The sequence below is a fragment of the Georgenia sp. X1117 genome, from assembly GCF_057784635.1.
Map to the genome: position 1 here is coordinate 2448222 of NZ_CM173492.1, position 55415 is coordinate 2503636.

The following is a 55415-nucleotide window of genomic DNA, read 5'->3' on the forward strand; positions in this document are numbered from 1 at the left end:
CCTCAACCTGACCCCCGCCGCCGTCGCGGGCGCGACCGACCTGGCCCCCCTCGCCGTCGGGCGGACCTTCCCGGCCCACCGACCGGCCCGCCAGATCGACCACGTCCTCGGCTCCGCCGGCCTCGCCGCGCACGGAGCCGGCGAGGTGCACCGGCTGCCGGTCGCCGACCACCTCACGCTCGTCGCCGAGGTCACCGACCTGCGCGTCCCTGCCGACGCCGCCCGCGCCACCGCCGCCGGAGTCCACGCGCCGGACGCCACCGCGCCCGGCGCGACCGGCGCCGCGACCACCGGCACCGCTACCACCACCGGGCCCGCCTCGTGACCGCCGTCCTGGGCGGTTTCGCCGCGCTCGGCCTCATCGTCGTCGTCGGGTACGTGCTTGCCCGCACCCAGGTGGTGGGCCGCGGCGCCGCCGACACCGTCAGCCGCGTCGTCTTCCACGCGGGCGTGCCCGCGCTGATGGTCACCACGCTCGCCGGGGCCGACGTCGCACACGTGTTCTCCACCGCCGCCGTCGTCACGGTCTCGACCGCGGTGCTCATGGCGCTGACCTACGCCGTCCTGGGCCGCACCCTCCTGCGCTCCTCGCCCGCCGGCAGCATCCTGGGCGCCCTGAGCTCGAGCTACGTCAACGCCGGCAACCTCGGCCTGCCGATCCTCGTGCTCACCGTCGGCACCGCGGCGCCCGTCGTCCCCGCCATGCTGCTTCAGCTCCTGGTCATGGTGCCGGTGAGCTTCGCGCTGCTCGACCGGGCGACCGGACGGGCCGGGGCGGGCTGGCGGGTGTTCGCGCCCGTCCTCTCCCCGCCGGTGCTCGGCGTCCTCGCCGGCATCGTGCTCTCCCTGACCGGCTGGCAGCTCCCCGACGTCGTCGCCACGCCCGTCGGCATGCTCTCCGACATGACGGTGCCCGCCCTGCTGCTCGCCTTCGGCATGTCGATCCACGGCGGCGGCGAGGCCGGCGACCGGGCGCCCGTGCGCGAGGTGGCGACCGCCGTCGTGCTCAAGTCCTTCGTCGCGCCGCTCGTGGCCTGGGTGATCGGCGGGCCGGTCGCGGGCCTTGAGGGCGACGCCCTGCTCGGCGTCGTCGCCGTCGCGGCCCTGCCGACCGCCCAGAACGTGTTCGTCTACGCGATGCGCTACCGGACGCAGGTCGACCTCGTGCGCCGGAGCATCCTCGCCTCCTCGGCGCTGTGCGTCCCGGTCATCGTCGCCGCCACGGGGTTGCTGCAGTGAGCCGGCTCCGCGAGATCGTCGGCAAGGTCCCCCCGCCGGTCTACTTCCTCACCGCCGGCACGTCGTCCTACGTGGGCTCCGGCCTCGCCGTCGGGCTCTTCGCCTCCGCCCCGGCGCTCGCCGTCGGCTGGGCGCGCATGGGCATCGCCGCGCTCATCCTCCTCGCCTGGCGGCGGCCGTGGCGGCGCTGGCCGCGCGAGCGACCCTGGGTGGCGCTGGGCTGGACCGCGCTGTTCGGGCTCGCGCTCGGCGGGACGAACCTGCTGTTCTACGAGGGGATCGCGCGCCTCCCGCTGGGCACGGTCGTCTCCCTGGAGTACCTCGGGCCGGTGCTGCTCGCCGCGGTCGGCGGCAGGGGGTGGCTCAACCGGTTCGCCGTGCTGCTCGCCTTCGCCGGCGTGGCGACGATCGGCGGCCTCGGCGTCGACCTCACCGACCGCGACCAGCTGATCGGCACGCTCTACTCCCTGGGCGCGGGGGCGACCTGGGCGGCGTACATGGTCGTCGGCCGGCGCCAGTCCGGTCGCGTGGCGGGGCCGGACACGCTCGGCGTCGGGCTGGCGATCGCCGCCCTCGCCTACCTCCCGCTGGGTGCCCCCGGCTCGGCCCCGCTGATCGGGTGGGACCTGCTGCCCTTCGTCGTGGGGGTGGCCGTGCTCTCCTCGGTCGTGCCCTACGTCATCGACCAGCTGGCCTTCCGCCGCCTCACCGCGGCGACCTTCGCGCTGCTCACCTCGCTGCTGCCGGTGACCTCCCTGGTCGTCGGGCTCGTCCTGCTCGGGCAGGTGCCGAACGCCGCGGAGATCGCGGGGCTCGTCATGGTCTCGGTCGCCGTCGGCCTGGCGAGCCGGCCGACGCCGCCCCCCGTCCGCCTGCCGGAGCCGGACCCGCCCGGGCCGGGTGACACGCCGCACCGGGGCTGAGGGCCGCTGCTGAGGACCGGGGGCGCGGGTGGCGCCGGCCGACCGGCCCGCCACCGGCACCCGCCTCGCCTACGCCCGACCGGTGCGCCTGGCGTGACGCCACTCGACGACCGCGCAGCCGGCGGTGAGCGCCAGCCAGAGCGCGCCCCAGACCGACGCCGTTCCCTCCAGGTACGCCACGACGTTGTAGACGAGCACGCCGCCGGCGAGACCGGAGGCGAACCAGGCCCGCCACCGGGCGCGGGCCCCGCGCTCCTCCGGGAACCGGTCCGCGTACGCGGCGGGGGCGCCGAACTCACGGGCGAGCGAGGTCCCGGCGTCGCGAGCGTGGTCTCGGGCCTCGGCCTGGATCTCCGCCACGCGGGCGTCGCCCATGTCGTCCCGCCCGCGCAGCGCCCGGCCGAGGGCCACGAGCCAGGCCCCGTCGTCGAGCGGCTCCGCGCCGAGCGCGGCGTCGTCGGCCGCCGCGTCGCCCACCGCCGCGTCGCCCAGCGCCGCGTCGCCCAGCGCTGTGCCGTCCGACTCCGGGCCGTCCGGCGCCGCGTCGTCGGGGCCCGGCCCGACCGGGCCCCTCGCCCCACGAGCCGGCCCGGGGCCGGCGGCCGGCTCCGGAGGCGCCGACCAGGCACGCGCGACGAGCCAGGCCAGCACGCCGTAGGCGAGCGTCGCCCCCACGAAACCGAGCAGCGCGTTCGAGCCGACGACCACGTCGTTCCCGACGGCGAACAGCGTCACCGTCAGGGCGACGGACACCGCGAGCACGGCTCCGGCTGCGATCATCCCCGCCCGGTGGGAGCGACGCACCCGCACGACGGACCACGTCGCGCCGACCGCGCGGGACGCGACCGCCAGCGCGAGCGGGGCCAGCTGCCGGGAGAGGGTGAAGGGCTCGTGCACGGACCAGTCGAGGAGGTTGACGAACGAGAAGAGCGCGCCGAACCCGCAGGCGATCGCCAGGGTCTCGACGCTCAGGTCGCGGGCCGTGAGCCGCTCCGGGGCGTGCTGCTCGACGCCGGTCTCGCGCCACCGCGCGCGCACGTCACGCACGAAGTCCTCGGGCGTGCCGAACAGCTCCTGCGGCGTCTCGCCCGAGCGCTCGACCTCGTCGGCCACCTCGGTGACCGCCTCGACGATGCGCTCGCCGCGGACGTCGGCCAGCAGCAGCATGCCCGCGGCCCGTCGGGCCCAGTCCGCCCCCGGCCCTGCGGCTCCCGCGGCGGCGATCCGATCGATCGCGGTGTCGACCTTCTCCTGTCCGGCACTCATCGATCCCCCTGTCCGGTCGGCGCGTCCGTCGCCAGCGTGTCGACGAGCGCTCGCCAGCCCTCGAGCTCGCGGGCCAGCCGGGCGCGGCCGGCCGGCGTGATCGCGTAGGTGCGCCTGCCCGGGCCCCGTTCGCCCGCGGCCCAGGTGGCCACGACGGCGCCGGAGTCCTCGAGCGCGGACAGCAGCGGGTACAGCGACCCACCCTTCGGGCGGCCCAGGCCGCGCGCGGCCAGCCGCTCGGCGATCGCGTAGCCGTGCAGGTCCTCGACCGCCAGGCACGCCAGCACGCCGGTACCGAGGGCCGCGCGCACCCACTGCGGGGGCCACGGCATCTCCTCGTCGTTCACGTATCTAAGTATGGCAGGTATCTAGATAGGGCGTCGATCTCGTTGGCGGAGGGAGGGGAGGGGGCGACCCAGGGCCCGACGCCCCCGGGTGGGACGACGCTGGGCGCGACCTCCCCGGTCACGCCGACGCCCCGCGCCCCGGACCATGGACGGGTCCGGGAGGCGGGGCGTCGGGCAGGTGCTGCCGGCGGGCGCGGGGGCGGCCGGCGCCCGCCGGCAGCGGTCGGTGTCCTCTGCTCAGGTCGTGGCCGGGCGCCCGCCGAGGTAGAGGTCGGAGAGCTTGGGGTCGGCGAGGAGCTCGCGGGCCGGCCCGGTGGCGAAGACCCGGCCCAGGTCGAGGACGCAGCCGATGTCCGCCATCTCCAGGGCCCGGCGGGCGTTCTGCTCGACGAGCAGGACGGCCACCCCGGCGTCGCGCATCCGGGCGACCTGCTCGAAGACGACGGTGGTGCGCTTGGGGTCCAGGCCCATCGACGGCTCGTCGAGGAGCACGACGTCCGGGCTGACCATGAGCGCGCGGGCGAACTCGACCTGCTTCTGCTGCCCGCCGGAGAGCAGGCCCGCCGCGGCGGACCACTTCTCGGCGACGACAGGGAAGATGTCACGCACGACGTCGGCCCGCTCGGCCAGCGAGGACTGGTCCTTGACCGAGAACCCGCCGAGCAGGACGTTCTCCTCGACCGTCATCTCGGGGAAGACGCTGTGCCCCTGCAGGACGTGGGACAGGCCCAGCCGCAGCAGCGCCTGCGGTCCCTTGCCGGTGACGTCGGTGCCGTTGAGCGAGATCGAGCCGGCCCGCGGCTTGAGCAGCCCCGAGGCGACCTTGAGGACGGTGGACTTGCCCGCCCCGTTGGGCCCCACGAGGCACACCACCGTGCCGCGCCGGACCTCGACCGACAGGCCGCGCAGCACGAGCGCCGCCTTGCCGTAGCCGGCCTCGATGCCGTCGAGGGAGAGGATGACGTCCGGGTCAGACACCAAGGTAGGCCTCCAGCACGCGCGGGTCGGACTTGACGACGTCGGGCGTCCCCGTGGCGATGGGGGCGCCCCGGTCGAACACGACGATGTGGTCGCATAGCTTCATGATGAGCTCCATGTTGTGCTCGACGATGAGGAAGGTCGTGCCCTCGTCGTTGAGCTCGCGCACGAGCACGGCGATGCGCTCGATGAGCGAGGGGTTCACGCCGCCGGCGGGCTCGTCGAGCATGACGAACGACGGGTCCGACATGAGCGTCGAGCCCAGCTCGAGCAGCTTCTGCTGCCCGTAGGACAGGTCGCGGGCCTCGGAGCGCTCGAGGTGGTCGATGCCCACCCGGGCGAGCATGGCCCGCGCCCGCTCGACGGTCTCCGGCGAGCGTGCGCCGCCCAGGTACTCGCCCAGGGAGCGGGGCTGGACCGCGACGAGCATGTTCTCCAGCACGGTCATCCGCGGGAAGGTCCGGCACAGCTGGAAGCTGCGCCCGAGGCCGGCCCGGGCGATCCGGTGCGGCGCCCACCGGGTGATCTCCTTGCCGCGCAGGTGGACCGAGCCCGAGTCGGGCTTGATCATCCCGGTCACGCAGTTGAAGAACGTGGTCTTGCCGGAGCCGTTGGGCCCGATGAGCCCGTTGATCTTCCCGTCGAGGAAGGACACGCTCGCCTCCTGGACGGCGTGCACGCCGCCGAAGGACTTCGACAGGGCGTCGGTGCGCAGGACGGCGGTGCCCACCGCCACCTCCGTGCGGTCATCGGTCATCGTCATGGTCCCTGCCCTCCGTGCTGGTCGTGGTGGCGCCGGCGGAGCCGCCCGCCGGGGCGGAGGCTCCTGCCCGCTCGGAGCCGCCCGCCGGGTCGGTCGCTCCCGCCGTCTTGGAGCCGCCCGCCGGTTCGGCACCGGCCGTCGTCGCCCCGCTGCGCGCGGTCTGCTCCGCGCGCAGCTCCTCGGCGCTGACCTCGCGGATCGAGGTGGCGCCCTGGTGGCGAAGCCGGCGCCAGAGCTGCTGCACCCCGGTGAGCACGCCGTCGGGCAGGAAGAGCACGACGACGCCGAGGAGGATGCCGGTGGCGACGAGGTGGAACTGCGTCTCGCCGAAGTTGAGGACGAAGTACTCCAGCGCGATCCCGACGACGACCGCCCCGATGAGCGGGCCGAACAGGAAGCGGCTCCCGCCGAGCAGAGCCATGAGGACGATCTGCGAGCTGAGCACGACGTCGAACTGGAAGATCGGGTCCAGGTCGCCGAACCACAGGCCGTACAGGCCCCCGGCCAGCGCGACGACGAAGGCCGAGACGACGAAGGCGATCAGCTTGAGCGTCGCGGTGGGGATGCCCAGGGACTCGGCCTTGTCCTCGTCCTCGCGCACGCCCTTGAGACCGGCCCCGAACCGGGACAGGTCGATGAACAACCACACGAGCAGCGCGAGTGCGAGCAGCCCGAGGAAGATGAAGTAGAACGTCTGGTGGTGCTCGGGCCGCAGCATGTCCGGGAACGGCCGGGGGACCACGAGCCCCTCCGAGCCGCCGGTGATCGCGCGCCAGCTCTGGAAGACGAGCTGGAGCACGAGGACCAGGGCGATGGTGACGATCACGAAGGACGCCCCGCGCACCCGCAGGGCCGCGAAGCCCACCGGGATCGCGATGGCCACGGTGCCCAGCGAGGCGACGAGGGCCGCCACGAAGGGGGAGAGGCCGCCCTCGATGACCAGCAGGGCGGTGCCGTAGGAGCCCAGGCCGAAGAAGGCGACGTGGCCCAGCGAGATGTAGCCGGTGAAGCCGCCCATGATGTTCCAGCCCGTGGCCAGCACCGCGAAGTTGAGCACGATGACGCCGGCGCTGAGCATGTAGGCGTTCGGCGAGAGCGCCGGCCACAGGGCGAGCACGGCGACGACGACGGCGATCGAGATCAGTCCGCGCACCCGCTTGCCACGGTCGCCGGCCTCGGCGGAGGCGGCCTGCCGCGGGCGGGTCAGGGTGTCAGAAGCGTTGGGCAAGACGTCCTCCGAAGAATCCTTGGGGGCGGACCATGAGGGTGGCGAACAGGGCGAGGTAGAAGATCGTCTGCGCCCAGGTGGACCCCACCGGGATCTCCAGCAGCACCCGGCCGATGCCGAGCACCATCGCCGCCAGGGCGGCGCCGGGGATCGATCCCAGGCCCCCGACGACGATGATCGCCATGAGCGGGCCGATCCAGTGCCAGTGCAGCGAGGGGTAGATCGTGGCCTGCAGGGACAGGGCCGCGCCGCCCACCGCCGCGGTGGCCAGGCCCAGTCCGAAGCCCAGGCCGGCGGTGCGGTTGGTGTCGATGCCGACGAGCTTGGCCGCCTCGGGGTGCTGGATCGTGGCCCGCAGCGACCGGCCGAAGCGGGTCTTCTTCAGCACGACGTAGAGCACGACGAGGCTGACCGCGGCCAGGCCGAACGAGATGACCTGGACGACCGGGATGCGCGCGCTGAGCAGCTCGATGCTCGAGGCGCCGTACGGCAGGTTGATGCGCCGCTGCGTGCCGGAGTACGCCATGCCGAGCAGGCCCTCGATGATGAGCGCGATGGCGAAGGTCAGCAGGACCGACATCATCGTCATCGTGGACGGCTTGAGCCGGGTGAGCAGGTAGCGCTGGATGACGAACCCGATGAGGAAGAACGCCGGGACGGTGATGACCAGGGAGAGCATCGGGTCCAGGCCCGTCACGCCCGCGAAGCGCCAGGCGATGTAGGCCGAGAGCACGATGAACGCGGCGTGGGCGAGCATGACCACGCGCATGATCCCGAAGTACAGGGTCAGCCCCGCGGCGAGCAGCGCGTACAGCCCGCCGACGAGGACCCCCAACACGAGGGTCTGGAACAGGAGGGTGCCGGAGATCACCGATCACCACTCCGGCTTGGGGTAGACCAGCTCGGCCTCGGCGGCGTCCTCGGGCAGGACGATGGCGATCTCGCCGTCGATGTACTGCTGGATGAGGTGGGCGCCGTCCGGGCGGCCGGCCTCGTCCCAGGACAGGGTGCCGACGATGGTGTCGACCGAGTTGCCGTGCAGCCAGTCGATGAGCTCCTGCTGGCAGTCGCCCTGCTCGGCGCAGCCCACGGCCTCGACGGCGGCGGCGACGACCTGGCCGGTGGTGTAGGCGTTGGCCTCGTCCTCGCCGGGGGCGTGGTCGTGGATCTCGGTGTGCGCCTCGACGAACTCCTCGTTGGTCGGGTACGGCGCCTCGGGCGTGTAGCCGGTCGGGGCGATGATGCCGTCGACGTCGCCGCCGATGGCCTCGACGAACTCGGGGTTCGTCGGGGCGGTGCTGAAGGCGGCCAGACGCGGCTGGTAGTTCAGCTGCTGCAGCGCGAGGATGAGGTTGACCGCGTCCTGGTACTGGGTGCCGCCGATGACGATGTCCGGGTCGGCGTCGGCGATCCGCGCCGCGATGCTGGAGAAGTCCGTGGCGTTGGGCGGGTAGACCTCGTCGACGACGATCTCCACGCCGAGCTCGTCGAGCCCGTCGCGCAGGCCGTAGGCGGTGCCCTGGGCGAAGGGGTCGTCCATCGCCGCGACGGCGGCCGTCTCGGGGCGCTCGCCCTCGGGCATGGCCTCGATGTACTCGACCAGGTAGTTGTAGTGGTCCGGGGCGATGGCGGGGGCCGCGTAGAAGATGTTCTCGAAGCCGTTCTCGAAGACCTCGGCGGCCGCGGCGGCGGGCTCGACGAAGAGCATCCCGTACTCGGAGGCCACGCGGGAGGCGGGCACGACCAGGCGGGTGGAGAACGGGCCGAACAGCAGGTCCACCTCGTCCTGGGCGATGAGCGACTCGTAGTCGGAGACCACCCGGGAGGCGTCCGAGGCGTCGTCGAGGATGCGCAGCTCGACCTGGCGGCCGAGCAGACCGCCGTTCTCGTTGACGACCTCCGCCCAGGTCTCGTAGCCGCGCTGGACGCCGAGACCGGGCTCGGCGAAGTCGCCGGTCAGGGGGAGGGAGACGCCGATGACGATCGGGTCGTCGGAGTCCCCGCCGTCCCCGCCGTCGTCGGAACCGGAACCGCAGGCGGCCACCAGGGCCAGGGCTGCGGCGGTGGCGGCCACCGTCGACAGCCGGGTCAACCTCGTCGTTGACATTCGAGCCTCCTTGTTCGAACGTGACTGCGCGAAAGCGCTTTCCGCACAGTAGGGGATGTGTGTCCCGGTGCACAAGACCCGGCTTGGGCCCGCCGCGGACCCGCCTCGGACCCGCCGGGATGAGGACCGTGCCCGCCGGGTCGCCGGCGCGGGCCGCGTCGTCGGGGACCGTCCCGGCGGGCGGCGGCGCAGGCGCCGTGGTTCCCGCTGCGGGGCGCCCGGGGTGCTGATAACGTCCCGGCGATGCGGGCCCTGCCCGGTGCCCGTCGGGCCCGGGGCCCGACCGGGAGGTGCGAGATGGCGGCAGGGAGGTCCGGTTCCGGCAGGCGGTCCGGGAGCCCCGGCGAGGTCACCCTGTCCGACGTCGCGCGGGCGGCCGAGGTCTCCCTGGCCACGGCCTCGCGGGTGATCAACGGGAGCAAGGACCGCTCCGTGCGCCCCGAGCTGCGCGAGCGCGTCCTCGCCGCCACCGAGCGGCTCGGCTACTCCCCGAACGCCCACGCGCAGGCGATGGCCCGCGGCCGCACCGCCATCATCGGCCTCATCGTCCGCGACATCTCCGACCCGTACTTCTCCGCGATCGCCGCGGGCGTGTCCGACGCTGCCGACGCCGCCGACCTCCTCGTCACCCTGGCCAACACGCACAACGACGCGGACCGCGAGCTGCAGTACGTCCAGGCGCTGCAGATGCAGCGGGCGCGGGCGATCATCATCGTCGGCGCCCGCCAGCGCGACGGCGAGGCGAACCTGCGCCTGCGCCGCGCGCTGGACGTCTACCAGGCCCGCGGCGGCACGGTGGCGATCGTCAGCCAGCCCATCCTCGGCGTCAACGCTGTGCACGCGGACAACGAGCGCGGCGGCGCCGACCTCGCCCGCGCGCTGCACGGCATCGGCCGGCGCCGCTTCGCCCTGCTGTGCGGACCGACCGTCAACCTCACCGCCCAGGAGCGGGCCCGAGGGTTCCGGGACGCGGCCGCCGAGCTCGGCAGCCCGGTGCCCGAGGACCTCGTGGTGCCCGGAGACTTCACCCGCGACGGCGGGCACGCCGCGATGGCCGAGCTGCTCGCGCAGGTCGGCGACGCGGACCGCTTCGACACCGTGTTCGCCGTCAACGACGTCATGGCCCTCGGCGCCCTGACCGCGGCCCGCGAGTCGGGCCGCTCCGTGCCCGGCGACCTCGGCCTGGCCGGCTTCGACGACATCGCCACCCTCCAGGACGTCACCCCGGCGCTGACCACCGTCCGCGTGCCGCTGCGGGAGATGGGTCGCCAGGTCACCGGGCTCGCCCTGGCCCCGCCGGAGGACGGACCGATGGAGGTCGTCGTCGAGGGTGAGGTCGTCCTGCGCGAGTCGACCCCGCCGCTCGACTGACCGGCCCGCGGCCCGCCCCGCCGTCGAGCAGGTCGAGCCCCCCGACCAGCTGGTCGCTCCCCTCCGCCCGGCCGGACCGGCCCCACCGCAGCCGCTCGTCTTGACATGCCCGATCGCGCACCCCTACCTTTCGGGAAAGCGCATTCCAAGCGTCCCGGCGTCGATGGAGATCTCGAGATGAGCACCCGCACCCTGCGACTGGCCATGAACGGCGTGACCGGACGGATGGGGTACCGACAGCACCTCGTCCGCTCGATCCTCGCCATCCGCGACGCCGGCGGCGTCGAGCTCGAGGACGGCACGCGCGTCCAGGTCGAGCCCGTCCTGCTCGGCCGCAACGAGAACCGGCTGCGCGAGATCGCCGAGCAGCACGGCATCGCGGGGTGGAGCACCGACGTCGACGCCGCGATCGCCGACCCGGCCACCGACATCTACTTCGACGCCCAGGTCACCTCCCGGCGCCGGGCGGCGCTGACCGCGGCGATGGAGGCCGGCAAGCACGTCTTCACCGAGAAGCCCACCGCCGAGACCCTGGGGGAGGCGCTCGAGCTGGCCCGCCTGGCCGACCGCACCGGCGTCGTCGCCGGCGTCGTGCACGACAAGCTCTACCTGCCCGGCCTCGTCAAGCTCCGCCGCCTGGTCGAGGAGGGCTTCTTCGGCCGCATCCTGTCCATGCGCGGGGAGTTCGGCTACTGGGTCTTCGAGGGCGACCACCAGCCCGCCCAGCGCCCCTCGTGGAACTACCGCACCGAGGACGGCGGCGGCATCACCACCGACATGTTCTGCCACTGGAACTACGTCCTCGAGGGCATCCTCGGCCAGGTCGAGACCGTCACCGCCCAGACCGCCACCCACATCCCCACCCGCTGGGACGAGCGTGGCGAGCCCTACGACGCCACCGCCGACGACGCCGCCTACGGCATCTTCGGCATCCGCACCCCCGACGGCGACCCCGTCGTCGCCCAGATCAACTCCTCGTGGGCGGTGCGCGTCTTCCGCGACGAGCTCGTCGAGTTCCAGGTCGACGGCACGCACGGCTCCGCCGTCGCCGGTCTGCGCAGGTGCGTGGCCCAACAGCGCGCCCACACCCCCAAGCCGGTGTGGAACCCCGACCTGCCGGTCACCGAGCCCTTCCGCGACCAGTGGCTCGAGGTCCCCGCCAACGGCGACCTCGACAACGGCTTCAAGCTCCAGTGGGAGGAGTTCCTGCGCGACGTCATCGCCGGGCGTGAGCACCGCTACGGGCTGCTCTCGGCCGCCCGCGGCGTCCAGCTCGCCGAGCTCGGCCTGCGCTCCTCGGCCGAGGGCCGCCGCCTCGACGTGCCCGTGCTCAGCCTCGACGGGGGAGGGAACTGATGGGCGCTGCCACCCTCCTCCTGCCCACGCCCGACGGCGGACGGGCCGAGCACACGCTTCGCGCCCCCGGCCCGTGGACCCGCCCCGAGGGGCCGGCCGCCGCGCGCGTGGCCTACGCCGCCGCGCACGTCGTGCCCACGCTCGGCTCCGACTTCGCCCCCGGCAGCCCCGCCGTCCTCGACTGGGACGCGACCCTCGCCTTCCGCCACCACCTGTGGTCCTGGGGGCTGGGGGTCGCCGAGGCGATGGACACCTCCCAGCGGGGGATGGGCCTGGACTGGCCGGCCGCCGCCGAGCTCATCCGCCGCTCCTCGGCCGAGGCCCGCTCCGTCGGGGGCCTCATCGCCTGCGGAGCGGGCACCGACCAGCTGGGCGCCGCCGCGGTCACCGGCCTCGAGCCGGGCGCCGCGCTCGAGGCGGTGCTGGCCGCCTACCGCGAGCAGCTCGAGGTCGTCTCCGCCGCCGGCTCGCGCCCGATCCTCATGGCCTCCCGGGCGCTGGCCGCCGTCGCCCGCGACGCCGAGGACTACCTCGCCATCTACGCCACCCTCCTGGCCGAGGTCGACCGGCCCGCGATCCTGCACTGGCTCGGCGAGGCCTTCGACCCCGCCCTGCGCGGCTACTGGGGCTCGACCGACCCCTACCGGGCAGCCGAGACCGTGCTCGGTCTCATCCGCGAGCACGCCGGGAAGGTCGACGGCATCAAGATCTCCCTGCTCGACGCCGAGCTGGAGATCTGGCTGCGCGAGCGCCTGCCCGAGGGCGTGCGGATGTACACCGGCGACGACTACAACTACCCCGACCTGGTCGTCGGCGACGAGCGCGGGCACTCCGACGCCCTCCTGGGCATCTTCGCCGCCATCGCCCCGGCCGCCTCGACCGCGCTGCAGGCCCTCGACGCCGGGGACGACCGCCGCGCGCACGAGATCCTCGCCTCGACGCAGGCGCTCGGGCGGCACATCTTCGCCGCCCCGACGATGTACTACAAGACCGGCGTCGCCTTCCTCGCCTGGCTCGACGGCCACCAGAGCGGCTTCCGCATGGTCGGTGGCCTGCACGGCGGGCGCTCGACGGCGCACCTCGTCGAGCTCTTCCGCCTCGCCGACGCCGCCGGCCTGCTCGCCGACCCCGAGCTCGCCGCCGGGCGCATGCGGTCCTTCCTCGCGGTGAGCGGGCTGGAGGACGGGCGATGAGCGCGGGGCGGGCCGCGCCGTCGGGCGGGACGACGGACGCCGGGAGCCGGGACCTGTCCCGGCTCTCCCTCAACACCGCGACCACCAAGGCGTGGACGCTCGAGGAGGCCGTGCGCGGCGCCGAGCGGGCCGGCCTGCCGGCACTGGGGCTGTGGCGCGACCGCGTGGCCGAGGCCGGCCTCGAGCAGGCCGCGGCCCTCGTGCGATCGGCCGGCCTGCGGGTCTCCTCCCTGTGCCGCGGCGGGTTCCTCACGGCCCCCGACGACGACGGGCGCCGCGCGGCGGTGGAGGACAACCGCGCCGCGATCGTCGAGGCGGCGACGCTGGGTACCGACGCGCTGGTCATGGTCGTCGGCGGCCTGCCCGCGGCGACGGGCCCCAACCTGCCGCCCCGCGACGGCGGCGGCGACCGGGACCTCGTCGCGGCCCGCCGGCGTGTGGCCGACCGGGTGGCCGAGCTCGTGCCCTTCGCCCGCGAGCACGGCGTGCGGATCGTCCTCGAGGCGCTGCACCCGATCTTCGCCGCCGACCGGGCGGTGCTCTCCACGCTCGGGCAGTGCCTCGACCTCGCCGAGCAGTTCGACGCGGCGGAGGTCGCCGTCGTCGTGGACACCTACCACGTGTGGTGGGACCCGCAGCTGCGCGAGCAGATCGCCCGCGCGGGGGCCGGCGGGCGGATCGCCGGCTACCAGGTGTGCGACTGGAACCTGCCGATCGCGGCGGACCCGCTGCTCTCGCGCGGCTACATGGGCGACGGCTTCGTCGACTTCGCCACGATCACCCGCTGGGTGGCCGAGGCGGGGTACACCGGCGACGTCGAGGTGGAGATCTTCAACCAGGCGATCTGGGACACCCCCGGCGACGAGGTCGTCGCGACGATCGCGGACCGCTACACCCGCCTCGTCCACCCCCACCTCTGACCACCCCCGACCCGGCGAGTGAGCAGTTTTCTGCCTGACGAGTGAGCACGTGCCTGCCCGCCGGGACGGGACCGGCGGGCCTCGATGACGACCGGCCGGGTTACCCCTGCGAGGGGATGGGCGTCTGCTGGTAGAGCGCGAGCCGCCAGCCGTCCCCGGCGCGGGTGTAGACGCTGGACATGAGCGCCTCGAAGGCGGGCTCCTCGCCGTCGCGCCAGGCGCGCCCGGTATAGACGAGGACGGCATGGTCGTCGCCGAAGGGGATGAGGCGGGCGTCCGCGATGGCGTACGTCCGCCACGGCGGTGCGGCGTCGAGCGAGTCGACGACGCCCTGCCGGTCGAGGACCGCGCCGTGGGCCAGGACCATGACGCCGTCGTCGGTCATGGTCCGGCCGTAGAAGTCGGCCCCCGTGCCGTCGCAGAGGGACTGCCACCCCTGCCGCTCGAGGTCCAGCAGCTGATCCAGCACGTGCGCCTCCCGAGATCGTGGGACGGCCCGCCACCTCGGACGGGGCGGGACGGGGCGGCCACCGTAGCGCCGGTGAAGTGCCACGGCGCCCCGGCCGGGCACCTGGCGGGGCTCTCCAGCTGACGAACGGCGCCATCACCGGGTTCTGCTCCTTCGAGCAGCCCGGGTTCACCCCGCGGACCCCTCCCGCTCGCAGGCCGTTCAGCCCGTGGTGGTTCCGTGCCGGAGGGCGCTCGGCCGATGCGCCCTCCCACCCCCCATCGACTGGAGACACGTGAGCCCTCGCCCACGACGGACCACCCTCGCGTCCGCCGGAGTCCTCGCCGCCGTCATGGCGGCCGGGCTGGCCGCCCCCGCGGCCTCAGCCCCCGCCGACGCCGCTCGGACCAGCCCCGCGACCACGGACGACGCCGCCCCCGACCAGGTGGAGACCGGCTCGCGCTGGACCCTGGCCAACCTGCCGGACACGCAGTTCTACTCCCGCTACGCCGCCGACCAGTTCGAGCCCCGCTACGGCACCAACCCCTACCAGGCGCAGACCGACTGGCTCGCCGAGGTGCACGAGGAGCTCAACATCCCCTTCGTCACGCACGTCGGCGACGTCGTCGACCGCGCGGGCGTGGAGAACGAGTGGATCGCCGCCGACGCCGCCCACCAGGCGCTCGAGGACGCCGAGCTCCCGTACTCGGTCCTGCCCGGCAACCACGACCTGACGAACTCGGGGGTCGATGACACCGAGCTCGGCGCGGACGAGCCGTTCCTCCAGTGGTTCTCGCCGGAGCGCTCCGCCGGCCAGTCGCCCACCTCCGGGCGCGACGCCACCGGCTTCAGCGAGTACCACGTGTTCGAGGCCGAGGGGCAGGAGTACCTCGTGCTCGCCCTGGCCTGGCGCACCTCCGACGCCACCCTCGAGTGGGCCGAGCAGGTCATGGCCGACCACCCCACGCTGCCCACGATCCTCACCTCGCACGAGATCCTCGGCGTCGACTCCGACGGCGTCACCGCCGTCACCGGCGGCAACGGTGAGCGCCTGTGGGAGGGGCTGATCCGCGACAACGACCAGATCTTCCTCACCATCTCGGGCCACAACCACGGCTCGACCCACCGGACCGTGCAGAACGACCACGGCAACGACGTCATCCAGGTCCTGCAGGACTGGCAGATGCACTACGAGGGCGGCAACGGCTACCTCGGCCTGTTCGAGTTCGACCTCGAGAACGACGCCATCCACGTCTCCGCGCCCTCGCCCTGGGTGGTCGGCAAGCCCGAGGACATGCTCACGGTCCACGACCGACCCATGCTCGACGCGGCCAACGAGGAGTACACGGTCGACATCGACTTCGCCGAGCGCTTCGCCGGGTTCAACCCCGACTGGGAGCCGGGCGACGGGCAGCTCACCTCGCTGACCGATCAGGCCCGCGAGATCATCCTCGACGGCTTCGAGGGCGTCCCGCCGGTCGACCGCGCCGTCCCCGGCTCCACCGAGGACTACGTCCGCACCGAGGGCACCGTCGCGCACTGGCGCCCCAACCTCGTCGACGCCGAGGTCGGTGACGTCCTGCCCGAGGGGGCGGTCCTGCCCGACGCCGTGCTCGAGGCGCAGGCGATGACCCGCGGCCCGATCGACACCTCGCCGACCGCCCTCGAGGAGGACGTCACCCTCTGCGAGGGGCACGCCTTCTCGTCGGCCGCGAGCGGCATCTGCTTCGCGAACTCGTCGAACTCCGACGACCGCTTCAGCTACTTCGCCACCGAGCACGACGTGCCCGTCACCAACGTCGAGCTCGACGACGGCTACACCATCGAGGCCTTCATCAACATCGCCGAGGGCTGGACCGCGGACGAGAACGCGTGGACCCGCGCGCTCGCCCGCTCCGGCAACCGCTCGCGCATCCCCGGCATGGCGCAGATCTGGGACTACACCCAGGCGCCGGCGTCGATCGGCTTCTCCAACCTGCGTGAGTTCCAGTGGACCGTCGTCCCCGAGGACCCCACCACGGGCGACCGCACCGCCTGGTCGGGCGAGATCACGTCCGACGACTGGTACCACCTCGCCATGGTCAACGACCCCGCGGACGGGTCGGTGACGATGTACGTCGACGGCATGCCCATCCTGCGCAACATCACCGACGGCAACGGCATGTCCTTCGAGGAGGGCTACCCGTGGATGATCGGCGCGGGCACGAACGACGACGAGATCGGCTCCGGCTGGCACGGCGGCGTCGGCGAGGTCCGCGTCATCGACCGCGCCACCGAGCCGGGTGAGTGGCTCATCGACCGTCCCGACGTCGAGGCCTTCGAGGCCGAGGCCACCGAGGTCGAGATCGCTGCGGGCGAGGAGTCCGCGACTCTGAGCGGCACCGGCCGGCCCGGCGCGACCGTCGAGGTGACCGGCGCCCTCACGGGCGAGGCCACGGTCGACGACGAGGGCACCTGGAGCCTCGAGGGCGCCGTCACCCCCGCCGACGCCGCAGCCGGCACCTACGATCTCGCCCTCACCCACGGGTTCGGCGAGCGTCGCTCGCAGGCCGTGGCCGGCACGCTTACCGTCGTCGGTGAGGAGCCGGGGCCCGACCCGGAGCCGGAGCCGGAGCCCGAGCCGGAGCTGCCGGCGCCGGGTCGTGGGTTCTTCCTCAACGACGGGTGGGACGCGACCGCGGACCACGTGTTCGCCTACGGCCGCTCGCGTGATGCGGTGCTGGTGGGGGACTGGGACGGGGACGGTGCGGACACCCTGGTGGTGCGTCGGGGTAACCGGTACTTCCTCAACAACACCCTGGTCGGTGGGAACGCGGACGTGGAGCTCGGCTTCGGCCGCGCGAGCGACACCGTGCTCGTGGGTGACTGGGACGGTGACGGCGTCGACACCTTCGCCGTGCGCCGGGGCAACGCGTACTTCCTCGCCAACACCCACGAGGGTGGCAACGCGGAGATCGAGCTGAACTACGGCCGCTCCGGTGACGAGGTCCTCGTCGGTGACTTCGACGGCGACGGCTCGGACACCTTCACCGTCCGTCGCGGCAACCGGTACTACATCAACAACTCCGTGACCGGTGGGAACGCCGATTCTGAGCTGGGCTACGGCCGCGCCTCGGACGATGTCGTGGTCGGTGACTGGGACGGTGACGGGGCGGACTCCTTCGCGGTGCGTCGCGGGAACCTCTACCTGGTCTCCAACAGCCTGACCTCGACCCGTGCGGAGATCGAGCAGCGCTACGGCCGGGCCTCGGACGAGGTGTTCGTCGGCGACTGGAACGGCGACGGCACCGACACCCTCGGCATCCGCCGCTGACAGATCGGAGGGTGCCGACCCGCCACCGTCCCCGTGGCGAGTGAGCACTTTCCTGCCTGACCAATGAGCACGGCCCGGTCCACATGGACCGGGCCGTGCTCACTGGTCGGACCATTTTCCGCTCACTCGCCGGGCACAATTCCGCTCACTCGCGAGACTGACCTGCTCACTCACCGTGACTGGGGTGGGCGGGCGAACAGAGACGCAACAGTGACCTTCGACTCGCGCTCTCCGCGTGCACCTGTGCAGCAACGGTGCAAGAGTGGCCCCGCTGTCACACAGCGCGGAGGCCGCCCACCGGCCCCCGGCAGACAAGGAGGCAAGTCATGTGGTCGTTCATCTCGCTCGTCATCGTCGGCGCGATCATGGGCGCACTCGCCCGCCTGTTCATGAAGGGTGACCAGAACCTCGGCATCCTGTGGACCATCATCCTCGGCGCGCTCGGCGCCCTCGCGGGCGGCTGGGTCGCCGATCAGCTCTTCGACGGCTCCACCATCGTCACCTGGGTCGTCGGCATCCTGCTGGCGATCGTCTTCATCACCATCTTCATCGCGCTGCGCGGCCGATCGGCCCGCCGCTGACCCGCTGACCGGCAGGCGCCCCGGGCGCCCGCCACGACCGACACGACGGGGCCGACCGCATCTGCGGCCGGCCCCGTCGGCCGTCCGGGCTGCGTCGAGCCCGTCAGTGCTCGCGGAGCAGCTCGACCAGCTCGTCCTTGTTGAGGTCGGAGTACCCGGTCAGCCCGAGCTCCTTGGCGCGCGCCCGCAGCTCGTCGACCGTCCGGTCCTCGTAGCGTTCGGCCTCGCCGCCCCGCTGCGCGATCGTCTTCTCCCCCTCGGCGGCGGCCGCGTTGGAGATCCGGGCGGCCTTCTCCTGCGAGGCGCCCTCCTCCCGCAGCGCCTCGTACATCTCGGGCTTCTTCAGGCTGGGTGTCTCGTCGTCGGGCATGACGCCCCCCTCCGGCAGGGTACGGGCACCACATGGTGCCCGCCCTCGACGCTACCGAGTCCCAGGCCGGCGCCGCTCGCTAGCCTGCTGAGCATGCTCTCCCTCGCGGACCTCGCCCTGCCCGTCGTCGCCGCGCCCATGGCCGGCGGTCCCTCGACGCCGGAGCTGGTCGCCGCCGTCGATGCCGCCGGGGGAGCGGGCTTCCTCGGCGCCGGGTACCAGGACGCCGCGGCGCTGGCCCGGCAGATCGAGCGCACCCGTGAGCTCGGCGCCCGGCGGTTCGGCGTCAACGTCTTCGTCCCGGACGCCGTCCCCGCCGACCTGGGCGCCGCGCTGGCCTACCGCGACGCCCTCGCCCCGCTCGCGGCCGAGCTCGGCCTCGACGCGCTCGGCGAGCCCCGTCAGGACGACGCCGCCTACGCGGAGAAGCTCGACGCCCTGCTCCGTTCTCCCGTCCCGGCCGTGTCCTTCACCTTCGGGCTTCCCGACCCGACGGCGGTCCGCGCCCTGCACGAGGTCGGCACCGCGGTCTGGGTCACCGTCACCTCCGCGGATGACGCCTGTGCCGCGGCCCGGGCGGGGGCCGACGTCCTCGTGGTCCAGGGGCCGGAGGCCGGCGGGCACCGCTCGACCTTCACCGTCGCCGAGACCCCCGGCACCACCGGGCTGCTCGAGCTGCTCGGCGAGGTCCGCGCCGCCGCCGACCTCCCGCTGGTCGCCGCCGGCGCCCTGACGACCGGGGGATCGGTGGCCGCGGCCCTGCGTCGCGCCGACGCCGTCCAGGTCGGCACCGCCCTGCTCGACGCCGACGAGGCCGGCACCTCGCCCGCGCACCGCGCCGCCCTGCGCGACCCGGGCCTGACCGCGACCGCCCCGACCCGCGTGTTCACCGGCCGCCCGGCCCGCTCGCTCGTCAACGACATGGTGCGGCGCTTCGACGCCGTCGCCCCGGCCGCCTATCCCGCGGTCAACCACGTCACCTGGCCGATCCGCCAGGCCGGGGGCGCGGCCGGGGACCACCGCTACGTCCCGCTGTGGGCGGGGGAGCGGTGGCGCGAGGCGCCCTCCGGCCCGGCCGGCCGCATCGTCACCGACCTCATCGCCGCGGCCCGCAAACTGCCGGGCGGCGGTGCCGACGCAGGCTGACCGCGCCTACGCCAGCCGCAGCGTGGTCAGGCAGGTGGGGTCGTCGGGGCCGGTGGCGATGGGCAGCTCGCCGCTGAGGCCCTCATGGGTGACGCTCAGCGTGCCCTCGACGTCGCGCGGCAGCCACAGCCCGGCGAACCCGTTGTCCTCGGTGGTGACCTGCTCGTCCAGGAGGACCTGACCCGACCGGTCGACGACGCGTACGTCGAGCTCGGCGCCGGCCAGCTCGCCGCGACAGGTCGTCAGGCTGTGGAACCAGCAGTCGTGGGTCTCGTCCACGTAGGGCGCCACCGAGACGTAGAACAGGTCCTCGTCCAGCGCGAGCTCGACCGGAGCGGCGGAGGTCGGCGTGCTCAGCTGCACCGAGTCGTAGCGGACCGAGGCCATGAGCTCGTCCGGCCTCTCGGCGAGCGGTGTCGCCTCGAGCGCGTCGACGAGCTCGGCGCCGGAGGTCCCCGCGAGCCCGAGCCGGGCCAGGACGCCGTCGACCGTCCCGGTCCCCGTGCCGTCCACGCCGCTCGAGGTCGAGGGGGCGGTGTCGGCCACGCCGGCGGCAGGATCGGTGGCGACGGGGGTCGGGTCGTCAGCGTCGTCGGCGCAGGCGCCCAGCGTGAGCAGCGCGAGGGCGAGGACGGCGGGCAGGCGTCGTAGGCGGGTCACGACCACGGACCCTACGGCCGGGTCACCCGGCGCGACCGGGACCTTGGCCCCGACCACGAGCCCGCCCCCGACCACGAGCCCGCCCCCGACGACGACCCGGCCCCCGACGCCGTCGCCGCACCGGGCCGGACCGGTCAGGCCGCCGCCCAGCGCACCACGACGTCGCCGAGCATCGCTCGGGCGCGGCTCGCCATCGGCTCCTCGAGCAGCTGACGATCGAACAGATGGCCGAAGGTGTGCTGGTTCGCCACCTGGAACACGCAGTACGCGCTGATGAGCATGTGCAGGTCGAAGGCGTCGATGTCCTCGCGGAACACGCCCTCCAGGCGGCCGCGCGCCAGGATCTCCTCCAGCACGTCGACGGCCGGCTGCCCGAGCTCGCGCAGGCTGTCGATCCGTTTGAGGAACTCGGCGCGGTGGATGTTCTCGATCATCACGAGGCGGATGAAGTCGCTGTGCGCCACGTGGTGGTCGTAGGTGGCCTCGGCGATCGCCCGCAGCGCGCCCGCGGGGTCGAGCTCCGTCACCACGATCTCGCGCTCGGCGTCCCGGATGCCGCGGTAGGCCTGCTCGAGCACCGCGATGTACAGCTCCTCCTTGCTGCCGAAGTGGTAGTAGATCATCCGCTTCGTGGTGCGCGTGCGGGCCGCGATCTCGTCGACCCGGGCGCCGGAGAACCCGTCGGAGGCGAACACGGCGGTCGCCTCCTCGAGCAGCTCGCGCTTGGTGCGTTCGGCGTCGCGGTGCCGGACCGGGTCGCCGGTGGGTGGGATCGTCATCGAGAGCCTTCGGGTTCGGGTCCGGCCAGCACGTGGCGCGGATTGTCCACCATCATCGTACGGATCTCCTCCTCCGCGACCCCGGCGCGTCGCAGCCGGGGCAGCACCCGGTCGTGCAGGTGGCGCATGGTCCAGGTCGGGGTGTGCGTGCGCCGCCACGACGGCGGGGTCATCCGGCTGTGGACGGCGGCGTCGTGGGAGAGGACCACCTGCCCGGCGAGCCCGCGCCCGAGGAGCGCGAGGAGCATCTCGACCCGGCGGTCGTCGGGGGCGACGTGCTCCATCCCGAACCGGTCGAACCCGAGGTAGGACCCGCCCGCGGCGAGCTCGAGGAGGTAGTCCAGGTCGTCGGAGTCGCCCGCGTGACCGATGACCACCCGCTCGAGCGGTACGCCCGCCCGCTCGAGCACCCGCTGCTGCTCGAGCCCGCCGCGCGAGGGTGAGTGCGAGTGCGTGAACACCGGTGCGCCGGTGTGTGCGTGGGCCACGGCCGCCGCGGCGAACACACGGGCGACGTCCGCGGTCATCCCCTCGACGTCGGAGACCACCTTGACGGCACCCGCGCGCACGGCCGTGCCCGCGATGCCTCGCGTGAGGTCGCCGACGAACAGCTCGACCAGCGCGTCCGGCCCGTCGACGAGCCGGCCCGGCCCGTTGAGCCGGAAGAAGGTCGGGAGCGAGTCGTGGGTGTACCAGCCGGTGGCGGCGACGAGCCGCACGCGCGTGGCCGCCGCGACCTGAGCGACGAGCCGGGCGTCGCGACCGAGCCCGGGCACCGTCAGGTCGACCACCGTGCGCACGCCCCTCTCGTGCAGGGAGTCCAGGAGCCGGACGGCCTCGTCGACCGCGCGTCCCTCGTCCCACTCGTGGTCGGGCAGGGCGCGGTCGACCTCGGGCTGCCGCACGAACAGGTGCTCGTGCAGCAGCGTCTGACCGAGGTCGTCCGCCGCCACCGCGCCCGTGTAGGTGGCCACGGTGGCGGCCGCCACGGCCGTGGTCACTCGGCCGTGGCGCGGATCGCCTCGAACACCGCGAGGGAGTCCCCCTCGAGGTTCTCCTCGAACCAGGCGACCGCCTGGGACCGGAAGGCGTCGACGTCGACGTCGCGGTGCACCGTCCAGTCCTCCCCGGCGTCCCACTCGTCGATCGTGGCCTGCTCCTCCTCGGCCACGCAGGCGGTGACCTCCTCGACGGCGGTCGCGACGGCGTCGGAGATCACCTGCTGCTGGTCGGCGTCGAGCTCCTCCCACACCCCGCCGACGAGCACGAGGTTGGTGTTGAGCTGGTGCTCGGTCAGGCTGATGTCGCTCTGGACCTCCTGGAGGTTGAGCGAGGCGATGTTGGTGATCGGGTTCTCCTGGCCGTCCACGGTGCCCTGCTGCAGCGCGAGGTAGAGCTCTTCGTAGGCGACCTCCGTGGCACTGGCGCCGAGCGCCTGCGCGTTGAGGAGGAACTGCGGCGAGCCCGGGAACCGGACGCGCATCCCCGACAGGTCGTCGGGGGAGAGGACCGGGGAGTTGGCGGTGAAGTGGCGGGCGCCGGCCGACCACACGCCCAGGGCCGTCACCCCCGACTCCTCCGCGAAGGCGTCGAAGACCTCCTGGCCCTCGTCGCTGGCGGCGAACGCGGCGAGGTGCTCGGCCCCGTCGAACGCGTAGGCCGCGTCGAGCACGGCGATGGGCTCGTGGACGGCACCGAGCGCCGAGGCGCCCTGGATGTCCATGTCGATGTCCCCGGAGGCGACGGCGGAGATCCGGTCGGCGTCCCCGCCGAGCTGGCTGGAGGGGAAGATCTCGACCTGGAGCCCGACGTCGGCGCCCTCGACCTCCTCCTCGATGACCGCGGCGCCGCACTCGTGCTGCGGCTGGTCCTCGTTGTAGCTGGTGGCGAAGGTCAGCTCGATCTCGCCGCCCGCGCCCTCGTCGCCGCCGTCCGACGAGTCGCCACAGCCCGCCAGCGCCAGCGTGGGTGCCGCGACCAGAGCGACCAGCGTTGCTCGCTTGGTTCGTGGGTACATCAGTGTTCCTCTCCTTGGGTGCCCGTGCGGGCGGGGTGGGCGGCCGCCTCGGCGGCGACCAGCTCCATGAGGTCGTGCGACATGGCGGCCCGGTCGGCGGGCTCGCCCGTGAAGATCTCGAAGGCGTCCGCGGCCTGACCCATCGCCATGCCGAGGCCGGACATCGTGCGCAGGCCGCGCGCGCGGGCCGCGCCGAGCAGCGCCGTCTCGGTGGGCCGGTAGACGATGTCGCCCACCCACGCGTGGTCGGGCAGCAACGCCGGGTCGAACGCCGTCCCGGGGTGCGCGGCCATGCCCAGCGGCGTGGCGTTGACGGCGCCGTCGGCCACCGCCAGGGCGCCCGGCAGGGCGTCGGGACCCGCGCCCCGCACGGCTGCACCGTCGGCCGTGGAGGCCACCTGCTCCGCGAGGGCCCGCGCCCGCCGCGCGTCGACGTCGACGACGACGAGCTCGCCGATCGGGCGTTCCGCGAGCGCGGTGGCGACCGCCGCCCCCGCGCCGCCCGCGCCGACGAGGACGAACCGTGCGCCGTCGGCCGTCCCGAAGGACTCGTCGAACGCCGAGCCGAAACCGGTGACGTCCGTGTTGTGGCCGACCATGCCGTCCTCGGCGAGGACGACGGTGTTGCAGGCGCCCACGCGCTGCGCGCTCGGTGCGAGCGAGTCGAGCATCGGCAGGACGACCTGCTTGACGGGGTGGGTGAGGTTGAGCCCGTCGAAGCCGAGCATGCGGGCGGCGCGCAGGAGCTCGGCGAGCCCCGCCGGCGTCGCCTGCTGTCGGTCGATGTCGATCGTGCGATAGACGTAGCTCGTCCCGTGCCGCGCCCCCTCGAGCTCGTGCATCGCCGGGGAGAGCGAGCGGGAGACGCCCTGGCCGACCAGGCCCACGAGGACCGCGCGGCGCAGCCCGGTCCGGGCGTTCGTCGCGGTCACAGCCCGAGCACCCCCGGCACCCACGTGATCAGGCCCGGGAAGGCGATGATGAGGGCGATGACGACGAGGTACGGGACGATGAACGGCAGCGTGCCCCCGAAGACGACGCCGATGCGGGAGCGCGAGACCGAGGCCGTCACGAACAGCACGGTGCCGACGGGCGGGGTGAGCAGGCCGATCATCAGCGAGATGATCGTGACGACGCCGAGCGTGATCGGGTCGACGCCGTAGGAGCTCGCGATGGGCACGAGGATCGGCACCACGAGGACGAGGATCGCCGTGGCGTCGATGACCGTGCCCAGGACGAGGCACAGGAGGACGACGAGCACGAGGAACACCGTCGGGCTCTCGCTGATCGAGAACATCGCCTCCGTCATCAGCTGCGGCAGGCGCTCGCGGGCCAGGATGTAGCCGAGCACGGAGGCCGAGGCGACGATGAGCATGATCGCCGCGGTCGTCGCGACGGACTCCTTGAGCGCGTCGAGCAGCCCGCGCCAGCTCAGGGATCGGCGCAGCACGCTGATGAGCAGGATGAACACCACCGCGACGGCGGCGGCCTCGGTGGGCGTGAAGAACCCGCCGAGGATGCCGCCGAGGATGATGACGGGGGTCAGCAGCGGCAGGATGACGCCCTTGAGGGAGGCGAGCACCTCGGCCCGGTCAAGCTCGCCGCGCTGGATCCTCGGGTTGCGGCGGACGAGGATCGCCACGACGACGCACAGCCCGAGCGCCATGGCGACGGCCGGGACGACGGACGCCGCGAACAGGGCGCCGGTGGAGACGGCGGCCAGGCCCGAGTAGATGACGGCCGGGATGGACGGCGGCATGACCGGGGAGATGAGCGAGGAGGCCGCCGAGACGCCCGTGGCGAAGCGTCGGCCGTAGCCCTCGCGGATCATCGCGGGGATCTGGACCTTGCCGAGCGCGGCGGCGTCGGCGACGGCGGAGCCGCTCATCCAGCTGAACCCGACGCTCGTGCCGATCGAGACGTATCCGAGCGAGCCCCGCACCCGCGCGAGGATCGCGAGCGCGAACCGGAACAGGGAGTCGGCGATGCCGGCGTGGTTGGCGAGGGAGCCGAGCAGGACGAACAGCGGCACGGCGAGCAGCGGGAAGCTGTCGGCCGCGTTGAAGACCTCGCGCAGGGCGTTGCCGGTGGAGTACCCGTTGAGCCACATGTAGACGATCGCGGGACCGAGGAACGCGAAGGCCACCGGTACGCGCAGGACGAGGAGCGCGGCGATGGCGAGTCCGAGCAGGGCGAGCATCAGGCGACCACCTCCGCGTCGTCGTCGACGTCGGCGTAGATCGGTCCGGTGATCGCGATCTGGCCGGCCTGGACGAGCGAGCGGACCGCGGTGGAGACGACGCCGACGAGCACCGGCACGTACACCCAGGACATGGGGATGCGCAGCACCGCGGACCGGATGATCCCCTGCGAGTCCATGAGCTCGACGGCCTCGACGACGAGCATGGTCGCGACCGCGGCCACGACCAGCATCGCGAAGGTCTGGACGACGCGCACGACCATCGGGTGCGGGGCGGCGTCGACGATCTCCAGGGCGATGTGGCCACGGTTGGTGACGAGCACGCCGGCGGTGGCGAACGTCAGCCAGACGAGGGCGAACCGGGAGATCTCGCCGGTCCAGGCGACCTGGTCGACCGGGAGGTGGCGCTGGACGGCCTGGAGGAAGACGAGCACGAGGATGGCCACCATGCAGGCGACGCCGACGGCGAGCTCGATCGCGGTGAGCACCCGCACGAGACGGTGCCACGGGCCCCGTGGGGCGGGCGGAGAGGGGTCTGCCATGGGACGTCCTTGTCTGTCCATGCGGAAGGTGGGTATGAACGTACCGGGTAGTACATTAGGTGGTCAAGGTGGCCCGCCGTCGGGGCGGCCGGCCGTTCCGGGCGGGCGTCAGACGATGGTGGCCAGGCGTCGCAGCGCGAGCTCGTAGCCCAGCGCGCCGGCTCCCACGATCACGCAGTCGGCGACGTCGGACAGGTACGAGTGGTGCCGGAACGGCTCGCGTGCGTGCACGTTGGTCAGGTGGACCTCGGCGAAGGGGAGCCCGACGCCGACGAGCGCGTCGCGCAGGGCGATCGACGTGTGCGTCAGGGCGCCGGCGTTGACGACCGCCGCGACGCAGTCCTCGCGGGCCGCGTGCACGGCGTCGAGCAGCTCGCCCTCGTGGTTGGAGCTGACCGCGCGGACCTCGAGGCCGAGCTCCGCGCCGGTCGCGGCGCAGGCGGCCTCGATCTCGGCGAGGGTGGCCCGGCCGTAGAGGTGGGGCTCCCGCGTGCCGAGGAGGGCGAGGTTGGGGCCGTTGAGCAGCAGGACCCGCCGGGTGCGCGCAGGGCTCATGCGGTTCCCCGCGCGGGGGCGTCACCGGTCGCTGCGCGCTGGGCCGAGAGCCGGACGGGGGCGTTGCCGGCGCCGTACCCGTCGTAGCCGGCCCGTCGCTCGACGATCTCGAGGAACACCCCGCCCACGGTGGGGGTGTAGAAGTGGATGAACTCGCCCTGGCCGACGCGGTCGTAGAGCAGGTCGAGGCGACGCAGGGTGTCGAGCAGGGCGGGGTCGAGGTCCCAGCGTGCCTGCAGGTCGTCGTAGTAGTTGCGCGGGACCGGGAGGAAGCGCAGCCCGCGGCCGCGGGCGGCCTCCGCGACCGCGACGGCGTCGTCGACCCGGACGGCGACGTGCCGGTGGGGCACCGGGGCGGTCGGCGGGGCGAGGTTCATCGGCAGCCGCACCACCCGGTCCTGGGAGCGCATGACCTGGCTGCGTACCAGCCCGCGCGGTCCCGGCACCTCGGCGACCGGCTCGGCGTCGAGCGCGACGACGCTGCGCATGAACAGCACCGCCTCGTCGAAGTCCCGCCACGTGTAGCCGAGGTTGACGTGGTCGACCTCGCCGGCGAGGGCGGCGGGGGAGGCGTCGGGGACGGAGCCGCCCTCGAACTCGCGGATCCAGCCGGCCGCGGGGTCGACGTCGTTCCAGTACACGCCGGTGCCGTCCGGTGCCGCGACGGCGCGGAGCTCGATCTCGCCGCGGTAGGTGCGCCGGTACATCGGCTCGGCGCCGAGGTCGGCGGCACGCGCGGAGGCGGCCCGGGCGTCGTCCACGGTCAGTCCGAGACCGGTGAGCCGGGGCGCCTCGAGCCGGAGCTGCTCGTTGAGCACGAGGCGGGCCTCGCCGGCCGTCCACAGGCGCACCGGTTTCGTGCGGTGCCGCCCGCGGAAGGTGAACCCCAGCTGGTCGAGCATCTGGTCGAGCTCGTCGAGGTGCTCGCCGGAGATCTCCACGAAGTCGACGCCGTGGGCCTGCTGGGCCTCGGCGAGCCGCCCGTCGTCGAGTCCGATCTCGTCCGCGGTGCGGTCGAGGAGCCAGGTGAGGGAGCGGCGCGCGTGGGCGGCGGTCCGCACGACGTCGGTCTGGCGGAAGGTGTCGTTGAAGACCTCGAGGGACAGGGGGCCGGAGTAGCCGGCGCGCAGCACGTGGCCGAGGAAGGTGGTGAGGTCGAAGTCCCCCTCGCCGGGGAAGAGGCGGTGGTGGCGGCTCCACTGGAGGACGTCCATGTCGAGCGCGGGGGCGTCGGCGAGCTGGAGGAAGAAGATCTTCTCGCCCGGGATCGTCTCGATGGCGGCGGGGTCGTGGCCCCGGCTGAGGATGTGGAAGCTGTCGAGGCACACGCCGAGGTTGGGGCGGTCCGCCTGCTCGACGATGCGCCACGCACGGCGGTAGTCGTCGACGTACCGGCCCCAGGCGAGCGCCTCGTAGGCGATGCGCATGCCGCGGGCGGCGGCCGCGTCGGCGAGGCGGCCGAGCTGGTCGGCAGCGAGGTCGTCGTCGTCGATCGTGGCGGTGTCGACGTTGCTGCACAGCAGCACGAGGTCCGTGCCGAGACGCTCCATGTCGTCGAACTTGGCCTCGAGCCGGCGCAGGTTGTCCGCGAAGGTGGGCTCGTCGACGCCCTCGGCGTTGCGGAACGGCTGGAACATGTCGATCCGGATCCCGAGCCGGTCGCACAGTGCGCGGATCTCCTCGGGGGACTCGTAGGCGGTGACGAGATCGGCGTCCATGATCTCGACCCCGTCGAACCCGGCCGCCGCGCACGCGCGGATCTTCTCCGTCAGGCCCCCGGAGAGGCAGACCGTCGCCACTGACGTCCTCATTCATCGAACGTACCAGATAGTTCATTAGCCGCGGAAGGAGGTGCGGGACCGAGGTCCGCGGGGTTCGAGACCCGCGGGCGCTCGGGCAGGATGGGGTCATGATCTCCGACGTCGACCGCCGCCACCTCGAGCGCGCCGTCGAGCTGGCCGCCGCCGCGCTCGAGGCCGGAGACGAGCCCTTCGGGTCCGTGCTCGTCTCCCCGGAGGGCGAGGTCCTGCTCGAGGACCACAACCACGTCTCCGGCGGGGACGGCACGCAGCACCCCGAGCTGGCGATCGCCCGGTGGGCGGCGGCGAACCTCGCCCCGGAGGTCCGCGCCGGGTGCGTCGTCTACACCTCCGGCGAGCACTGCGTGATGTGCGCGGCCGCGCACGGCTGGGCGGGGCTGGGGCGGATCGTCTACGCGTCCTCGACGGCGCAGCTCGTGCGCTGGTCGGCCGAGCTCGGCCTGCCGTCGGGGCCGGTCGCGGCGCTGGCCATCGGCGAGGTCGTGCCCGGGGCCGTGGTCGACGGCCCCGACGAGGTGCTGTCCGCGCGGGTGCGCGAGCTGCACGCCGCCCGCCCCGACGCCGGTCGGAGTTGAGCTCAACCGAGCCTGTGACCAGGCGTGACATGGGTGGGCCCCGTGGGATTCGAACCCACAACCAGCGGATTAAAAGTCCGGAGCTCTACCGTTGAGCTAGAGGCCCGCCGGCGCCCGGACGGGCACCCGCGAGGCGTCAGGGTACGTCGGGCACGGCTCCGCCCGTGAACCTGGCCGGACCCGTCAGGTCCAGCGCGGCGTCGAGCCGTTCGAGCATCTCGGGCGTCATCTCCGGCAGGTCGTCCAGCCGGCACCAGCGCGCGTCGGTGTTCTCGTCGTCGGCGGGGTACGGCTCGCCGGAGACCCAGGCGCAGCGGAAGACCAGGTCGACGTACTGGGCCTGGTCGCCGTTGGGGTAGGTGATCGGGCGGGAGGTCGACACCCGGACGAGCCGTCTGGCCCGGGCCCGCACGCCCGTCTCCTCGAGGACCTCGCGCACCGCGGTGTCGGCCACCTCCTCGCCGGGGTCGACGATCCCGGTCACCGGTGTCCAGCGACCGTTGTCGGCGCGGCGCACGAGCAGCACCTCGAGGCCCGCGCCGTCGCCCGAGCTCTCGCGGACGACCACCGCGGTCGTTCCGATCAGCCAGAGCGGCGCGTGCCCGACGTGGCGGCGGAGCTCGACGATGAAGTCCGGCGTCCCCATGGTCCCTCCCTCAGGCGATCTGGACGAGGTGGGCGTGGTCGTCGGCGGGCAGATCGCCGTCGACCGTGGCGCTGACCTGCAGCGTCTGGAACCGGATCCCGGCCCCGTGCGAGGTGAGGAAGGCGTTGTCGGCGGCGTCGCGGCCGGTCGAGATCCGCAGCAGGGTGGCGCGCGGCGCGAGCCGGGTGGCGTCGACGGCGTGCCACCGCCCCTCGTGCCAGGCCTCGGCCACGGCGTGGAAGTCCATCGGGGACAGGCCCGGCGCGTACACCGAGGTCACGCGGGCGGGCACGTCCATGGCGCGCAGCAGCGCCACCACCAGGTGGGCGTAGTCCCGGCACACGCCCTGCCGGGCGAGCATGGTCTCGACGGCGCCGTCGGTCGGGCGCGAGGAGTCCCGCACGTAGGCCAGCGACTCGTGCACCCAGCGCTCGACGGCGACGATGAGGTCCAGGCCCGTCAGCCCACCGAACTGGGAGTGGGCGAACCGGAAGAGCCGGTCGGACTCGGCGTACCGCGAGGGCCGCAGGAAGGCCAGCAGCTCGGCCGGCTCGTCCTCCACGCCGAGGTCCCCGGAGCCGGTGACCCGCGCCCGGTAGTCCAGCGAGAGCGGGGTGCCCAGAGGAGTGTCCTCGTCCAGGTCGGCGATGTGGGTGACGGTCCCGTGGCGCCCGACGAACTCGATGAGGTCGATCTCCTCCTCGCCGAGCCGGCAGGTGAGGGTCTCCTCGATCTCGAGGCCGGGCTGGCGTGCGGTCGAGACGAGGAAGGCCAGGCGGGAGGCGCCTCGTCGGGTGGTCATCTGGAGCTGGGCCGATACGGTGCGCTGCACGCGGGCCAGCGTAGGTGGAACGGCGACGCCGTACGTGACGAGGTCCCCGCGCCCGCCAGGGGGTGTGCGTCCGCGGGGCAGGTACGCGAGAATGGCCCGACCGCCGCCCGGCGCCTGCCGGGCCGGGAAGGAGGTCGACATGAACGGCGCACGACAGCCGCGTCGGCCCGCGATGCTCGACCCCGCCGTGGCCGAGGAGATCGTGGGCGACGAGGACCCGGCCACCCGCTCCGAGCTGGCGCACACCACCGCGCGGCTCATCGTCGACGGCGGCCGCCGCGAGTCCGGCACGGACCCCGACCTGCTCGACCGCCTCATCACGCTCGTGGACTCCCAGGGGCTCGACGCGATCGCCGAGCTGTGGTCGCGCAGCCCCGCCGGCACCCTGCCGGGCGCCCTGTGGCGCCTGTACCTGCTGCGCGAGTGGGTCCGCCGCGACCCCGCCACCGTCTCGGCCCGCTACCGGGAGGGGCTGACCCGCGCGGAGGTCGCCGGCGCCGTCGCGGGTGTCGCGGCACCCAACGGCCCCCAGGAGGTGGTCGGCGTCGTCGACCAGGTCCTGTCCGGGGTGTACGTCGGCGACCTCGCCGTCGCCCTCGACCGTGCCGCCGCCTTCCTCCGCGTGCTCGCCACCGGCTCGGCCATGCACGCGGACTTCGAGGACTCCGACGGCGACGGCACCGACCTCGCCTTCGAGATCACCCGGCGGGCCGGCGGGCTGCTGACCACCGCGGAGGACCTCGAGGCCGCCGCCACCCTCCACGGCAGCGGGCAGCTCGACTGATGGACATCCGCACCCTCGCCCGCCTCGACGCCGGGACGGCCGCGACCGTCCGTGCCCTCGCCGCCGCGGCGCAGGAGTCCGACGGCGTCGCGCCGCTCGACGAGCAGACCCTGCTGCGCCTGGACCCCGACTCCGCCCGCGCCGCCACCCACCTGCTCGTCCCCGACGACGAGGACCGCCTGCTCGCGTACGCCCAGGTCGCGGACGGTTCTGCGGAGCTCGTGGTGCACCCCGGGGCGAGGCGGCGCGGGCTCGGGCGCGCCCTGCTGCGTGCGGTGCGCGCCACCGCGAGCGCGGCCGGCACCGACGACGCCGGCACCACCGACGGAGGCCGGGCCGACGCCGGCACCGCGGACGCAGGCCCGGCCGACGCCGACGCCGATGACGTCGGCACCGACGCAACCTCGCCGCCCGCCGTGTGGGCGCACGGCGACCTCGCGCCGGCCCGCGCGCTGGCCGCCGCCGAGTCACTGACCCGGGTGCGCGAGCTGCTGCGCATGGGCGCCCGCGTCGAGCCCGGCGACATCCCCGCCGACCCGCCGGGCGTGCGGGTGGCGACCTTCGACGTCGGGCGGGACGCGCAGGCCTGGCTGCGGGTCAACGCCCGCGCCTTCGCCACCCACCCCGAGCAGGGTTCGATGACGCGCGCCGATCTCGACGAGCGCATCGCCCAGCCCTGGTTCGACCCCGAGCTCCTCCTGCTCGCGCGCGACGCCGACGCGGCCGAGGACGCCGACCCCGTCGGCTTCATCTGGATGAAGCCCGGGGGCGACGGCGAGGCCGAGCTCTACGTCCTCGGCGTCGACCCCGCCGCCCAGGGCCGCGGGCTCGGCCGCGCGCTCACCAGCCGAGGGCTCGCCGAGGTCGCCGCGCGGGGCCGCACCGCGGTCGACCTCTACGTCGAGGGTGACAACGCACCCGCGGTGGCGACCTACGTCCGGCACGGCTTCGACGTCGTCGAGCGGCACAGCCAGTACCGCTGACCTCCCCGTCCGACCACGCCGCCGGCACACCCGCCGCAGGTGGTTGGATGGCTCCATGAGCACCTCCTCCATGTCCGCCGGCGCCGACGAGCACGCGTCCGACCTGCACGAGGACCCCGAGGACGCCGACGCGCGCGCCGCCCGCGCCCTCGCGCCCGCCAGCACCGAGCCCGGTACGGCGGCGCCGGCCGGCCAGGACGCTGCGACCCCAGCGGGCCCGCCGACCTACCTCATCCAGGGCGCTGACCAGGCCGGGGACCCGGAGGAGGAGCAGACCGACCTGCCCGAGGACCGCTTCGCCGACCGGGAGATCAGCTGGTTGGCCTTCAACCAGCGCGTCCTGGAGCAGGCCGAGGACACCTCGCTGCCGATCCTCGAGCGCGCCTGGTTCCTGGGGATCTTCGCGTCCAACCTCGACGAGTACTTCATGGTCCGCGTCGCCGGCATCAAGCGCCGGCTGAGCACCGGCCTGGCCGTGCCCGGCGCCTCGGGCCTGAGCCCGCGCCAGGTGCTCGAGCGCATCAGCTCAATCGCCCAGGAGCTCATGGCCCGCCACGCCAAGGTGTTCCTCGACGACGTCCAGCCCAAGCTGGCCGAGGAGGGCATCGACATCCTCCACTGGCCCGACCTCGCCGACAGCGAGAAGGAGCGGCTGCACAAGTTCTTCCGCAAGCAGATCTTCCCGGTGCTCACCCCGCTGGCGGTCGACCCGGCGCACCCGTTCCCCTACATCTCCGGGCTGTCCCTCAACCTCGCGGTGCTCGTGCGCAACCCCGAGACCGGCACCGAGCACTTCGCGCGGGTCAAGGTGCCCCAGCTGCTGCCGCGGTTCATCGCCGTCGACGCCGAGGGGCGGCCCTACCGGCCCGAGGACGTCCCGGAGGACGCCGGCGGGCGCACCTCCTACGTGCCGCTCGAGGAGATCATCGCCCAGCACCTCGACGCCCTGTTCCCCGGGATGGAGATCGTCGAGCACCACACCTTCCGGGTCACCCGCAACGAGGATCTCGAGGTCGAGGAGGACGACGCCGAGAACCTCCTCCAGGCCCTGGAGAAGGAGCTCTCACGGCGACGCTTCGGCCCCGCGGTGCGCCTGGAGGTCGAGGAGCACATCTCCGAGCGCGTCCTCGACCTGCTCGCCCGCGAGCTCGGGGTCAACCGCCACGAGATCTACCGGCTGCCGGCCCCGCTGGACCTCACCGGTCTCAACGTCATCCACGACCTGGACCGGCCGCACCTGAAGTACAAGAAGTACGTCCCGGTCACGGCCGCCGGGCTGGCGAAGGTCGAGTCGGCCAACCCCACCGACATCTTCGCCGCCATCCGTGAGCGCGACGTCCTGCTGCATCACCCGTACGACTCCTTCTCCACCTCGGTGCAGCAGTTCCTCCAGCAGGCCGCCGCCGACCCCAAGGTGCTGGCCATCAAGCAGACGCTGTACCGCACCTCGGGCGACTCCCCGATCGTGGACGCGCTCATCGCCGCCGCGGAGGCGGGCAAGCAGGTGCTGGCGATCGTGGAGATCAAGGCCCGGTTCGACGAGCAGGCCAACATCGAGTGGGCCCGCAAGCTCGAGGAGTCGGGCGTCCACGTGGTCTACGGGATCGTCGGCCTCAAGACGCACTGCAAGCTCTCGATGGTCGTGCGCCAGGAGAGCGACGGCCTGCGGCGCTACTGCCACGTCGGCACCGGCAACTACCACCCCAAGACGGCCCGTGGCTACGAGGACCTCGGCCTGTTCACCTGCCACCGCGATGTCGGCCAGGACCTCACCCGGCTGTTCAACCAGCTCTCCGGTTACGCGCCGAGCACGAGCTACCACCGCCTCCTCGTGGCCCCGCGCGACATCCGCCCCGGTCTGCTCGAGGGCATCGAGGGCGAGATCGCCAACCACGAGGCCGGCCGGCCGGCGTGGATCAAGATCAAGGTCAACTCCATCGTCGACGAGCGGCTCATCGACGGCCTGTACCGGGCCAGCCGGGCCGGCGTGCCGGTCGACGTCGTCGTGCGCGGCATCTGCGCGATCAAGGTCGGCCTGCCGGGCACCGGCTCCTCGCTGCGGGTGCGCTCGATCCTCGGGCGCTTCCTCGAGCACTCGCGGATCTTCGCCTTCGCCAACGGCGGTGACCCGCAGGTGTGGATCGGTTCGGCCGACCTCATGCACCGCAACCTCGACCGCCGGGTCGAGGCGCTCATCCGCATCGTCGAGCCCTCGCTGCGCGACCGGCTCATCGAGATCGTCGACCTGGCGGCCTCCGACGACACCGCCTCGTGGCGCCTCGGCCCGGACGGCTGGACCAAGGTCAGTCACGACGCCGACGGCAACCGCCTGCGCGACGTCCAGCAGCACCACATGCGCCAGGCCCGACGTCGGGTCGCCGGGTCGCGATGAGCGCCGCCGGCCCCGCGGTGGTCCGTGCGGCCGGGCTCGTCGTCTGGCGGCAGGAGGGCCGCCGGCTGCAGGTGCTGCTCGTGCACTCGCCGCGCTACGACGAGTGGGGCTTCCCCAAGGGGCACCTCGACCCGCACGAGACGCTCCAGGAGTGCGCCGTGCGCGAGGTGGCCGAGGAGACCGGGGAGATCGCGGTCGTCGGCCAGCCCCTGGGCACGGTCCGCTACCGGCTCCCGGGCGGGCGCCGCAAGCACGTGGCCTACTGGGCGGGCCGGGTGGGCACCCCCGACGGCGCCTGGCGTCGCGTGCGGCGCGTCCCGCCCGCCGCGCACGCCTCGGAGATCGACCGCACCGCGTGGCTGGACGTGCGCGAGGCGGCCGACGCGCTCGCCCACGACCGGGACCGCGAGATCCTCGGCCAGCTCGTCGACCAGTGGAAGGACTCGCGGCTGGACACCTGGACCGTGCTGCTCGTCCGGCACGCCCGCGCGAAGTCACGGAAGTCGTGGCGGGGCGGGGAGGAGACCCGCCCGCTGACCGCCGGCGGGGCCGTCCAGGCGGTGGGCATGGGCTCGCTCTTCTCCGCCTACGGGGTCGAGCACCTGGTCAGCTCGCCGTGGGAGCGCTGCGCGGCCACCGTGCGGCCCTACGCGCAGGTCGGCGACCTCGAGGTCGAGCTGCGCGACGAGCTCACCGAGACCGCCCACGAGAAGCGGCCGCGACCGGTGCGCCGGATCGTCGACACCGCCATCCTGCGCCCCGACCTGCCGACGGCGATCTGCACGCACCGCCCCGTCCTGCCCACCGTCGTCGAGACCCTCCTCGAGCGCGCGCCGCACCGGCTGCGCCGCACGGTGCCCACGAAGGACCCCTTCCTGCGCACCGGCGAGATGCTCGTGGTGCACTGCGCCCCTCGGCCCAAGCACGGCCCCGTCGTCGTCGCGGTCGAGCGCGTCCGGGCCGTCGAGGACGACTAGCTGTTGTGTCCACGCAGGTTGGGTACGAGGTCGGCTGGTGATCTGCCGCCGAGTGCGGTGTGACCGCGGTGGTGATTGTAGGTGTGGAGCCAGTCGGTGAAGCTTCCAGCACGGTCTGACTCGGAGGAGTAGGGCCTGACGTAGGCCCATTCCTCGAGGAGGGTGCGGTTGAACCTCTCCACCTTCCCGTTGGTCTGGGGGCGGTAGGGCCGGGTTCGTTTGTGCGCGATGGTCTCGCCGAGGGCGTTGGCGAAGGTCCGGGAGCGGTAGCAGGCGCCGTTGTCGGTCAGTACCCGCTGGACGGTGACCCCGACCGAGGCGAAGTAGGCGTTGGCACGCTGCCAGAATGCGGCGGCGGTCTCCTTGCGTTCGTCGGTGAGCAGCTCGCTGTAGCCGAGCCGGCTGTGGTCGTCGACGGCGTTGTGGATGTACCAGTAGCCGATCTTGCCGCGCTTGGTGTTCTTCCGTCCGACTGCCCTGCCCAGCACCCTGTGGCCGCCGCCGTCGGGGATCTTGCCGAGCTTCTTGATGTCGACATGGACCAGGTCGCCGGGCGCGTCGTGGACATAGCTGTTGACCTTGCGCCGGGACCACTTGATCCGGACCCCGGTGGCCGGGTCGGTCCAGGCCAGCGGCGGGCAGGCGTAGCGGCGCAGGATCTTGTGCACCGTGGAAACCGCCATCCGCAATCGGTAGGCGATCCGAGCCGGCCCCCAGCGCCGCGAGACCCGCAGCCCGATCACGCGCCGCTCGACACGGGTCGCGGTCCGATGGGGCGAGAGAGCCGGCCGGGAGGATCGATCTACCAAGCCGGCGCGGCCCTCGGCCAGGTACCGATCGGCCCACCTCCTGGCCGTGGTCACCGAGCAGTTCCACCGCTCGGCAGCACGGGCCAGCGTCCATCCCTTGTCAACGACGAGCTGGGCCAGTCGCAACCGACCAGCAGGGGTTAATCGAGCGTTAGCGTGGGACACGAAGGCCTCCGGTTTGTGAGATGCGAATGCTTGGTCGCTTCACACCTCACCCGGAGGTCTTCGTCATCGTCTAGCAGCCACGCCGTACCTAACGTCCGTGGACAGAACACCTAGCCCCGACGCACCTCGACGTGGCGCAGGACGCCCCCGGTCGGCCCGCCGGGGTCGGACGGACCCGTGAGCAGCGCCGCCCGATGCGTCCGGACGGCCGCGGACCACCGGCGTCGGACCAGGTCCAGGACCCGGCGGGGGCGTGAAGCATGACAGTGAGAGGGAACCTTCAAGCGTCCGAATCCATCGCGCAAAGTGTTGGCCCGTGTTGGCATTGTGACTGACGTGACTGGCCGAGTTCACCGAGTGTTCACCTCCGGCGTGATGTCCGTACACCCGCGGTGCCTAACGTCCCCACGTGGTCGGGCTTCCCCCGAGCCGCTCTCCACTTGCAGAGGATGGAATGACCGTGAAGCTTGCTGGTTCCCGCCGCCTGGCCGGCCTGGCCGCCGTCGGCGCTGTCGCGATGACCCTTGCCGCCTGTGGCGGCGACGCCGAGGAGACCCCCGAGGAGGAGACCTCCGAGGAGGAGACCTCCGAGGAGGAGGACACCGAGACGGAGTCCGACGAGACCGGGTCGGACGAGTCCGAGTCCGAGGAGTCCCCCTCCGAGTCCGGTTCGGACGACGCCTCCGCCGGCGGCGGCTCGACCCTCGACATCGACTATGCCGCCCTGTCCGGCACGCTCAACGGCTCCGGCGCCTCGTCGCAGCAGGCCGCCATGCAGGCCTGGCGTGACTCGTTCGCCGAGCTCTCCGACGTCACCGTCAACTACACCTCGACGGGTTCGGGCACGGGCCGCGAGCAGTTCGTCGGCGGTCAGGTCTCCTTCATCGGCACCGACTCCGCCTTCGAGGGCGACGAGCTCGCCGCCGCCGAGGAGCGCTGCTCCAACGGCGACATCGCGGAGCTGCCGCTGTACATCTCCCCGATCGCCGTGGCGTTCAACCTCCCGGGCATCGACTCCCTCAACCTCTCCCCGGAGACCGTCGCCGGCATCTTCAACGGCGACATCACCACCTGGGACGCCGACGAGATCGCCGCGGACAACCCGGACGAGACCCTCCCGCCGACGACGATCATCCCGGTCAACCGCTCGGACGACTCCGGCACGACGGAGAACTTCCAGCAGTGGCTCGCCGAGTCCGGCTCGGGCTGGGAGCACGAGCCCAGCGACGTGTGGCCGGTCAGCGGCACGCAGTCCGGCGACGGCACCTCCGGCGTCGTCCAGCTGACCGAGAGCACCGAGGGTGCGATCACCTACGCCGACGCGTCGCAGATCGGTGACCTCGGCACCGCGGCCATCGGCCTCTCCGACGGCGAGTTCGTCGAGTACTCGGCCGACGCCGCCGCCGCGATCGTCGACGGCTCGCCCGCCGCCGAGACCTCCACGGACACCCAGCTCACCATCGAGCTCACCCGTGACGGCTCGATCGAGGATGCCTACCCGATCGTCCTCGTCTCCTACTCCGTGGCCTGCATGGTCTACGAGGACGAGGCGGAGGCCGCCAACGTGCAGGGCTTCCTCGCCTACATCGCCTCCGAGGAGGGCCAGTCGGCCGCCGAGAGCTTCGGTGTCGCGCCGATCTCGGACGAGCTCCGTGGCACCGTGAACTCGGTCATCGAGCAGATCTCGGCCTCCTGACCGAACCTGTGACCACGTCGACGGTCCGGCCTCCCAGCGGGGCCGGACCGTCGACGCGCCGGGGCCGGGCTCGTACCATCGGGCGCGGACCGTCAGGCGCGTCCGGCCCGCGGGCCGCGCACACCCCCGTCGAGGCGACTGGAGCCAGCCGTGTCAGCAACCCCCACCACCGAGGCGCCGCCCCGCAAGCGTCCGCCCAGGGCGACCTCTCGGCCCGGTGACCGCATCTTCTCCGGCATCTCCTTCGGTGCCGGCGCGATCATCCTCACCATCCTGGGGCTCGTCGCCCTCTTCCTCCTCGCGCAGTCCCTGCCGGCGCTCACGTCCTCGGGCGAGGACGTCGCCAGCGCGGCGCCGTTCACCGACGGCCACGGGTTCTGGGCGTACGCCGGCATCACGATCTTCGGCACGATCCTCGCCTCGATCATCGCGCTGGCGATCGCCGTGCCGTTCGCGATCGGGATCTCGCTGTTCATCTCGCACTACGCGCCGCGTCGCATCGCCTCGGCGCTCGGCTACGTGGTCGACCTGCTCGCCGCGATCCCCTCGGTGGTCTACGGGCTGTGGGGCATGCTCGTGCTCGAGCCCCTCCTGCGGCCGGCGTTCGTGTGGGTCTCGGAGACGCTGAGCCCGATCGTCCACTTCTTCACCGGGCGCCCCGGCGTCGCGAACGAGGGGGAGAACCCCGACGTGTGGTACGGCGGCCTGCCCGGCTTCAGCTGGATGGCCGAGAACGTCTCCTGGTGGCCGCTGACGCACAACCTGTTCGACTTCACGCCGCCCGCCCGCAACATCCTCATGGCCGGCCTCATCCTGTCGATCATGATCCTGCCGATCATCACGTCGCTGTGCCGTGAGGTCTTCCTGCAGACCCCGCGCCTGCAGGAGGAGGCCTCGCTCGCGCTGGGCGCCACCCGCTGGGAGATGATCAAGCAGACCGTCCTGCCGTTCGGCCGCTCCGGCATGGTCTCGGCCTCGATGCTGGGACTCGGACGGGCGCTCGGCGAGACGATGGCGGTGCTCATGGTCCTCTCGCCGGGCCTCGCCGTGAACTTCTGGCTCATGTCCCCGGGGCAGCACACGACGATCGCCTCGCAGATCGCGTCGAGCTTCCCCGAGGCGCACGCCACCCCGGCCGCCGGCATGAGCGTGGCCGGCCAGGACGTCCTCGTGGCGATCGGCCTCATGCTCTTCGTCCTCACGTTCGTCGTGAACTACATCTCGCGGGCCATCGTGGCGCGCTACGCCGAGTTCTCCGGAGCCAACGCATGAGCACGACCGACAGCACCGGCCCCACCCCCGACGACGACCGCGCGCCCGGTACGACCTCCGGGTCCTCGGGCCGCGGCGGGACGGCGCTCGACACCCCGCCCACGCGGTCCTCCCGCGAGTCCGCGATCGTCAGCCACGGCCGCCGCCTGCCGAGGTGGGCGCCGTGGGCGATCCTCGCCTTCGCGGTCGCCGTCGGCCTGTTCTTCGCGTCGCGCACCGAGACCTTCGAGCAGGCCGTCGAGACCGTGCGCTCCCTCGAGGACATCACCGATCCTGCGCAGCTCGAGTCGATGCAGGAGAGCGCGAACCGGCTCGTCATGACGGCGATCCTCACCGTCGGCCTGTACTCGGTGGTCACCTACATGGTCGTCATGACCCTCGTGGCCTACCTGTACGAGGGCCGGCGCTACGGCGGCGACCGGGTCGCCACGACCATCGTCACCGGCGCGTTCGTCGTCGCGGTCCTCCCGCTCCTGTCCCTGCTGTGGACGGCGGCCTCCAACGGCATCGACCAGATCTCGTGGACGTTCCTCACCGAGAACCACCAGGGCGCCTCGGCCGAGGACTCCCAGACCGGTCTCGGGCACGCGATCATCGGCACCCTGTTCGTCACCCTCATCACCGGCCTCATCGCGGTGCCGCTGGGCGTGTTCACGGCGATCTACCTCGTCGAGTACGGCAAGGGGCCCTTCGCCCGGATCGTCACGTTCCTCGTCGACATCATGACGGGCATCCCCTCCATCGTCGCCGGCCTGTTCGCGGTGGCGATGCTGACGATGGTCATGGGCCAGCTCGGCATCGACGGCGCCGCGGGCTACCGCTCCGGCGCGATGGGTGCGGTCGCGCTCGTCGTGCTCATGACCCCGATCGTCGTGCGCAACACCGAGGAGATGCTCCGGCTCGTCCCGAACGAGCTGCGCGAGGCCTCCTACGCCCTCGGCGTGCCGAAGTGGCTGACGATCGTCAAGGTCGTGCTGCGCACCTCGGTCGCCGGCATCATCTCCGGCGTCGTCATCGCCACGGCCCGCGTCATCGGTGAGTCCGCGCCGCTGATGATCACCGCGATGTCCACGGACGTCTACAACCTCAACCCGTTCTCCGGCTACATGATGACCCTGCCGGTGTACGTCTACAACACGTTCCGGATGGGCGAGTACGAGGCGTCCTGGGGCGGCGCGTTCGTCCTCATCGTCATCGTTCTGCTCTTCAACCTCGTGGCCCGGTTCGTGGCCGCGAAGTTCGCACCGAAGGGCGAGAAGTGACCGCCCCCGCCCGCACCACCCGGAGCGCCTGCCGCCCGGTCCCCGACGGAAGGATCTGATCGCGTGTCCAAGCGCATCGAGGTCAAGGACCTCAACATCTACTACGGCTCCTTCAAGGCGGTCGAGGACGTCAACGTGACGATCGAGGCCCGCTCCGTCACCGCCCTCATCGGCCCCTCGGGCTGCGGCAAGTCGACGTTCCTGCGCACGCTCAACCGCATGCACGAGGTCATCCCCGGCGCCTACGTCGACGGCGAGGTGACCATCGACGGCCAGAACCTCTACGGTCCCAGCGTCGACCCGGTGGACGTGCGCGGCATGGTCGGCATGGTCTTCCAGCGGCCCAACCCGTTCCCCACGATGTCCATCGCGGACAACGTGCTCGCGGGCGTCAAGCTCAACAACCGCCGCATCTCCCGCTCCGACGCCGAGGCCCTCGTCGAGCGCTCGCTGCGCGGTGCGAACCTGTGGAACGAGGTCAAGGACCGGCTCGACCGGCCCGGCTCCTCGCTGTCGGGCGGCCAGCAGCAGCGCCTGTGCATCGCCCGCGCCATCGCGGTCAAGCCGCAGGTGCTCCTCATGGACGAGCCGTGCTCCGCGCTCGACCCGATCTCCACGCTCGCGATCGAGGACCTCATCGCCGAGCTCAAGGAGAACTACACGATCGTCATCGTCACGCACAACATGCAGCAGGCGGCGCGCGTGTCGGACAAGACGGGCTTCTTCAACATCCAGGGCACCGGCAAGCCCGGCAAGCTCATCGAGTTCGACGAGACCGAGACGATCTTCCAGAACCCGGCCAACCAGCAGACCTCGGACTACGTCTCGGGCCGCTTCGGCTGATCCGGTCCCCCTGCTCGTACCGACGATGACGGCGCCGCACCCCGCGAGGTGCGGCGCCGTCGTCGTGCCCGGACCGGGGACATGAGAGGGGCCCGGGGGCAGGTGGCTGCCCGCGGGCCCCTCACCCGTGCGGAGAGGGTCAGCTCGCGGAGCCCTCGGCGGAGCCGGTGGTGGGCTCGTCGGTGGTGAGGATGCAGATGCCGTCGCGGTCGTCCGCCTCGTCCCAGGTCTCCTGGGTCGGCGTGAGCAGCTGGACGAAGTACTGGCTCGAGGGGAAGTCCACGCCGACGTAGCTCTCGAAGTTCTCCGCGCAGGCGGCGTCGAGCTCGGTGCCGACCTGCTCGGCGCCCGGGAAGTCGCCGTCGGCGTAGGTGTGGACGTAGTAGACCTCGCCCGTGTGCTCGTCCTCGCAGTCCTCGGTGGGGATCTCCGAGACCGTGCCGCCGGTGGCGTCGGACATGTCGAGGCACTCGCCGACCTCGAAAGTCTGCACCGTGGCGCCGCAGGCGGCGAGGAACGGGACGGCGAGCGCGGCGGCCGCGAGGGCGGCGCCGCGGCGGGCGGTGATGGCACGCATGGGTGGGTCCTTCCGGAAGGGGAGCGAGTTCGCGGGCCGTGAGGCCGGGAGCAGGATATCGGTCGGCCGCACCACCGACGTCCGGTTCCGGCGGGGAGGTCAGCCCCCCTGCAGCACGCCGGCCACGGACCAGGTGATCCCGGCCAACAGCCCGGAGACGACCGCCACCGCCGGCAGGGTGGCCAGCCAGGCGGCGAGCACCCGCACCGTGGTGCCCCAGCGCATCCGGCCCGGGGTGACCAGGCCCGAGCCGAGGAGCGCGGCGCCGATGGTGTGCGTCGTCGAGACCGGCAGTCCCGGCAGCGCGGTGACCAGGCCGAAGGTCGTCACTGCGGCGGTCTGGATCGCGGCCCCCCGCACCACCGAGCGGCCGACCATGAGCTCGCCGAGGGTGGCGATGATGCGCCGCCCGCCCACGGCCACGCCGCCGGCCATGGCCAGGGCGGTGGCCGCGACGGCCCAGGCGGGGACCCGGGTGTCGAGCGGCAGGCCCGTCATCGACCAGGCCAGCGCGAGGACGAGCAGCACCCGCGCGCTGCCGAGGAGACCGAGCAGCGCGGCCGTGGCGGTGGAGGCGAGCGCCTGGAGGACCCGCGCGACGGGCTGAACCTCGCCCGCCTCGGTGCCCATGCCCAGGCGACGCCCGAGCTGGGTGCCGAGGTGGGCCACCACGAGGGCGACGCCGGTGCTGAGGAGCATCGGCACGAGCACCTGCTCGGCGAGCCGGCCCAGGTCCACCTCGGCGTCGGTGGTCCAGGCGGCGCCGACCAGGGCGGCGACCAGGGTGTGCGAGCTGGACACCGGCATCCCGACGCGGGCCATGAGGAGCAGCCAGGCGGTCGCCGAGGCGATGGCGACCAGGAGGACGGCGAGGCCGATGGCGCCGCCGTGCAGCGAGGTCACCCCGCCGTCGGTGGGGCCGACGACCGGCGGGTGCAGCCACCAGCCGGCCACGCCGCCCGCGAGGGCCAGGACGGCCGCGACCCGGGTGGCGGCACGGGGGGTCAGGGCGCGCGTGGTGATCGCGGTGGCCACCGCGTTGGAGGCGTCCTGCACACCGGTCGCGAACGCGAACGTCAGGGCCACCAGGACCGTCCCCGCGAGGAGGAGCTCGGTCACGTCCGGCCGGCTCCCGCGGCGAGGATCCGCATGTCGACCACGCCGGCCGAGCAGGCGGCGGCGACGTCGGCCAGCTCCCCGAGCACCCCCGCCTGGAACGTGGCCAGGAGGCGGTCACCGCTCGTGCTGCTCGCCGCGAGCGCGTGCTGGCGCCGGGTCTCGAGGTCCTCGTGGACGTGCTCGATCTCCCGGGCGATGTCGGACAGGCGGCGGGGCCGGCCGAGCACCCCGGTGGCCACGACGAGCAGCTCGGCGGCCCGCAGGACGTCGTCGGCGCCCCGGGCGACGGCGGTCGGGGTGGGGGCGGTGCGGTCGGCCAGCAGGGTGCGGGCGATGCGCAGGATGCTGTGGACGACGGTGCGTTCGGTGCGCGCGACCCGCTGGAGGTCGGTGCGCTCGAAGGGCAGCACGAGGTCCCCGGCGAGCCGGTCGGTCAGCTCCTCGGCGAGGCGTCCGGCGGAGCGGTGCAGGGTGGCGACGCGCTCCTCGAGGTCGGAGATGTCCGAGGAGGTGGCGCCGACGACCTCGACGAGCAGCCGGGCGGCGTCGACGGTCAGGCGGGCGCTGGTGGCCAGGCTGGGCCCGTCCCCGGACACCACCGACGGGCGGCGCGACAGACGCACGGCTCCTCCAGGTGAACGGGAGATGGCTGACCGATGAACCGGAACAGTAACAGGACCCGCCGGGGTGTCGGCGCAGCTCTCTCGGGTCGTGGCCGCGGGCCCCGGCCGTGGGCACGGGCCCTGGCGGTGCGGCCGGGCGCCGGAGGACCGGCGGTGGGGGAGGTAGGGACGGCGGGCCGGAGAGCGCCTGTCGGCGCGAAGGCCGCTCGTAGCGGCAAATGTTGGAGCCCGGGGCTTTCGCGACCCGCCGTCGGCAACCAACGTACGCCTCCGGGAGCCGGCTGTCACGTCGCGCGGACGTGGCCGATCTCGCGCGTGCTCCGTCCCGTCCGTGCTCGCGCCGTCGGACTACGGCCCGCTGGTCCCGTCGGTCCTTCGGTGGTCGGCCCCGCCGTCGTCGCTCCCGTCGTCGTCGGGCTCGGCGACGACCGCGGTGCGCGGCTCGAACCGGTAGCCCACGTTGCGCACCGTCCCGATGAGGTGGTCGTGCTCGACGCCGAGCTTGGCGCGCAGCCGGCGCACGTGGACGTCGACGGTGCGGGTCCCGCCGAAGTAGTCGTAGCCCCACACCTCCTGGAGCAGCTGGGCGCGGGTGTGCACGCGGCCCGGGTTGGCGGCCAGGTGCCGCAGCAGCTCGAACTCGCGGAAGGTGAGGTCGAGGACGCGCCCGCCCACGCGCGCGGTGTACGCCGACGGGTCGATGACGAGGTCACCGGCCTCGACCGGCGCCTCGGGGTCCGCGTCGTCCCCCTTCGCCGCCCGCGCCCGGTCGAGCAGCATCCGCACGCGGGCGTCGACCTCCGCCGGCCCGGCGCTCTCGAGCACCACGTCCCACGCGCCCCAGCCGGTGGAGACGGCGGCGAAGCCGCCCTCGCCGAGGACGAGCAGGAGGGGGGCGGCGGAGGCCAGCTGGCCGTCGATCCCTGCCGTGCGGCACATCGAGCGGGCGGTGACGAGGTCGAGTCGGCCGTCGACCAGCAGGACGTCGGTCTCGGCGTGGGCGACCAGGGCGCTCGTCGTCATCGGGGCGAGGGTGACCCGGTGGCGCAGGAGGACCAGCGAGGGCAGCACGCGGCCGGCGCCGCCCGGGTCGGCGGTCAGGAGTACGAGCTCGGCCATCGGCTCTCCTTGTCGTCCGGCGGTGCAGTTTATGCGCCGCGGCGGGGTCGGTACGCGCCCCGTCCGCCCCGACCTGGGATGATCGCCGGGTGTCGACCCCGTCCGGCCCCGCCGTCGCGCCCTCCAGGCGCGGCGTCATGCTGCGCGCGGCGCTGACCGCGATCCTCGCCGCGGTGCTCGCGGCGGTCTCGCTGGGACCTCCGCTCGGGGTCGCCGCCGTGGTGCTGGTCTGCGCGCTCGGGCTCGGCGTCGGTCTGCCGCGCCTCCTCGACCTCCCGCACGGCACCGGCGCCGCCTGGTTCCTGTGTGCGGGCGCCCTCGTCACCCCGGTCGTCGTCTGGTTCGGCGGTCTCGACCGGGCGGCGCTGCTGCCGGCCGGTGCGGTCGTCCTCGCCTTCGTCCACCAGATGGTCCGGCGCGACGGGCGCCCGCGGCTGACCGAGTCCGTCGCCGGGGACGTGCTGGGCCTGGTCGTCATGGGTTTCGGCACGGGCTGGTTCATCGTCGCCCGGCAGGCCGAGGGCGAGGAGTGGGTCGCGGCGGGCGCGCTCGCTGTCGTCGTCGGCGCCGTGGCCGCCACCCTGCCGGTGTCCTCGTGGACGGCGGCGCTGCTGGCCTCGGGGGTGGGCGCCGCCGCCGTGGCCGTGGTGACCCGGCTCCTCGACCTCGCCCCCTGGTGGCGGGGCGCCGTGCTGGGCCTGGTCGTCGCCCTGGTGACCGCCGCCCTGAGCCGTACCTCGGCGCGCTCGCCGAGCTCGGCGCGGCTGCGTCCGGCCCTGGCCGCCGCCACGATCCCGGTGCTCGCCTCCGGGGCCGCGGTGGCCGTCGTCGCCCTCGTCGGCCGCTGAGCACGAGCCGGCCGCCCGCGTCGCCGGCACGGGCACCGTCGCCGGCACCACCTGCACCGCCCGCACGGTCACCGCCGTCGACACCGACGACCGCACCGACCCACGGCACCCACTCCCGACCGGAGGCCTCGTGACCGCGCGGCACCCTCGCCTACCCTGGAGGCATGACGTTCTCGTTCCCCGAGGGACTCGCGCCCGAGAACTACCCCATCGCCTGGCTGGTGGGCCGCTGGCATGGCTCCGGCGTCGTCGGCTACGACGGCATCGAGGAGAAGGCCGTCGTCCAGGAGCTCGACGTCGACCACGACGGCGGCCCCTACCTGCGCTGGCAGTCCACCCTGTGGGTCGCCGACCCCGGCCTGTCCGGCCCGGTGGCCAACGAGATGCCCGGGCTCGAGCGCTACTCCCACCTGGTCAAGGCCGAGATCTGGGCTACCGAGACCGGCTACGTCCGCACGGTCCCGCGCGAGGGGCAGACCTCCGGCCCCGCGCCCCAGACCGCCGAGCTCGAGGTGCTCCTGGCCGACCCCGCCGGGCACCTCTCGCTCTACGTCGGCCACGCCCAGCCCGCCCGCATCGAGCTGAGCACCGACGCCGTGGTGCGCTCGCCCAGCGCGGCCGAGCTCTCCGCCGGCTCGTGGATGATCGGCCTGGTCCACTCCGACCTCATGTGGGCGCGCGACATCGCCGCCTTCGGCAAGCCGCTGGCCCCCTACGTCTCGGGCCGCCTGGGGAGGGTCGCATGAGCCTTCCCGGCACGGCGCCCGCCGCGGCGCCCGACCTGAGCGCCTGGACGCCGACCCCCTCCCCGCTGCTCGCCCGCGAGGGCGCCGTCGAGGGCTCCGGCCCCGACGCCGGCGTGCCCCTGCACCTGGGCCGGCCCGTGCACGAGCAGCGGGCCCTCGAGGCCGGCGACGCTGTCGTCGACCTCTCCCAGCTCGGCGTCGTCACCGTCGCCGGCCCGGACCGGCTGACCTGGCTCGACACCCTGTCCAGCCAGTGGGTCCGCGACCTCGCCCCGGGCGCGCCCGCCGAGCTGCTCCTGCTGGACAACCGCGGGCACATCGACTTCGTCGCCGCCCTCGTCGACGACGGCGAGCGTGCCTGGCTGATCGTCGAGGGCGCCGAGGCGGAGAACCTCCGCTTCTTCCTCGACTCGATGCGCTTCATGCGAGACGTCACCGTCGAGCTCCGCGGCGACGTCGCGGTCCTCGGCGCCGTCGCCGACGGGCGCGACCGGCTGCGCTCCACCGACCCGCTCGCCGTCTGGGACGACCCGTGGCCGGTCACCGCCCCCGGCTCGACCGCCTACGGGCCCGCCGACGCCGACCACCCCGGCGCCGCCCTGCCCCGCTCGCTCGCCCTGGTCCCGCGCGACGGTCTCGTCGACGCCGTCGAGCGGGCCCTGGTCCCCGACGGCGACCGGGGCGCCGGGATGCTCGCCGGCACCTGGGCGTGGGAGGCCGTGCGGGTGGCGGCCTACCGGCCCCGCCACGGGCGCGAGGTCGACGACCGCGCCCTGCCGCACGAGCTGGACTGGCTGCGCACCTCGGTGCACCTGAGCAAGGGCTGCTACCGCGGCCAGGAGACCGTCGCCCGCGTCATCAACCTCGGCCGCCCGCCGCGGCGCCTCGTGCTGCTGCACCTCGACGGCAGCGAGCACACCACCCCCGAGGCCGGGGCCGAGGTCGAGCGGGACGGGAAGGTCGTCGGCCGGCTGACCAGCGTGGTCCGCCACGGCACCGACGGACCGATCGCGCTGGCCGTGGTCAAGCGGTCGGTGCCCGTCGACGCCGAGCTCACCGCCGGCGGGGTGGCCGCCGCCCAGGAGGTCGTGGTCGACCCCTCGGGCGTGACCGACGTGCGGCCCGCGCAGCGGCCGGGAGCCGACCTGCCCCGCCTGCGGTGACCCGTGGGCGCCGGGGAGGAGGGCGGGTCCGGGCGCGGCTGGCGCCCCCTGTTCCTGCACGGCCGGACCCGGCTGCGGCAGGGCACCCGGCGGGCCCGCTGGGCCCTGGTGCCCACGCTCGTGGCGGCGGCCGCCGCCGCGCTGGCCTACCTCATCTCCGCCCGCGTCCTCGACCATGCCATGCCGATCTTCGCCCCGACGGCGACCTGGCTGTGCCTGGGCTTCACCTCCGACCGGCAGCTGCGGCGCGTCGCCGAGCTGGGCGTCGGCTGCACCCTGGGGGTCGCCCTCGGTGAGCTCTTCGCCGTGCTCTTCGGCGTCGGTCCGGTGCAGATCTTCGTCGTCCTCGTCGTAGCCACGCTGCTCGCCCGGATCGTCGACCGCGGCGACCTGCTCACCTACCAGGCCGGCGTCCAGGGCATCGTCGTCATCGCCATGCCCACCGGGGCCATGTCCGACGGCGCGCTGGGCCGCTGGAGCGACGCCCTGGTCGGGGCGGCGCTCGCCTTCCTCGTCGCGGCCCTGCTGCCGGACAACGCGATCCGACGCCCCCGACGCCGCGCCCAGGCCGCGCTGACCGACCTGTCCGACCTGCTGCGCGTCCTGGCCGAGGCGCTGCGCCGGGCCGAGCCCGAACGGGCCCGCGACGCCCTGACGCTGGGCCGCGACACCCAGCAGGTCCTCGACACCTGGGAGAAGACGGTCCGCAACGCCCGCCAGGTCATCGCCGTCAACCCCACGATGCGCGGCGACCGGGCCGAGGTCCGGCGCCTGGCGCGGGCCTCGATCCTCGCCGACCGGGCCGTGCGCAACGCCCGGGTGGTGGCGCGCAAGGCGGAGAGCGTCGTCGCCGCCGGGCCCCGGCCCGACCTCGCCCGCACCCTCGACCTGCTCTCGGGCGCCCTGTGGCTGCTCGCCGTCGACCTCGGCCGCGGCGACCGGCCCGACCTGTCGCGCACCCGGATCGCCGAGGCCGCGCACGCCCTGGACCCCGACGACTACGCCGCCGACGGCTGGCCCACCCAGACGCTGGTGTCCGTGCTGCGCTCGCTGGTCGTCGACGTGCTGCAGATCGCCGGGATGTCCGCCTCCGAAGCCCGCGACCAGCTGCCCGACGCCGACGGCAAGGTCGCCGCCTGGGGCGCCGAGGACGAGGACACCTCGGCCGAGGAGGACGACGACGAGGGGAGCGCACCGGCCGGGGGCGCGGGCGCCTGAACCGCCGGGCGGCGTCGTCGGGACCTGATCGGTCCGGGGTCCGTGCGGCGACTACCGTGGAGGCATGTTCGCCGACCTCCAGTCCTTCCTCATGCTCGCGCTGAGCCTGGGGGCCGTCGCCCTGACGGGGTGGGGACTGGTGGACTGCCTCATGCGCAAGGACGCCGCGTACGTCGCGGCCGGCAAGCTCCGGCGTCGGGCGTGGATGATCATCCTCGCCGCCGCCCTGGGCATCTCGATCGTCTCGGTCCCGCCGCCGGTCGGCACGGGCGGGGGAGTGGGCGGCCTGCTGTCCCTGGCCGCCGTCATCGCCGCCGGCGTCTACCTCGCCGACGTGCGCCCCGCCGTGAAGGACGCCTCGCCCCGGCGCCGCGGCGGCCGGGGGCGCGGACGCGGCGGCCGGGGCGGCAGCTGGGACGACCGGCCCCCGACCGCCTGGCGCTCGTGAGGGCCGTGCTCCAGCGCGTCTCGCGCGCAGTCGTGAGCGTGGCCGGCGAGACCGTCGGCGCGATCGACCGGCCCGGGCTGGTCGCGCTCGTGGGGGTCACCCACACCGACGGCGCCGAGCAGGCCGCCCACGTCGCGCGCAAGATCGCCGACCTGCGCATCCTGCGCGAGGAGCGCTCCGTCGCCGACGCGGGCGCCCCCGTCCTCGTCGTCTCGCAGTTCACCCTCTACGGCGCCACGCGCAAGGGACGGCGCCCCTCGTGGACGGCCGCGGCGCCCGGCGCGGTGGCCGAGCCCCTGGTCGAGGCGGTCGTCTCCGGCCTGCGCGAGCGCGGCGTGGAGGTGGCGACCGGGCGCTTCGGCGCCGACATGCAGATCGACCTCACGGCCGACGGGCCCGTGACGGTGCTCGTCGAGTCCGAGGCCTGAGCCGCCGGCGGGCTCACACCCACTGCACGAGCTGCACCACCAGGCCGTTCGGGTCGCGGTACTGGACGAACCGCTCCCCCCAGGGCTCCGTCTCGGGCGCCGTGACGACCTCGACGCCGCGGTCGAGGAGCTGTGCGTGCCAGCCGTCGAGGTCGTCGGTCTCCAGCACGATCAGCAGCCCCTCGCGCGCACTGCCGGCGATGTCGGCGGGGGTGAAGGTCTCCAGCCCGGTCCGCAGGAGGACGAGGTTGGAACCCCCGGCGGGATGGGCGAGCGAGACGACGCCGTCGTGCTCCATGGCCCTCTCGTACCCGAAGTGCTCGGTGAGGAAGGCGGCGGAGGCCGTCGGGTCCGGGACGTTGAGCGAGAGGGCGAATCCGGTGGGTGTGAACGTCATGGGTGCTCCTTCGTGGGGATCGGTGGCTTCGGGCGTGGGCGCCGCAGGGCGATACCGTACGGCGTACCGATAGAGCATGACAGTACGATGTACGGAATGCAAGCCCCCGACGACGGACGGAACGGACACGTGCGCACGATCGATCTCCTCTGGCGCGCCGAGCAGCCGCTGCCGGCCCGGCCAGGTCGGCGCCCGCGGATCGGCGTCGACGACGTGGTCGCGGCGGGCGTCGCGGAGGCCGACGAGCACGGGCTCGACGGCTTCTCCCTGCGGGGCGTGGCGAAGCGGCTCGGCGTCGGCGTGATGACGCTCTACGGGCACGTGTCCGACCGCGCGCAGCTCGTCGAGCTCATGGTCGACGACTGCCGCGCGCGGTGCGCCCGCGCCCCGCTCGCCGGTTCCTGGCGCGAGATGCTCGAGCAGGTCGCGGACGAGAATCTCGCGCTGATGACGGAGCACCCGTGGCTCGCGCACGTCGAGAGCGAGCGGGCGGTGCTGGGGCCCGGGACGATCGGCGCGTACGAGCACGAGCTCGGCGCGCTCGAGCCCCTCGGCCTCGACGACGTCGCGCGCGACCGGGCGCTCGCCCTCGTCCTCGGGCACGTCCGCGGCGCGGCGCGGGCGATGGCGGCGGCGCGGCTCGAGACCGCCGAGGAGTCGACGGCCGAGTGGTGGGAGCGGGAGGGGGCCCGGCTCGCGGAGCTGGGGCTGGACGAGCGGTTCCCGCTCGCCTCCCGCGTGGGGGCGGCGGCCGGTCAGGCGCAGGGCGCCGCCGCCGATGCGCGCAGCTCCTACCGGTTCGGGCTCGCCGTCATCCTCGACGGCCTGGCCGTGCAGGCCGGGCGCACGCCCTGACCGACCTGGACGGGGTCCGCCGTCGCTCGGTCACGGGCTGCCGAAGTAGTTGCGGGCCTCGTCCAGGAGCCGGTCGAGGATGCCCGGCTCGGCGTCATCGTTGCCGTTGCCGTTGCCGTTGCTGTTGCCGTTGCCGTTGCCGCGACGCTCGTCGTCGCCCCCGCGCCGGTCGTCACGGTCCCCGCCACGGTCGCGGTCGTCCCCGCGCCGGTCGTCGCCCCCGCCCCCGCGGTCCTCGTCGGGGGTAGTGGTCGCGTCCTCGTCGTCGCCGATGCCGAACAGGTCGCGCAGCGAGTCGATCGGGTCGCTCAGGTGCCGCTCGGCCTCCGCCTCGGCGCGGTCGCGCAGCTCCTCGGCCTGCCGGTCGGCCTCCTCGCGCAGGCGGTCGGCCTCGGCCAGGGCGGTGTCGGTGAGGTCGCGCAGCCCGGTCCCCGACTCCTCCTCGGGGGCCTCGCTCGGCTCCTCGGTGGGGGTGGGTCCGTCGTCGTCGGGGGTCTCCTCCTCCGGGTCCCCGGTGCCCGCCGAGGGCGCCTCGGAGAACCCCGGGTCCTCGGTGGCACCCTCGTCGGACCCGGCCGCCGGCCACAGGATGATCGTCAGCGTGAGGGTGCCCACCAGGGCAGCCGTGACGAGGGCGACGAGGGCGAGAACCCCGCGCCCGAGCGGCTTCTCCTCGGTCGGCATGGTCCTATCGTCGGCCTCCGGGCACCGCCCGGCAAGGCTCGGGGGCGGGGCGAGGTCCCCGCCGACCCGGGCCGCTCACGCCCGTGGCGAACACGGGCAGGAACCCCACCCCGGCGCGGTTAGTCTCGTCGAACGCCCGCACCGGGTCGTCACGCGACCCGTGCGGCGACCGCACCACACCCAGGGAGTGCCCATGTTCGAACGGTTCACGGACCGCGCACGTCGCGTCGTCGTCCTCGCGCAGGAGGAGGCGAGGATGCTCAACCACAACTACATCGGTACCGAGCACATCCTCCTCGGGCTCATCCACGAGGGGGAGGGCGTCGCGGCCAAGGCTCTCGAGGCGATCGACATCTCGCTCGAGGCCGTGCGCGCACAGGTCACCGAGATCATCGGCGAGGGGCAGCAGGCGCCGTCCGGCCACATCCCCTTCACGCCGCGCGCCAAGAAGGTCCTCGAGCTCTCGCTGCGCGAGGCCCTCCAGCTCGGCCACAACTACATCGGCACCGAGCACATCCTGCTCGGCCTCATCCGCGAGGGCGAGGGCGTCGCCGCCCAGGTGCTGACCAAGCTCGGCGCCGACCTCAACCGGGTGCGCCAGCAGGTCATCCAGCTGCTCTCGGGCTACCAGGGCAAGGAGGCCGTCGCCGCCGGCGGTCCCGCCGAGGGGCAGCCCTCCGGGTCGGCCGTGCTCGACCAGTTCGGGCGCAACCTCACACAGGCCGCCCGCGAGAGCCGTCTCGACCCGGTCATCGGGCGCGAGCAGCAGATCGAGCGCGTCATGCAGGTCCTCTCGCGCCGCACCAAGAACAACCCGGTCCTCATCGGCGAGCCCGGCGTCGGCAAGACGGCCGTCGTCGAGGGACTGGCGCAGGACATCGTCAAGGGCGACGTCCCCGAGACGCTCAAGGACAAGCAGCTCTACACGCTCGACCTCGGGTCCCTCGTGGCCGGCTCGCGCTACCGCGGTGACTTCGAGGAGCGCCTGAAGAAGGTGCTCAAGGAGATCCGCACGCGCGGGGACATCATCCTGTTCATCGACGAGATCCACACGCTCGTCGGTGCCGGTGCCGCCGAGGGCGCGATCGACGCCGCCTCGATCCTCAAGCCGATGCTCGCCCGCGGTGAGCTCCAGACCATCGGTGCGACGACGGTCGACGAGTACCGCAAGCACATCGAGAAGGACGCCGCCCTCGAGCGCCGCTTCCAGCCGATCCAGGTCCCCGAGCCGTCGGTGCCGCACGCCGTCGAGATCCTCAAGGGGCTGCGCGACCGGTACGAGGCCCACCACCGGGTCTCCATCACCGACGCCGCCCTCCAGGCCGCGGTCTCGCTGGCCGACCGCTACGTCTCCGACCGGCACCTGCCGGACAAGGCGATCGACCTGGTCGACGAGGCGGGTGCCCGGCTGCGCATCCGTCGGATGACCGCGCCGCCGGAGCTGCGCGAGCTCGACGAGCAGATCGAGGAGGTCCGGCGCGAGAAGGAGTCCGCGATCGACGACCAGGACTTCGAGAAGGCCGCCTCCCTGCGCGACGACGAGCGCGTGCTCACCGAGCGCCGCCAGGAGCGCGAGAAGGCCTGGCGCGAGGGCGACCTCGACGAGGTCTCCGAGGTCGACGAGGAGCTCATCGCCGAGGTGCTGGCGATGTCGACCGGCATCCCGGTCGTCAAGCTCACCGAGCAGGAGTCCAAGAAGCTGCTCCACATGGAGGACGAGCTGCACAAGCGCGTCATCGGCCAGGACGAGGCCATCGCCACGCTCTCGCAGGCGATCCGCCGCACCCGCTCCGGGCTCAAGGACCCGCGGCGCCCCGGCGGCTCGTTCATCTTCGCCGGCCCCACCGGCGTCGGGAAGACCGAGCTGGCCAAGGCGCTCGCCGAGTTCCTCTTCGGCGACGAGGACGCCCTCATCACCCTCGACATGTCGGAGTACTCCGAGAAGCACACGGTCTCGCGGCTGTTCGGTGCGCCCCCGGGGTACGTCGGCTACGAGGAGGGTGGCCAGCTGACCGAGAAGGTCCGGCGTCGGCCGTTCTCCGTGGTGCTGTTCGACGAGGTCGAGAAGGCCCACCAGGACCTGTTCAACTCGCTGTTGCAGATCCTGGAGGACGGTCGCCTCACCGACAGCCAGGGCCGCGTCGTCGACTTCAAGAACACGATCATCATCATGACGACGAACCTCGGCACGAAGGACATCGCCAAGGGGCTGCAGACCGGCTTCCAGGCGTCCGGCGACCTGTCGACGTCCTACGAGCGGATGAAGACCAAGGTCAACGACGAGCTCAAGCAGCACTTCCGGCCGGAGTTCCTCAACCGTGTCGACGACACGATCGTCTTCCCGCAGCTCTCGCAGGACGAGATCGTCCAGATCGTCGACCTCATGATCGCCCGGCTGGACGAGCGCCTGCGCGACCAGGAGATGACGATCGAGCTGACCGAGGCGGCCAAGAAGCTGCTCGCCGAGCGCGGGTACGACCCGGTCCTCGGTGCGCGGCCGCTGCGCCGCGCGATCCAGCGGGACATCGAGGACGTGCTGTCCGAGAAGATCCTGTTCGGCGAGGTCACCGGCGGCCAGGTCATCAAGGTCGACGCCACCGGCGAGGGCATCCTCGGCGAGCTGACCTTCGAGTTCGTCGACCACGACGGCCCCATCGACAAGGTGGAGCGTCCCGAGGCGGAGCGGCTGGCCACGGCCGGTCGCGCGCTGCCGGCGGCGACGCCGGTCGGGGGCGCGGGCGGCTCGGGCCAGATGCAGCCCGGGAGCTGACGCCCGCGGGGCAGTGACGAACGGCCGGGGGCCGGCGATGGGATCCATCGCCGGCCCCCGGCCGTTCGTCGTCGCGGTGGTGCGCGGGGTCAGTCGGCCTGATCGGTAGAGCCCTCGGCCGTGGAGCCGGCGTCGGCGGTGGCGCCCGCCGACGTGGAGCCGCCGTCGGGCCCCTCCTGCCTGCCCGGGCCGTCGGAGCGGGGGCTGCCGTTCCCGGCCTGCGGTCCTTGAGGTCCCCTCGGCCCCTGCGGGCCACCGGGCCCCTGGGGACCGCCCGGCCAGGGGCCCGGCGCGGCCGGACCGTGTTCGGCGCTGCGGCGTCGGGAGCGGCGGACGAGCCAGACGACGAGGGCGACGACGAGGGCGAGCGGCACGAGCAGCGGCAGCAGCGCCGCCACCGCGACGACGAGGCCCCGGATCGCGTCGGTGAAGGCCTCACCGGCGTCGGACCACATGCGCGACCAGCCCGAGGGTGGGTCCTGTGCCGCCGGCGAGTCCTCGCCCGACAGCTCGATGCTCAGCGTCGACAGCGCCGCCTGCTCGCCGAGCGACGTGCGCTGCGCGCGCAGCTGGTCCAGCTCGGCCTGGCGGTTGGTCAGCTCGGTCTCGGCCGCCAGCAGGTCGGCGACCGACCCGGCCTCCTCCATCAGCCCCTCCAGACGGGCGACCGAGGTCTCCAGGGCGCTGATCTCCGCGTCCAGGTCACGCACCGTGCCGGTGACGTCCTCGGCGTCGACGGCGACCTCGTCGACCTCGCCCACCTCGCCGAGCGCGTCGAGGAAGGGGTCGACCTGGTCGGGCGGGATGCGGACGGTGAGCCGGGCCCACGGCTGGTCCTCCTGGCTGCTCTGGTGGCGGCTGTCGACCCGGCCCTCGTGGCTCTCGGCCAGTGCGACGACGTCGTCGGAGGCGGCCACCGGGTCATCGACGATGACCGTGGCGCTGCCCGTGGTGACCACCACCCGGTCGACGCCGTCGGCGGTGAGCGTCGTGTCCGCATCCGAGGCGCCGGCCTCCGCCTGCGCCTCTGGCTGGGCGCCGGCCGCGTCGGCGGCACTCTCC

The 55415-nt window shown here is 73.4% G+C and carries 55 protein-coding genes and 1 tRNA gene (2 of these 56 cut by a window edge); 27 read left to right on the top strand and 29 right to left on the bottom strand.

Annotated elements, in window-relative coordinates:
- The 3 genes in view from AC3D3D_RS11265 to AC3D3D_RS11275 are tightly spaced (each overlapping or abutting the next) and all read left to right on the top strand, a layout consistent with a single transcriptional unit that may run on beyond the window.
- Positions 1 to 325 carry the final stretch of an endonuclease/exonuclease/phosphatase family protein gene (locus AC3D3D_RS11265; RefSeq protein WP_463663080.1) on the top strand. It extends 659 nt beyond the left edge of the window, so the window shows 325 of its 984 coding nt (coding positions 660-984); its start codon lies beyond the left edge, outside the window; it ends in the stop codon at positions 323 to 325.
- Positions 322 to 1239, top strand: a complete 918-nt coding sequence (locus AC3D3D_RS11270; RefSeq protein ID WP_463663081.1) for an AEC family transporter — start codon at positions 322 to 324, stop codon at positions 1237 to 1239. The genes AC3D3D_RS11265 and AC3D3D_RS11270 overlap by 4 nt, the downstream gene beginning before the upstream one ends.
- Positions 1236 to 2162 (top strand): EamA family transporter, encoded by a 927-nt coding sequence (locus AC3D3D_RS11275; RefSeq protein ID WP_463663082.1) that lies wholly within the window; start codon positions 1236 to 1238, stop codon positions 2160 to 2162. The genes AC3D3D_RS11270 and AC3D3D_RS11275 overlap by 4 nt, the downstream gene beginning before the upstream one ends.
- A 69-nt stretch (positions 2163 to 2231) precedes the next feature.
- Here AC3D3D_RS11275 and AC3D3D_RS11280 read toward each other — a convergent pair whose 3' ends face one another.
- From AC3D3D_RS11280 to AC3D3D_RS11310, 7 genes are all read right to left on the bottom strand, one after another.
- Complete coding sequence (locus AC3D3D_RS11280) at positions 2232 to 3428, bottom strand: hypothetical protein (protein ID WP_463663083.1); 1197 nt, start codon at positions 3426 to 3428, stop codon at positions 2232 to 2234.
- Positions 3425 to 3775, bottom strand: coding sequence for a PadR family transcriptional regulator (locus AC3D3D_RS11285; protein WP_463663084.1), 351 nt, complete (start codon positions 3773 to 3775; stop codon positions 3425 to 3427). The genes AC3D3D_RS11280 and AC3D3D_RS11285 overlap by 4 nt, the downstream gene beginning before the upstream one ends.
- Before the next feature lie 237 nt (positions 3776 to 4012).
- Complete coding sequence (locus tag AC3D3D_RS11290) at positions 4013 to 4753, bottom strand: ABC transporter ATP-binding protein (protein WP_463663085.1); 741 nt, start codon at positions 4751 to 4753, stop codon at positions 4013 to 4015.
- Entirely contained in the window at positions 4746 to 5510 is a 765-nt protein-coding gene (locus AC3D3D_RS11295) for an ABC transporter ATP-binding protein (RefSeq protein WP_463663086.1), read from the bottom strand. The genes AC3D3D_RS11290 and AC3D3D_RS11295 overlap by 8 nt, the downstream gene beginning before the upstream one ends.
- Positions 5500 to 6744, bottom strand: coding sequence for a branched-chain amino acid ABC transporter permease (locus AC3D3D_RS11300; protein WP_463663087.1), 1245 nt, complete (start codon positions 6742 to 6744; stop codon positions 5500 to 5502). The genes AC3D3D_RS11295 and AC3D3D_RS11300 overlap by 11 nt, the downstream gene beginning before the upstream one ends.
- Entirely contained in the window at positions 6728 to 7612 is an 885-nt protein-coding gene (locus tag AC3D3D_RS11305) for a branched-chain amino acid ABC transporter permease (RefSeq protein WP_463663115.1), read from the bottom strand. The genes AC3D3D_RS11300 and AC3D3D_RS11305 overlap by 17 nt, the downstream gene beginning before the upstream one ends.
- Before the next feature lie 6 nt (positions 7613 to 7618).
- Positions 7619 to 8851, bottom strand: coding sequence for an amino acid ABC transporter substrate-binding protein (locus AC3D3D_RS11310; protein ID WP_463663088.1), 1233 nt, complete (start codon positions 8849 to 8851; stop codon positions 7619 to 7621).
- Positions 8852 to 9148: 297 nt separating this feature from the next.
- On the opposite strand from AC3D3D_RS11310, the gene AC3D3D_RS11315 reads away from it, so the two are divergent.
- From AC3D3D_RS11315 to AC3D3D_RS11330, 4 genes are all read left to right on the top strand, one after another.
- A complete protein-coding gene (locus AC3D3D_RS11315) occupies positions 9149 to 10222 on the top strand; it encodes a LacI family DNA-binding transcriptional regulator (RefSeq protein WP_463663089.1) in 1074 nt (357 codons plus the stop codon).
- Between the two features lie 177 nt (positions 10223 to 10399).
- On the top strand, positions 10400 to 11578 hold the full coding sequence (locus tag AC3D3D_RS11320) for a Gfo/Idh/MocA family protein (protein ID WP_463663090.1): 1179 nt from the start codon (positions 10400 to 10402) through the stop codon (positions 11576 to 11578).
- Positions 11578 to 12771: a dihydrodipicolinate synthase family protein gene (locus tag AC3D3D_RS11325; protein ID WP_463663091.1), complete on the top strand. Its 1194-nt coding sequence runs from the start codon at positions 11578 to 11580 to the stop codon at positions 12769 to 12771. Before AC3D3D_RS11320 ends, AC3D3D_RS11325 begins: the two co-directional genes overlap by 1 nt.
- Positions 12768 to 13691, top strand: coding sequence for a sugar phosphate isomerase/epimerase family protein (locus AC3D3D_RS11330; protein WP_463663092.1), 924 nt, complete (start codon positions 12768 to 12770; stop codon positions 13689 to 13691). The genes AC3D3D_RS11325 and AC3D3D_RS11330 overlap by 4 nt, the downstream gene beginning before the upstream one ends.
- 100 nt (positions 13692 to 13791) lie before the next feature.
- On the opposite strand, the gene AC3D3D_RS11335 is transcribed toward AC3D3D_RS11330, so the two are convergent.
- Positions 13792 to 14160 carry a nuclear transport factor 2 family protein gene (locus AC3D3D_RS11335; protein WP_463663093.1) on the bottom strand — a complete coding sequence of 123 codons (369 nt, stop codon included), beginning with the start codon at positions 14158 to 14160 and terminating at the stop codon, positions 13792 to 13794.
- A gap of 274 nt (positions 14161 to 14434) precedes the next feature.
- Between AC3D3D_RS11335 and AC3D3D_RS11340 the strand changes: the two genes are divergently transcribed.
- The gene (locus AC3D3D_RS11340; RefSeq protein ID WP_463663094.1) at positions 14435 to 17452 is read left to right on the top strand and encodes a metallophosphoesterase; all 3018 of its coding nucleotides are present in this window, start codon (positions 14435 to 14437) and stop codon (positions 17450 to 17452) included.
- A 326-nt stretch (positions 17453 to 17778) separates the two neighbouring features.
- Entirely contained in the window at positions 17779 to 18033 is a 255-nt protein-coding gene (locus AC3D3D_RS11345; protein WP_463663095.1) for a GlsB/YeaQ/YmgE family stress response membrane protein, read from the top strand.
- A gap of 103 nt (positions 18034 to 18136) precedes the next feature.
- On the opposite strand, the gene AC3D3D_RS11350 is transcribed toward AC3D3D_RS11345, so the two are convergent.
- The gene (locus tag AC3D3D_RS11350; protein ID WP_463663096.1) at positions 18137 to 18403 is read right to left on the bottom strand and encodes a DUF7218 family protein; all 267 of its coding nucleotides are present in this window, start codon (positions 18401 to 18403) and stop codon (positions 18137 to 18139) included.
- Positions 18404 to 18496: 93 nt separating this feature from the next.
- On the opposite strand from AC3D3D_RS11350, the gene AC3D3D_RS11355 reads away from it, so the two are divergent.
- Positions 18497 to 19549, top strand: a complete 1053-nt coding sequence (locus tag AC3D3D_RS11355; RefSeq protein WP_463663097.1) for a nitronate monooxygenase — start codon at positions 18497 to 18499, stop codon at positions 19547 to 19549.
- A 6-nt stretch (positions 19550 to 19555) separates the two neighbouring features.
- On the opposite strand, the gene AC3D3D_RS11360 is transcribed toward AC3D3D_RS11355, so the two are convergent.
- From AC3D3D_RS11360 to AC3D3D_RS11400, 9 genes are all read right to left on the bottom strand, one after another.
- Positions 19556 to 20209, bottom strand: coding sequence for a CueP family metal-binding protein (locus tag AC3D3D_RS11360; RefSeq protein ID WP_463663098.1), 654 nt, complete (start codon positions 20207 to 20209; stop codon positions 19556 to 19558).
- A 134-nt stretch (positions 20210 to 20343) separates the two neighbouring features.
- Complete coding sequence (locus tag AC3D3D_RS11365; RefSeq protein ID WP_463663099.1) at positions 20344 to 20988, bottom strand: TetR/AcrR family transcriptional regulator; 645 nt, start codon at positions 20986 to 20988, stop codon at positions 20344 to 20346.
- Positions 20985 to 21989 (bottom strand): phosphotriesterase family protein, encoded by a 1005-nt coding sequence (locus AC3D3D_RS11370; protein ID WP_463663100.1) that lies wholly within the window; start codon positions 21987 to 21989, stop codon positions 20985 to 20987. The genes AC3D3D_RS11365 and AC3D3D_RS11370 overlap by 4 nt, the downstream gene beginning before the upstream one ends.
- Entirely contained in the window at positions 21986 to 23005 is a 1020-nt protein-coding gene (locus tag AC3D3D_RS11375; protein ID WP_463663101.1) for a DctP family TRAP transporter solute-binding subunit, read from the bottom strand. Before AC3D3D_RS11375 ends, AC3D3D_RS11370 begins: the two co-directional genes overlap by 4 nt.
- Positions 23005 to 23937 carry a shikimate dehydrogenase gene (locus tag AC3D3D_RS11380; RefSeq protein WP_463663102.1) on the bottom strand — a complete coding sequence of 311 codons (933 nt, stop codon included), beginning with the start codon at positions 23935 to 23937 and terminating at the stop codon, positions 23005 to 23007. Before AC3D3D_RS11380 ends, AC3D3D_RS11375 begins: the two co-directional genes overlap by 1 nt.
- A complete protein-coding gene (locus tag AC3D3D_RS11385; RefSeq protein WP_463663103.1) occupies positions 23934 to 25205 on the bottom strand; it encodes a TRAP transporter large permease in 1272 nt (423 codons plus the stop codon). The genes AC3D3D_RS11380 and AC3D3D_RS11385 overlap by 4 nt, the downstream gene beginning before the upstream one ends.
- The gene (locus AC3D3D_RS11390; protein ID WP_463663104.1) at positions 25205 to 25747 is read right to left on the bottom strand and encodes a TRAP transporter small permease; all 543 of its coding nucleotides are present in this window, start codon (positions 25745 to 25747) and stop codon (positions 25205 to 25207) included. The genes AC3D3D_RS11385 and AC3D3D_RS11390 overlap by 1 nt, the downstream gene beginning before the upstream one ends.
- Positions 25748 to 25855: 108 nt before the next feature.
- Positions 25856 to 26302, bottom strand: coding sequence for a type II 3-dehydroquinate dehydratase (gene aroQ / locus AC3D3D_RS11395; RefSeq protein ID WP_463663105.1), 447 nt, complete (start codon positions 26300 to 26302; stop codon positions 25856 to 25858).
- Complete coding sequence (locus AC3D3D_RS11400; RefSeq protein WP_463663106.1) at positions 26299 to 28113, bottom strand: sugar phosphate isomerase/epimerase and 4-hydroxyphenylpyruvate domain-containing protein; 1815 nt, start codon at positions 28111 to 28113, stop codon at positions 26299 to 26301. Before AC3D3D_RS11400 ends, aroQ begins: the two co-directional genes overlap by 4 nt.
- Positions 28114 to 28211: 98 nt before the next feature.
- Here AC3D3D_RS11400 and AC3D3D_RS11405 point away from each other — a divergent pair, with 98 nt between their 5' ends.
- Entirely contained in the window at positions 28212 to 28697 is a 486-nt protein-coding gene (locus AC3D3D_RS11405) for a nucleoside deaminase (RefSeq protein ID WP_463663107.1), read from the top strand.
- Positions 28698 to 28731: 34 nt separating this feature from the next.
- Here AC3D3D_RS11405 and AC3D3D_RS11410 read toward each other — a convergent pair.
- The 3 genes from AC3D3D_RS11410 to AC3D3D_RS11420 all read right to left on the bottom strand — a co-directional run bounded on the left by AC3D3D_RS11410 (position 28732) and on the right by AC3D3D_RS11420 (position 30175).
- Positions 28732 to 28803, bottom strand: a tRNA-Lys gene (locus AC3D3D_RS11410).
- A 30-nt stretch (positions 28804 to 28833) separates the two neighbouring features.
- Positions 28834 to 29343, bottom strand: a complete 510-nt coding sequence (locus AC3D3D_RS11415) for an NUDIX hydrolase (protein ID WP_463663108.1) — start codon at positions 29341 to 29343, stop codon at positions 28834 to 28836.
- A gap of 10 nt (positions 29344 to 29353) precedes the next feature.
- Positions 29354 to 30175 carry a transglutaminase-like domain-containing protein gene (locus AC3D3D_RS11420; protein ID WP_463663109.1) on the bottom strand — a complete coding sequence of 274 codons (822 nt, stop codon included), beginning with the start codon at positions 30173 to 30175 and terminating at the stop codon, positions 29354 to 29356.
- 139 nt (positions 30176 to 30314) lie between these two features.
- Here AC3D3D_RS11420 and AC3D3D_RS11425 point away from each other — a divergent pair, with 139 nt between their 5' ends.
- From AC3D3D_RS11425 to AC3D3D_RS11440, 4 genes are read left to right on the top strand one after another with little or no spacing between them, the layout of a single operon-like run.
- A complete protein-coding gene (locus AC3D3D_RS11425; RefSeq protein WP_463663110.1) occupies positions 30315 to 30959 on the top strand; it encodes a hypothetical protein in 645 nt (214 codons plus the stop codon).
- Positions 30959 to 31942, top strand: a complete 984-nt coding sequence (mshD, locus tag AC3D3D_RS11430) for a mycothiol synthase (protein ID WP_463663111.1) — start codon at positions 30959 to 30961, stop codon at positions 31940 to 31942. The genes AC3D3D_RS11425 and mshD overlap by 1 nt, the downstream gene beginning before the upstream one ends.
- 55 nt (positions 31943 to 31997) lie before the next feature.
- Positions 31998 to 34334 (top strand): RNA degradosome polyphosphate kinase, encoded by a 2337-nt coding sequence (locus AC3D3D_RS11435; RefSeq protein WP_463663112.1) that lies wholly within the window; start codon positions 31998 to 32000, stop codon positions 34332 to 34334.
- On the top strand, positions 34331 to 35311 hold the full coding sequence (locus tag AC3D3D_RS11440; RefSeq protein WP_463663113.1) for an NUDIX hydrolase: 981 nt from the start codon (positions 34331 to 34333) through the stop codon (positions 35309 to 35311). The genes AC3D3D_RS11435 and AC3D3D_RS11440 overlap by 4 nt, the downstream gene beginning before the upstream one ends.
- On the opposite strand, the gene AC3D3D_RS11445 is transcribed toward AC3D3D_RS11440, so the two are convergent.
- Positions 35308 to 36285: an IS481 family transposase gene (locus AC3D3D_RS11445; protein ID WP_488512024.1), complete on the bottom strand. Its 978-nt coding sequence runs from the start codon at positions 36283 to 36285 to the stop codon at positions 35308 to 35310. The genes AC3D3D_RS11440 and AC3D3D_RS11445 overlap by 4 nt on opposite strands.
- 454 nt (positions 36286 to 36739) lie before the next feature.
- Here AC3D3D_RS11445 and pstS point away from each other — a divergent pair, with 454 nt between their 5' ends.
- The 4 genes from pstS to pstB all read left to right on the top strand — a co-directional run bounded on the left by pstS (position 36740) and on the right by pstB (position 41358).
- Positions 36740 to 37981 carry a phosphate ABC transporter substrate-binding protein PstS gene (pstS, locus tag AC3D3D_RS11450; RefSeq protein WP_463661858.1) on the top strand — a complete coding sequence of 414 codons (1242 nt, stop codon included), beginning with the start codon at positions 36740 to 36742 and terminating at the stop codon, positions 37979 to 37981.
- A 150-nt stretch (positions 37982 to 38131) separates the two neighbouring features.
- Positions 38132 to 39253 carry a PstC family ABC transporter permease gene (locus AC3D3D_RS11455; RefSeq protein WP_463661857.1) on the top strand — a complete coding sequence of 374 codons (1122 nt, stop codon included), beginning with the start codon at positions 38132 to 38134 and terminating at the stop codon, positions 39251 to 39253.
- The gene (gene pstA / locus AC3D3D_RS11460; RefSeq protein WP_463661856.1) at positions 39250 to 40515 is read left to right on the top strand and encodes a phosphate ABC transporter permease PstA; all 1266 of its coding nucleotides are present in this window, start codon (positions 39250 to 39252) and stop codon (positions 40513 to 40515) included. Before AC3D3D_RS11455 ends, pstA begins: the two co-directional genes overlap by 4 nt.
- Before the next feature lie 63 nt (positions 40516 to 40578).
- Positions 40579 to 41358 carry a phosphate ABC transporter ATP-binding protein PstB gene (pstB, locus tag AC3D3D_RS11465; RefSeq protein WP_463661855.1) on the top strand — a complete coding sequence of 260 codons (780 nt, stop codon included), beginning with the start codon at positions 40579 to 40581 and terminating at the stop codon, positions 41356 to 41358.
- A 139-nt stretch (positions 41359 to 41497) separates the two neighbouring features.
- Here the strand turns inward: pstB and AC3D3D_RS11470 are convergent, their stop codons facing one another.
- The 4 genes from AC3D3D_RS11470 to AC3D3D_RS11485 form a co-directional block, all read right to left on the bottom strand.
- The gene (locus AC3D3D_RS11470; protein WP_463661854.1) at positions 41498 to 41935 is read right to left on the bottom strand and encodes a septum formation family protein; all 438 of its coding nucleotides are present in this window, start codon (positions 41933 to 41935) and stop codon (positions 41498 to 41500) included.
- 99 nt (positions 41936 to 42034) lie between these two features.
- On the bottom strand, positions 42035 to 43054 hold the full coding sequence (locus AC3D3D_RS11475) for an inorganic phosphate transporter (RefSeq protein WP_463661853.1): 1020 nt from the start codon (positions 43052 to 43054) through the stop codon (positions 42035 to 42037).
- Positions 43051 to 43677, bottom strand: a complete 627-nt coding sequence (locus tag AC3D3D_RS11480) for a hypothetical protein (RefSeq protein WP_463661852.1) — start codon at positions 43675 to 43677, stop codon at positions 43051 to 43053. The genes AC3D3D_RS11475 and AC3D3D_RS11480 overlap by 4 nt, the downstream gene beginning before the upstream one ends.
- 348 nt (positions 43678 to 44025) lie before the next feature.
- The gene (locus AC3D3D_RS11485; RefSeq protein WP_463661851.1) at positions 44026 to 44796 is read right to left on the bottom strand and encodes a winged helix-turn-helix domain-containing protein; all 771 of its coding nucleotides are present in this window, start codon (positions 44794 to 44796) and stop codon (positions 44026 to 44028) included.
- 89 nt (positions 44797 to 44885) lie between these two features.
- On the opposite strand from AC3D3D_RS11485, the gene AC3D3D_RS11490 reads away from it, so the two are divergent.
- The 6 genes from AC3D3D_RS11490 to dtd all read left to right on the top strand — a co-directional run bounded on the left by AC3D3D_RS11490 (position 44886) and on the right by dtd (position 49647).
- Positions 44886 to 45644, top strand: a complete 759-nt coding sequence (locus AC3D3D_RS11490; protein ID WP_463661850.1) for a hypothetical protein — start codon at positions 44886 to 44888, stop codon at positions 45642 to 45644.
- A 164-nt stretch (positions 45645 to 45808) separates the two neighbouring features.
- Positions 45809 to 46390, top strand: coding sequence for a heme-binding beta-barrel domain-containing protein (locus AC3D3D_RS11495; protein ID WP_463661849.1), 582 nt, complete (start codon positions 45809 to 45811; stop codon positions 46388 to 46390).
- The gene (gene ygfZ, locus AC3D3D_RS11500; RefSeq protein ID WP_463661848.1) at positions 46387 to 47553 is read left to right on the top strand and encodes a CAF17-like 4Fe-4S cluster assembly/insertion protein YgfZ; all 1167 of its coding nucleotides are present in this window, start codon (positions 46387 to 46389) and stop codon (positions 47551 to 47553) included. The genes AC3D3D_RS11495 and ygfZ overlap by 4 nt, the downstream gene beginning before the upstream one ends.
- Before the next feature lie 3 nt (positions 47554 to 47556).
- Positions 47557 to 48771, top strand: a complete 1215-nt coding sequence (locus tag AC3D3D_RS11505; RefSeq protein ID WP_463661847.1) for an FUSC family protein — start codon at positions 47557 to 47559, stop codon at positions 48769 to 48771.
- A gap of 64 nt (positions 48772 to 48835) precedes the next feature.
- Positions 48836 to 49219, top strand: a complete 384-nt coding sequence (locus AC3D3D_RS11510) for a DUF2516 family protein (protein WP_463661846.1) — start codon at positions 48836 to 48838, stop codon at positions 49217 to 49219.
- Complete coding sequence (gene dtd, locus AC3D3D_RS11515; RefSeq protein ID WP_463661845.1) at positions 49216 to 49647, top strand: D-aminoacyl-tRNA deacylase; 432 nt, start codon at positions 49216 to 49218, stop codon at positions 49645 to 49647. Before AC3D3D_RS11510 ends, dtd begins: the two co-directional genes overlap by 4 nt.
- A 13-nt stretch (positions 49648 to 49660) precedes the next feature.
- Here dtd and AC3D3D_RS11520 read toward each other — a convergent pair whose 3' ends face one another.
- Positions 49661 to 50044 carry a VOC family protein gene (locus AC3D3D_RS11520; protein ID WP_463661844.1) on the bottom strand — a complete coding sequence of 128 codons (384 nt, stop codon included), beginning with the start codon at positions 50042 to 50044 and terminating at the stop codon, positions 49661 to 49663.
- Positions 50045 to 50140: 96 nt separating this feature from the next.
- Between AC3D3D_RS11520 and AC3D3D_RS11525 the strand changes: the two genes are divergently transcribed.
- Complete coding sequence (locus AC3D3D_RS11525) at positions 50141 to 50899, top strand: TetR/AcrR family transcriptional regulator (RefSeq protein WP_463661843.1); 759 nt, start codon at positions 50141 to 50143, stop codon at positions 50897 to 50899.
- A 30-nt stretch (positions 50900 to 50929) separates the two neighbouring features.
- On the opposite strand, the gene AC3D3D_RS11530 is transcribed toward AC3D3D_RS11525, so the two are convergent.
- The gene (locus AC3D3D_RS11530) at positions 50930 to 51583 is read right to left on the bottom strand and encodes a V-type ATP synthase subunit E family protein (protein WP_463661842.1); all 654 of its coding nucleotides are present in this window, start codon (positions 51581 to 51583) and stop codon (positions 50930 to 50932) included.
- Between the two features lie 193 nt (positions 51584 to 51776).
- On the opposite strand from AC3D3D_RS11530, the gene AC3D3D_RS11535 reads away from it, so the two are divergent.
- A complete protein-coding gene (locus AC3D3D_RS11535) occupies positions 51777 to 54353 on the top strand; it encodes an ATP-dependent Clp protease ATP-binding subunit (RefSeq protein ID WP_463661841.1) in 2577 nt (858 codons plus the stop codon).
- An 89-nt stretch (positions 54354 to 54442) separates the two neighbouring features.
- On the opposite strand, the gene AC3D3D_RS11540 is transcribed toward AC3D3D_RS11535, so the two are convergent.
- Positions 54443 to 55415, bottom strand: partial view of a DUF4349 domain-containing protein gene (locus AC3D3D_RS11540; RefSeq protein ID WP_463661840.1) — the 3' portion only. It continues 248 nt past the right edge of the window; 973 of the gene's 1221 nt are visible here — the last part of the coding sequence; its start codon lies off the right edge, out of view — the gene reads right to left on this strand; its stop codon occupies positions 54443 to 54445.

Excerpts from the sequence above, each read along its gene's own strand:
- AC3D3D_RS11280 (WP_463663083.1), bottom strand. The coding sequence starts at position 3,428 with ATGAGTGCCGGACAGGAGAAGGTCGACACCGCGATCGATCGGATCGCC.
- AC3D3D_RS11295 (WP_463663086.1), bottom strand. The coding sequence starts at position 5,510 with ATGACCGATGACCGCACGGAGGTGGCGGTGGGCACCGCCGTCCTGCGC.
- AC3D3D_RS11310 (WP_463663088.1), bottom strand. The coding sequence starts at position 8,851 with ATGTCAACGACGAGGTTGACCCGGCTGTCGACGGTGGCCGCCACCGCC.
- AC3D3D_RS11315 (WP_463663089.1), top strand. The coding sequence starts at position 9,149 with ATGGCGGCAGGGAGGTCCGGTTCCGGCAGGCGGTCCGGGAGCCCCGGC.
- AC3D3D_RS11320 (WP_463663090.1), top strand. The coding sequence starts at position 10,400 with ATGAGCACCCGCACCCTGCGACTGGCCATGAACGGCGTGACCGGACGG.
- AC3D3D_RS11325 (WP_463663091.1), top strand. The coding sequence starts at position 11,578 with ATGGGCGCTGCCACCCTCCTCCTGCCCACGCCCGACGGCGGACGGGCC.
- AC3D3D_RS11330 (WP_463663092.1), top strand. The coding sequence starts at position 12,768 with ATGAGCGCGGGGCGGGCCGCGCCGTCGGGCGGGACGACGGACGCCGGG.
- AC3D3D_RS11345 (WP_463663095.1), top strand. The coding sequence starts at position 17,779 with ATGTGGTCGTTCATCTCGCTCGTCATCGTCGGCGCGATCATGGGCGCA.
- AC3D3D_RS11350 (WP_463663096.1), bottom strand. The coding sequence starts at position 18,403 with ATGCCCGACGACGAGACACCCAGCCTGAAGAAGCCCGAGATGTACGAG.
- AC3D3D_RS11355 (WP_463663097.1), top strand. The coding sequence starts at position 18,497 with ATGCTCTCCCTCGCGGACCTCGCCCTGCCCGTCGTCGCCGCGCCCATG.
- AC3D3D_RS11365 (WP_463663099.1), bottom strand. The coding sequence starts at position 20,988 with ATGACGATCCCACCCACCGGCGACCCGGTCCGGCACCGCGACGCCGAA.
- AC3D3D_RS11375 (WP_463663101.1), bottom strand. The coding sequence starts at position 23,005 with ATGTACCCACGAACCAAGCGAGCAACGCTGGTCGCTCTGGTCGCGGCA.
- AC3D3D_RS11385 (WP_463663103.1), bottom strand. The coding sequence starts at position 25,205 with ATGCTCGCCCTGCTCGGACTCGCCATCGCCGCGCTCCTCGTCCTGCGC.
- AC3D3D_RS11390 (WP_463663104.1), bottom strand. The coding sequence starts at position 25,747 with ATGGCAGACCCCTCTCCGCCCGCCCCACGGGGCCCGTGGCACCGTCTC.
- aroQ (WP_463663105.1), bottom strand. The coding sequence starts at position 26,302 with ATGAGCCCTGCGCGCACCCGGCGGGTCCTGCTGCTCAACGGCCCCAAC.
- AC3D3D_RS11400 (WP_463663106.1), bottom strand. The coding sequence starts at position 28,113 with ATGAGGACGTCAGTGGCGACGGTCTGCCTCTCCGGGGGCCTGACGGAG.
- AC3D3D_RS11405 (WP_463663107.1), top strand. The coding sequence starts at position 28,212 with ATGATCTCCGACGTCGACCGCCGCCACCTCGAGCGCGCCGTCGAGCTG.
- AC3D3D_RS11415 (WP_463663108.1), bottom strand. The coding sequence starts at position 29,343 with ATGGGGACGCCGGACTTCATCGTCGAGCTCCGCCGCCACGTCGGGCAC.
- AC3D3D_RS11425 (WP_463663110.1), top strand. The coding sequence starts at position 30,315 with ATGAACGGCGCACGACAGCCGCGTCGGCCCGCGATGCTCGACCCCGCC.
- mshD (WP_463663111.1), top strand. The coding sequence starts at position 30,959 with ATGGACATCCGCACCCTCGCCCGCCTCGACGCCGGGACGGCCGCGACC.
- AC3D3D_RS11435 (WP_463663112.1), top strand. The coding sequence starts at position 31,998 with ATGAGCACCTCCTCCATGTCCGCCGGCGCCGACGAGCACGCGTCCGAC.
- AC3D3D_RS11440 (WP_463663113.1), top strand. The coding sequence starts at position 34,331 with ATGAGCGCCGCCGGCCCCGCGGTGGTCCGTGCGGCCGGGCTCGTCGTC.
- pstS (WP_463661858.1), top strand. The coding sequence starts at position 36,740 with ATGACCGTGAAGCTTGCTGGTTCCCGCCGCCTGGCCGGCCTGGCCGCC.
- pstA (WP_463661856.1), top strand. The coding sequence starts at position 39,250 with ATGAGCACGACCGACAGCACCGGCCCCACCCCCGACGACGACCGCGCG.
- AC3D3D_RS11470 (WP_463661854.1), bottom strand. The coding sequence starts at position 41,935 with ATGCGTGCCATCACCGCCCGCCGCGGCGCCGCCCTCGCGGCCGCCGCG.
- AC3D3D_RS11485 (WP_463661851.1), bottom strand. The coding sequence starts at position 44,796 with ATGGCCGAGCTCGTACTCCTGACCGCCGACCCGGGCGGCGCCGGCCGC.
- AC3D3D_RS11495 (WP_463661849.1), top strand. The coding sequence starts at position 45,809 with ATGACGTTCTCGTTCCCCGAGGGACTCGCGCCCGAGAACTACCCCATC.
- ygfZ (WP_463661848.1), top strand. The coding sequence starts at position 46,387 with ATGAGCCTTCCCGGCACGGCGCCCGCCGCGGCGCCCGACCTGAGCGCC.
- AC3D3D_RS11510 (WP_463661846.1), top strand. The coding sequence starts at position 48,836 with ATGTTCGCCGACCTCCAGTCCTTCCTCATGCTCGCGCTGAGCCTGGGG.
- AC3D3D_RS11520 (WP_463661844.1), bottom strand. The coding sequence starts at position 50,044 with ATGACGTTCACACCCACCGGATTCGCCCTCTCGCTCAACGTCCCGGAC.
- AC3D3D_RS11525 (WP_463661843.1), top strand. The coding sequence starts at position 50,141 with ATGCAAGCCCCCGACGACGGACGGAACGGACACGTGCGCACGATCGAT.
- AC3D3D_RS11530 (WP_463661842.1), bottom strand. The coding sequence starts at position 51,583 with ATGCCGACCGAGGAGAAGCCGCTCGGGCGCGGGGTTCTCGCCCTCGTC.
- AC3D3D_RS11535 (WP_463661841.1), top strand. The coding sequence starts at position 51,777 with ATGTTCGAACGGTTCACGGACCGCGCACGTCGCGTCGTCGTCCTCGCG.